Source organism: Streptomyces sp. R35 (assembly GCF_041053035.1).
Taxonomy (GTDB): domain Bacteria; phylum Actinomycetota; class Actinomycetes; order Streptomycetales; family Streptomycetaceae; genus Streptomyces; species Streptomyces lutosisoli.
This window is the reverse complement of the sequence record NZ_CP163440.1, coordinates 3,070,332-3,128,002: the sequence shown is the minus strand read 5'-3', so window position 1 is coordinate 3,128,002 and position 57,671 is coordinate 3,070,332. Positions and strand designations below refer to the sequence as shown.

Genomic DNA, 57,671 nt, shown 5'->3' with positions numbered 1-57,671 from the left:
CCCCAACAGGCGTCTGGGATACCCGAGTTCGGGTTGAGGGTGTGGGGTGTCGACGTCCGGGGGAAGTCGCGTGGTGGGCGTGCACGGGCGCATGGGGGTGCATATGCGGGTCCCAGGGCGTGGTTTTACCGCCCCCGCCGCCCCTACCCGTCCCATCCCCAGGGGCTCCGCCCCTTCGACCCCGGGGGTTGTGTGTCGTCTGCGGGTGGGTGGGGGCTGGTCCAAAAGATTGCGCAGTTCCCCGCGCCCCTGAAGGCGCGCCCTGGTTCGTCGTCTGCGGGCCGGTGGGGGCTGGTCGCGCCCCGCGGCGGAGCCGCAAATGTCACAGCCCCGCGCCCCTAAAAGGGGCGCGGGGAACTGCGCAATCTTTTGAGCGGGGGTCTGGGGGCGCAGCCCCCAGGGATGGGACGGGTAGGGGCGGCGGGGGCGAAAGAAGCCCCCTCAGGTCAAGGCTGCTCGTAGGGCTGACTCGATCGACGGGAAGGCGAAGGTGAAGCCTGATTCGAGGAGGCGGGTGGGGAGGACGCGTTGGCTGCCGAGGATGTCGCTGGACATTTCTCCGAGGGCGAGGCGGAGAAGGGGGGCCGGGGTGGTGAAGAGGGTCGGGCGGTGGAGGACGTGGCCCATGGCCTCGGTGATCTCGCGGTTGGTGAGGGGATCGGGGGCTGTCAGATTCACCGGGCCCGACAGGGACTCCGTTTCCATGAGGTGGCGGATCGCGGCCACTTCGTCGTGAAGGGAGATGAAACTCCAGTACTGGCGCCCGTCCCCCATCCGCCCACCGAGCCCCGCCTTGAAGAGCGGGAACAACTTCCCCCAGGCCCCACCCTTGCCGGCCACCACCAGACCGGTCCGGGGGAAGACCGTGCGGATGCCCGCTTCCTGGGCCGCACCCGCCGCCTCCTCCCACTCCACACACAGCGCCGGAAGGAAACCGTCCCCGGGCGGCGCCGACTCGTCCACCGCCCGCCCGCCCGTATCGCCGTAGAAGCCGATCGCACTCCCGTTGACGAAGACCCCCGGCGGCTCCTCCAACGACGCCACCGCCTCCGCGAGCGTCACCGTTCCCAGCACCCGGCTGTCCCGGATCTTCCGCTTGTACGCCTCCGTCCAGCGCCGCGAAGCGACCCCCGCCCCCGCGAGATTGACGACCGCCGCACAGCCGACGAGCCCCGCCGCGTCGATCCGCTGCGCGTCCGGATCCCACTGGACCTCGTTCTTCGCGCGGGGCGGACGACGCACCAGGCGGACCACCTCGTGTCCGTCCGAGGTCAGGGAGCGCGTCAGCGCCGAGCCGATCATGCCGGACGCACCGGCGATCGCGATGCGGGAACCGGGGGGAAGGGGCGAGTCGGTCATGGGTCCATCCTGCCCGGACCGCCGGGGATATTTCGCGACGGGTCCCCATACGGCCGTGGGGAAAAGTCGCGAGGGAAGTGGGGCAGTGGGGGAGTGGGGGAAGCACGGGGGACCGGCCCCCGGACCGGCGCGCGTCCGTACCGGCGCCGTACAGCCGCCCGGGAAATTCCCGGAGGGGTCCCATACCGCCGCCGTACAGTGATCCGCATGCCAGCTCCGTACATACGTACCGCCACCCTCGACGACGAGGACGCGCTCGGTCGGCTCGACCGCGACACCTGGTCCCCGCTGCACGCCGTCATGCCGCGTCCCGAACCGCCGTACGACCCCTTCTACGGCGACCGGTTCGGCCCCCGGGACCATCTCGTCGCCGAGATCGACGGCGCGGTGGTCGGCTACATCCGGTTGGGGTTTCCGACGCCGCTCGCCTCCAACTCCCATGTGCGCCAGATCCAGGGACTCGTCGTCGCCGACGAGGTGCGCGGCGCCGGGGTCGGGCGTGCGCTGCTGCGGGGTGTCCTGGAGGAGGCCCGTCGGCAGGGCGCCCGACGCATCACGCTGCGCGTCCTCGGGCACAACACCCCGGCACGCAAGCTGTACGAGTCCGAGGGGTTCGTGGTGGAGGGGATCATGCCCGAGGAGTTCCTGCTCGACGGCGAGTACGTGGATGACGTACTGATGGGGCGTTCTCTCTGACCGGCCCCACCGCCCCGCGCCCCGCCGGAGCGCTCCGGTCAGGCCTCGCCCTCGGCGAGCAACGGGCGTATTCCGCCCATGAGTTGACGCAGGCAGCGGACCGCCAGCTCGGCGGGTGAGCCCGGGCCCCCGGCCGTCGCGTCCGTCTCCGCCCAGGTCTCCAGGGCGACCCGGATCGCGGCGGTGGCCGCCGCGGCGGCGAGGCGCGCCTCCAGGGGGTCCGCGTCGGGGCCTGCCAGCCGGGCCACCACCGGGATCAGCTGTTCCTCCGACTCCTGGTTCACGCGGTACCAGACGGCGCGCAGTGCCGGATCGTCCACGGCCGCCCGCAGCAGCGCCCGGGTCTGCTGAAAGCCTTCCGCCGCGTGCTCGTCCGAAGCGGACAACGACTCCTCGATCGCCTTCTCCAGAGCCTCGGGCAACGCCGTGCCCGGCTCCGTCGCCGCGAGCAGGGCGCGCCAGCGGTCGCCGCCGGCCGCGAGCAGGGGGCCCACGGCGTCCTGCTTGTTCCTGAAGTAGCGGTAGAAGGTGCGCAGCGCGACCCCGGCGCGGCGGGCGATGTCCTCCGCCGTGGTGCCGTCCGGGCCGTACTCCGTGAACAGCTCCGAGGCCGCGCGCGCGATGTCGAGCTGGGTCGCCGCCTTGCGCCGCTCGGTCAGGGAGAGGGCGGGGGTCTCGGGCGCGGGGGACGGCTGGCTGCTCACGGGAGAAAGCGTACGCCCGCCCAGGGGAGAGGGGCATGTTTCGACACTGTGGCAAAACGTGCCATGCGGGCGTACCGTGTCTGGAGCATCCAGTATGTCGACGTCGAGAGACCGGTCAGGAGCCCCCTGCTCGGAGAGATAGAGACCGGTCAGTAGCCCCCCGCTCGGAGAGACGTCGAGCGACCCACAAGGAGACACACCATGAATCGCTACGAAGGCCGCCGCGCGCTCGTCACCGGCGGCGGCTCCGGCATCGGCCAGGCCACCGTGCTGCGGATACTGGCGGAGGGCGGCCAGGTCGTCGCCGCCGACGTCAGCGAGGCCGGGCTCACGGACACCGTCGCCAAGGCGGGCGCCGACGCCGGGCGGCTGACCACCGTCGTCGTGAACATCGCGGACGAGGCGTCCGTACGGGACGGGATCGCCCAGGCCGTAGGCGCCCTCGGCGGCCTCGACGTACTCGTCAACGCGGCCGGCATCCTGCGCTCAGGGCACACGCACGAGACGACGCTCGCCGACTTCAACACGGTCATCGCCGTCAACCTGACCGGCACCTTCCTGATGATCCGCGAGGCGATACCGCACCTGCTGGACGGTCAGAGCCCCGCCGTCGTGAACTTCAGCTCCACCTCGGCGATGTTCGCCCACCCGTACATGGCGGCGTACGCGGCCTCCAAGGGCGGCATCCAGTCCATGACGCACGCCCTCGCGAGCGAGTACGGCAAGCAGGGCATCCGCTTCACCGCCGTACAGCCCGGTTCCATCTCGTCCGGCATGACCGACGGCTCAGGTGTCAGCGGGCAGAGCGTCGGCCCCGGTCTGCCCGAGGACACCGACTGGAGCCTGTTCGCCAAGCTCTCCCCGGCGCTCGGCCAGGGCTTCGCCGGACCGGAGACCGTGGCCGGCGTGGTCGCGATGCTCGCCTCCGAGGACGGCCGGTTCATCACGGGCACCGAGGTCCGCATCGACGGCGGCACCCACTTCTGAGCCGGCGTCAGTCCGTGACCGTCAGTCCGTGACGAGGTCGCCCGTGTCGACCGGCGCGGTGGCGTTCGCGGCCTTCCGGGCGTCGCCCGCGACCTCGTTCGCCGTCAGGACGTAACCCGTCTCGTTGTCCGAGGTCGAGCGGGCGAAGACCACGCCGTACACCTTGCCGTCGGTGGTGAGGAGCGGGCCGCCCGAGTTGCCGGGGCGGACGGTGGAGCGGATCGAGTAGATCTCGCGGGTGACGGTGTCCGTGTTGTAGATGTTCTGGCCCGTCGCGTTGATGCGGTTCGCGACGGTGGCCGCCTGGAGGTCGAGGCCGCCGTCCTGCGGATAGCCCGCCACGACCGCCGAGTCACCGCGCGCGGCGCTGTCGTCGAAGCCGAGGACGGGCGCCCGCAGGCCCGGCACGTACAGCACCGCGACATCCTTCTGCGAGTCGAAGAGCACCACCCGCGCCTCGTACGGGCGTCCGACCCCGCCCACCCGTACGGTCGGCCGGTCGATGCCCGCCACCACGTGGGCGTTGGTCATCACATGCTCGGACGTGTAAGCGAAGCCGCTGCCCTCCCGCCCCTGGTTGCCCGCGACGCCCTCGACCTTCACGGTGCTCAGCTTGGCGGCGTTCGTCGCGGACGCCGTGACGCTGTCCCCCGAGGGCTTCGCGACGCTCGTCGCCGGCTCGTTCTCGAACGGGTTGAAGACTTGAGGGAAGCCCGCCTCCGTGAGCGCCGAGGTCGCCCGCGAGAACCAGGTGGGCGTGGTCTCCGGCATCGCGTTCTGGACCGCGCCCAGCAGCGCCGAGTTGCGGATCGACTGCGTCACCACGGTCGACGAGGACGCGCCCAGGACGCTCGCGGCCACCCAGGCCACCAGCAGCACGGCCAGCGTGTTCGCCGCGGCCCCGCCGATTCCGTCGGCCACCCGCAGCGGACCCCGGTCCAGCTCGCGGCGCAGCTTCAGCGCCAGCCGCCCCATCAGTTCGTGGCCCACCACGGCGGGCACGAGCACCGTCAGTACGGCCGTCACCGTCGCCCCCGGCGTCCCCGCCGTGACCAGGTCCATCATCCAGGGCAGCACCCATACGCCTATGACGGCGCCGCCCACGAAACCGGCCAGCGAGACACAGCCGGCGACCAGGCCGCGGCGGTAGCCGGACGCCGCGTAGACCAGGATCACCAGCATCAGCAGGAGGTCGAGCACGTCCACGGAGCCGCCTTTCTCTCGGGCCCCTTAGTACGCGTGGGGCGGGCCCAGTGATCAAGCACGCACGCGTGGCCGGTCGGGGGCCGACCGGAGAGCTCCACACGTGCGTGGAACTGTAAAAACGTCCCGGACCGGGACGATGGTTCCACCAGGTGGCACAGCACACATCGCGGATGAGGCGGATCGGGGCCAGGGTGAGTCCATGCGTGTCTTCCGGAAGACGCGGGGGGCACGACCGGGCGGTGCGGGGCGAGTGCCTCGTGCCGTGCGGCGACTGTGGAGTTCGCGGCGGGCGAGGTTCCCGTGGCGCGTGCGGCTGCCGCGGGCGGTCTGGGTGGCGCTCGGGTGCGTGCCCGGGCTCGTCGCCGTGATGGCGCTGGTGATGTGCGCGTCCGGGGTGGACCGTACGGGGGCCCACCCCGACCGGCCGCCGGTCGCCGCCCGCCCTGCCGTGGCCGCGCACACGGCGGCCCGGCCGGCCATCGTGCCGCGGTCGCGCTGGCTGGACGCGGCGACCGCACGTGCGCACCCCCAGCCGGCACCCCGGTACGACGACCGGGTCGTCGCGGTCTTCGTGCACCACACCGACTCGCCGAACGGGTACGCCTGCGCCGACGCGCCCCGCATCATCCGCTACCTCTACGCCGGCCAGACCGGCGCCCGGAACTGGGACGACATCGGCTACAACTTCCTCGTCGACCGCTGCGGGAACATTTACGAGGGGCGTGCGGGCGGGGTGGACCGGCCCGTCACCGGGGCGCACGCGCAGGGGTTCAACCATCGGACCGCAGGGGTCGCGGCCATCGGTACGTTCACGGCGGGTACGGAGGTGCCGCGGGCGATGACCGAGGCGATCGCGGCGCTGGCCGCGTGGAAGCTGGGGCTGTCCGGGGTTGATCCGCGGGCCGCGGTGCGGTTGGTGTCCAGCAACAGTCTCAGTCGGTTCCATGCGGGAACCACTGCCATGCTGCCGACCGTGGCGGGGCACAACGACGGGTTCATGACCAGTTGCCCCGGTGCCGCGTTGACGGCCCGCCTTCCGGAGATCCGTGAGCTGGCTGCCCGGTTGCAAGGGCGTTGATCGCCCCCGCCGCCCCTACCCGTCCCATCCGTTCCTGGGGGCTGCGCCCCCGGACCCCCGCTAAAAGATTGCGCAGTTCCCCGCGCCCCTGATGGCCGGGGCCGGCTCACAGGGTTCCCCTAGATGGCTCACTGATCACCCCGAGGCAGGCGCCATACCGTCGTGGACACGCACTGACTGGAGGTGGGGATCATGATGAGCAGTCGTACCCAGAACACGAACAAGTCCGCGCGCGGCCCCTGGGCGGTGGTCTGCGCGGTCGCGACGGTCGTGCTCGGTCCGGCCGCGGTCACCGCGTCCGCGCTCGACCAGGCCAACGCGGCGCCGATGCACCACGCGGTGAAGGCCGACCAGGCGCAGGCGTACATCCCGTCGGACACGGGCCGCCGCAGGACGCTGGCGGCCTGAGGCTCAGCCCCTGAACCGCTCCCAGAGCTTGGGATAGCGCTCCGCGAGCACGCCCTCGTTCTCGAAGTCGAGAGGCGTGCCCTCGGGCTCCGCGGCGGCGGGCGGGATGCCCAGGTCGGGGGCGACGACGCCGGTGAGCTGTTCGTACGCCTCGTCCGCCGAGTAGCCCAGCTCCTCGCCGTCGCCGTCGATCTCCTCGTCGAAGTCCTCCAGGAGATCGGAGAGCGAGTCGGGGTCGTGCATCGCGCCCTCGAAGACGTCCCGGCCCTGGCCGATCAGCCAGCACCGGAAGAAGTCGAAGGCGTCGTCGCTGGCGCCGTCGAGCAGCACCCAGGCCGCGCCCCACAGATCCCAGCGATACGCGCGGTTGTAGCGGGCCTCGAAGTGCCGGGCGAAGTCGAGGACCATGTCCGGGTCCAACTGGACGAGTCGCTCGACGAGCAGGTCGGCCTGTTCCTCGGGGTCGCCCTCGGCGGCCTCGCGGGTCGTGTCCACCAGCTCCCAGAACTCCGTCTCGTCCATCACGGGTCCAGCATCGGGCCTGGACGGGAGGGACGCACGTGGAGTGGCGCAGATTGTTATGCGTGCACATGCCGAAGGTAAAACCACCGCGTTCGTGCGCATTTCATTCTTATGCGTTCCGGTGGTCCCTCGTGCGTATTCCACGCGTGCGCATTTCCACGGTGCCCTCACTCATAGAGCGCCGCCAGCCGAGCCGCGTCCACCGCGAAACGGTCACGCAGCGCCGCCGGGGACAGCACTTCCACCTCCGGCCCGAGCCCCGTCAGCTGCGCATGGGCGACCTCCTCGGACTCGACGGCGAGGGTGACGGTCACCCAGCCCCTGCCGTCCGGCGCGCCGCAGGCGGACAGCGCCTGTTTGGCCGACGCGGGATCAACGGCGTACGACAGTTTCCCCACGCCCTCCGGAGACAGCCGTACGACAACCTCCGCCCGCAGGATGGAGCGCGCGAACTCCTCGGCCCGTTCCTCCCAGAACCCGGGCAGATCGAACGTCTCGTCCCGGCCGAAGCGCTCCTCGCCCGGCGCGACGGCCGTGAACCGGTCGATCCGGTACACCCGGTACCCCCGGAAGGGCCCGGGCGGGGACTCCGGATCCGTGGCCTCGGCGACGCGCGCACACAGGTACCAGACCCCCGCCTTCAGCACGAGCCCGTACGGTTCGAGCACCCGCTCGACCTCGGCCTCCCCGCGGCGGTAGCGCGCCGTGATCCGCCGGTCGTCCCAGACCGCGTCCGCGACCGAGGGCAGCAGCTCGGGCGTCTCGGGTTCGCTGAACCAGGCGGGCGCGTCGAGATGGAACCGCTGTGCCGCCGTACGGGAAGCGTCCCGCAGGGAGGGGAGGAGGGCCGCGGACACCTTCAGTCGGGCCGCCGAGGCCGTGTCCTCCAGGCCCATCTCGCGCAGCGCCCCCGGCACCCCGCTCAGGAACAGCGCCTCCGCCTCGCCGCGGGCCAGTCCCGTCAGCCGCGTCCGGTATCCGCCGACCAGCCGATAACCTCCGGCCCGCCCCCGGTCCGCGTACACCGGAACCCCCGCCTCCGACAGCGCCTGCGCGTCCCGCGTGATGGTCCGCTCGGACACCTCCAGCTCCCGCGCCAGCTCGGCGGCGGTCATCGACGGCCTCGACTGGAGCAGCAGCACCATCTTGATCAGGCGGGCAGCACGCATACGTTCATGATGCGGGACACCACTGACAGCGCGGAGAACCGCGGCAGACGCCGAAGGGGCACGGCAGTTGCCGTACCCCTTCGCCGAACTGAACTGAACTGAACCGGACCTAACTGAACCGGACCGGACCTCAGGTCTTACAAGCAGGCCTTACAGGCCGTAGCGCTCCCGCGCTTCCTTCACCGCCGACGCCTTGACCTCACCGCGGCGGGCGAGCTGCGCCAGCGCCGCGACGACGATCGACTGGGCGTCCACGCCGAAGTGGCGGCGGGCCGCCTCACGGGTGTCGGAGAGACCGAAGCCGTCCGCGCCCAGCGAGGAGTAGTCCTGCTCGACCCACTGCGCGATCTGGTCCGGGACCTGGCGCATGTAGTCGGAGACCGCGAGGACCGGGCCCTCGGCGCCCTGCAGCGCCTGACGGACGAACGGCACCCGCTCCTCGCCGCGCAGCAGGGCCGCGTCGGCCTCCAGCGCGTCGCGGCGCAGCTCGGTCCAGGACGTCGCGGACCATACGTCCGCCGCGACACCCCACTCCTCGGCGAGCAGCTTCTGCGCCTCAAGAGTCCAGTGGATCGCCGTGCCGGAGCCCAGCAGCTGGATGCGCGGGGCGTTGGCGGCCGCCACGTTCACGCCCGCCGACTCGGCGGTGTTGAAGCGGTACAGGCCCTTGACGATGCCCTCGTCGATACCGAGGCCGGCCGGCTTGGCGGGCTGCGGCATCGGCTCGTTGTAGACCGTCAGGTAGTAGAAGACGTTCGGGTCCTCGCCCGGGGCGGCCTCGCCGTACATACGGCGCAGACCGTCCTTGACGATCGCCCCGATCTCGTACGCGAACGCCGGGTCGTAGGACAGCGCGGCCGGGTTGGTCGCCGCGATGACGGGGGAGTGGCCGTCGGCGTGCTGGAGGCCCTCGCCCGTCAGCGTCGTACGGCCGGCCGTGGCGCCGACGAGGAAGCCGCGGCCGAGCTGGTCGCCGAGCTGCCACATCTGGTCGGCCGTGCGCTGCCAGCCGAACATCGAGTAGAAGATGTAGAAGGGGATCATCGCTTCGCCGTGCGTGGAGTACGCGGTGGACGCGGCGATGAAGTCCGCCATGGAACCGGCCTCGGTGATCCCCTCGTTGAGGATCTGGCCGTCCTTGGCCTCCTTGTAGTACATCAGCTGGTCGCGGTCGACCGGCTCGTACGTCTGGCCCTTGGGCGAGTAGATGCCGAGGGACGGGAAGAGGCTCTCCATGCCGAAGGTGCGCGCCTCGTCGGGGACGATCGGCACCCAGCGCTTACCGGTCTGCTTGTCGCGGACCAGGTCCTTGACCAGGCGGACGAAGGCCATCGTCGTCGCCACGTTCTGCGTGCCGGAGCCCTTGTCGAAGGACGCGAACGTCTTGTCGGCGGGGGCGGGCAGCGGGGCGAGGGCGTGCGTACGGCGGGCCGGGGCCGGGCCGCCGAGGGCCGCGCGGCGCTCCTGGAGGTAACGGACCTCGGGGGCGTCGGCGCCCGGGTGGCCGTAGGGGACCTGGCCGTCGACGAACTGGCTGTCGGAGATGGGGAGTTCGAGCAGGTCACGCATCTGCTTGAACTCGTCCACCGACAGCTTCTTCATCTGGTGGTTGGCGTTCTTGGACGCGAAGCCCTCGCCGAGCGTGAAGCCCTTGACCGTCTGGGCCAGGATCACCGTCGGAGCGCCCTTGTGGGCCAGGGCGGCGCGGTAGGCGGCGTACACCTTGCGCGACTCGTGGCCACCACGGGAGAGGTGGAAGCACTCAAGGATCTTGTCGTCGCTCAGCAGCTTCGCCATCTCGACGAGCGCCGGGTCGGCGCCGAAGAAGTCCTGGCGGATGTAGGCGGCGTCCCGGGTCTGGTACGTCTGCACCTGCGCGTCGGGTACCTGGCGCAGGCGGCGTACGAGCGCGCCCGTGGTGTCGAGCTGGAACAGCTCGTCCCAGGCCGAGCCCCACAGCGACTTCACGACGTTCCAGCCGGCGCCGCGGAACTGGGCCTCCAGCTCCTGCACGATCTTGAAGTTCGCGCGGACCGGGCCGTCGAGGCGCTGCAGGTTGCAGTTGATGACGAAGGTCAGGTTGTCCAGACCCTCGCGGGAGGCGAGTGCGAGTGCCGCGGTCGACTCGGGCTCGTCCATCTCGCCGTCACCGAGGAACGCCCAGACGTGGGACTGCGAGACGTCCTTGATGCCGCGGTTGGTGAGGTAGCGGTTGAAGCGCGCCTGGTAGATGGCGGAGAGCGGGCCGAGGCCCATCGACACCGTCGGGAACTCCCACAGCCAGGGGAGGCGGCGCGGGTGCGGGTACGACGGCAGACCGTTGCCGCCGGACTCCTGGCGGAAGCGGTCGAGGTGCTGCTCGCTCAGCCGGCCGTCGAGGAAGGCGCGGGCGTAGATGCCGGGGGAGGCGTGGCCCTGGATGTAGAGCTGGTCGCCGGACCCGTCGGCCTCCTTGCCCTTGAAGAAGTGGTTGAAGCCGGTCTCGTAGAGCCAGGCAGCGGAGGCGAAGGTGGCGATGTGGCCGCCCACGCCGTATTTGCTGCCCCGGCTCACCATCGCGGCCGCGTTCCAGCGGTTCCACGCGGTGATCCGGCGCTCCATCTCCTCGTCGCCGTCCACGGTGGGCTCGGCGGCGGTGGGGATGGTGTTGACGTAGTCGGTCTCAAGCAGCTTGGGCAGCGCGAGACCGTTGCCCTCGGCGCGCTCCAGTGTGCGGCGCATCAGGTACGCGGCACGGTGCGGCCCGGCCGCCTGGGTGACGGCGTCCAGGGAGGCCTGCCATTCGGCGGTCTCCTCGGGGTCGCGGTCCGGGAGCTGGTCGAGCTCGCTCGGCTGGATTGCGGTGGGGTCGGTCATTGCGCCGCCTTCCGGATGCGGAGGGGGGTTCCCTCATCGGTAAGGGGTTTTCGGGGTGCCCTTTGTCTTTGGCAGGACAGGGCGATGAGCTCTGGTGGGAGCCCGTCGGTGACTGTAACCCCCTGATCGATGATCGATCAAAGCCTTCAGGCCGAAAACCTCTTCGTATCGCGAAAGTCGGCACGGGGTGCCTTCACGGCAGGCACCGGGTGCCTTGGATTCCCAGGGATTCTCCAGGGGTTTTCCCAGGTGAGCGCGGGCGTGCTCGGCTGTGTCGAGGCTGCGGCGAGGCCGTGGCGCGCCGCCCGGCACGAGGTGCCCCGGCAGTGCCTCAGCGGTGTCACGGCCGCGGCGCGCACCCCAGCACATGCGCCTTCACCAGGTCGGCGATCAGCGGATCCCGCCGCCGGAACGCGTCCACGAGGGCCTCGTGCTCCTCCGCGTACGACTGCTGGACGGTCCCCAGCCAGCGGATCGACAGGGCCGTGAACACCTCGATGCCCAGCCCCTCCCAGGTGTGCAGCAGCACGGAGTTGTTGGCGGCCCGCACCAGCTCGCGGTGGAAGCCCACGGTGTGCCGGACCTGACCGGTCCCGTCCGCCAGCCGGTCGGCCTCGTACAGTGCCGCGACATGCGGCTCCAGGGCCGAGCAGTCCTCGGCGAGCCGCTCGGCCGCCAGCTCGGCCGCGATGGCCTCAAGACCGGCTCGTACGGGGTAGCTCTCCTCCAGGTCGGCGGCCGTCAGGTTCCTCACCCGCACGCCCTTGTTCGGCGCCGACTCGATCAGCCGCAACGACTCCAGCTCACGCAGCGCCTCCCGCACCGGGGTCTGGCTGACCTCCAGCTCGGTGGCGATCCGCCGCTCCACGATCCGCTCGCCCGGCTTCCAGCGCCCGCTGACGATCCCCTCCACGATGTGCTCGCGGATCTGTTCGCGCAGCGAGTGGACGACGGGCGCGGTCATGAAGGCTCCTTTGGGAGGGGTGCGGGAACCCCGAGGGCGTTTGACGTTTAGACAATAAGGCCGCACCCCGGTCCGTGAGAGGCGCACGGGGGCGCTTTCATGCAGGTGAGACGAGACTTACACGCTGTCAGAGTGTCCGCGCCTGTAAAGACCCGTACCGGGTACGGCCCGGAGGCGTCACGACCGTGTCACCCGTTGAACTGCCGAGCCCCCATTACGTGTGGCCCCCTGCACAGGGTTCCCGCGCAGGGCGCCCTCGGGAACATCGGCGGGAACACCAGGGGGATGACATGAGCGGACTGGCACGGAAACGAGGGTTTCGCTGGGCGCTGGCGGCGACCGCGGCCGGAGTGGTCGTGGGCATGACGGGCTGCCAGCCGATGGACACCGGGGCGGCCGTGAAGCCGAGCGGCGGCACACCGTCCCACGGCGCCACCGCCGGCACCGGCTCGGTGGGCTCGGCCGGGCAGCCCGCCGGCCCCGGCGGCGCCTGCGTCTTCGTCAAGCCGGACGGCGCCCAGAAGTTCGGCCACACCGGCTGGGGCTTCCGCATCACGGGCACCGACCGCTGGGAGTACGGCGCCGTCGAGAACCCGGGCAACGGGCTCTACACCCCGCCCGGCGGCGACATCGGCGCCTGGCACGCCGAGGGCTCGTACGCCCAGATGCTCAGCGACATGTCCCGCGACGCGCACTACCCCGGGAAGTCGACCCACCCGTACAGCCGCTACCGCTGCACGTCCTCGTCCACCAGCGACGTGAACGGCGCCCGCGCGATGATCCGTACGGTGGAGAGCCGCGGGTTCCTCGTCGGGATCGACCCGGAGACGGGGGATCTGGGGTCCCGGGACTGCCTGGACGCGACGTACGACGTTTTGAAGGCGTACCGGACGCGGCACCTTACGCCTGCGTATCAGACGGAGATTCCGAATGTGTGGGTGGAGACGTTGGTGCTGTGGACGGACAAGGCGCTGACGCCTCGGTGAGGCCGGCTGTTCGGCTGTCCGGTCGTCCGGCTGTCCGGCTATGACGGGGGTTCCCGGGAGTTGGGGATCTTGGTTTTGCGGAACCGCCAGGGGAAGCCGCCGCCTCGCGGCTTGATGGGGGTGCGGGTCGGCGGGACGCGATACCCGGCGGCTACGAGGTGGAGGGCATCGGCGTAGGAGCCGGGGGCGGCACTCACCTCAGGCAGGCAGCGCCGGTCCGCGCCGTACATCTCGGTCGCGCCGACCGGGATGCTGTGCGCCTTCCCGACCGAGCGGCCTTGGGCGAGGGCGCTGTAGAGCGTGCGGGAGTAGTCGAGGCAGCCGGTGTCGGTGATCGGGACGCCGGTGCCTATGACGCAGGGGACGGTCTCGGCGAGAAGCGCGGCCAGCTCGGAGGTCCAGCAGGCGCTGAGGACTACGAGCCGGAGGCCCTCCGCCACGAATTCAGTGAGCAGTTCGCACAGGCCCTGGTCGGAGACCGGGGCCTCTCCGCCGTCGCCGGTGAGGAAGCGGAGGCCGCCGCCGGGGGTGCCGCGGGCGGAGAAGTGCAGGACTGCGGGGGCGCCCCTGATCAGGCGGTCGGGCAGGTCCCGAGCCTGCGCCGCTTGGAGGCTTTCGAGGGTGAGGGCGTGTCCGTGCCGCCCGTGCGTGATGCTCTGCTGCATTTCCCGGTACTCCGCTCCGGCGTCCGGGGTTCCGGGTACTCGGGCGGAGGCCGCTTGGACGACGAGGATCGTGGAGCGGGGGAGGGGTGGGGTGGTCATGGGGGCGTGGGTGGTTACGGGGTCGTCATGGGGTGGTTGTTGTGGACAGGAGGCTTTGGAGGAGGGTGTTCAGGGCCGGGGCGTGTTGGGGGGAGCGGCCCATGAGGGTGGCGATCTCGGCGATGGCTCGGTCTCGGGCTGTGGGGTCGGGGGTGGGCCAGGGGGTGGGGTCGTAGGGGTCGTCGGCGAGGGCTGCGGAGATGGCCAGGTGGACGGTGCCGGTGAACTCGTCTTGGTGGATGAGAAGTTCGAGTAGGGCGCAGGCGTTGAGGAGGGTGGGGTCCGGGGCGGCCAGTAGCTGCTGGATTCGTTCGCTCAGGGGGGTGCGGACCTCGACGTATTGGTAGGCGGTGGGGATTCCGTCTGCGCGGGCCAGGAGGAGGAGTGCGAGGTGGGTGGCGGATTCTGCGCTCTCGGTGTCGGTGCTGAGTAGTTCGAGGGCCCGGTCGTGCAGGAGATGTTCTGCGTGGTCGGAGAGGGAGGCCTGGGATTCCTCCCAGGTAGGGGTGTTGATCCAGGAGCTGAGCAATTCTTCTGTGAGGTACGGGCGGAACGCGGCGTCTGGGGTGTTGGCTGTGGCGTCGCGGGCGATGCGGAGATGTTGCTCGGCGGCTTTGGAGACCAGAGCGAGTTCCTCCAGGGCCAGGGCGGTCTCGGGGGACTGGAGGTGCGCCGAGTGTTCCTCCCAGAAGGCGCGGGAGGCTGCCCAGGTCGGGCAGTTGATCCACTCGATGGCGAGATCGATGGTGGCCTCGTGGAGCTTCAGCCACGCCGGGGGTTCTGCGCCGGTTGATGTGCGCCAGGAGTCATTGATCTGAGAGGCGGCGTCGGCGCTTGTGCGGCTGAGATCGCGCAGCAGATGCCGGGCATTGAGAGCGGCGGGGTCTGGGCCGGCGGGTGGGGGTGATGTGAGGAGTTCGACCAAGGAGTGAATTCCGGCATCGGGTTCTGCTTGTGTGAGTTGGAATTCCGCGCGCTGGACGACGATTTGGCGCGTAGCAACAGGGTGGGCGCGGAGGGACTGTTCCGCCTGGGCGTAGGCGGTGAGCGTCTCTTCAAGGGGTGCGATGGTGGCGAGGTTGTTGAGGGAGCCGGCGAGGTCGGGGAGGTAGGCGGCGGGGTGGGCCTCGGCGAGGGTGCGGTAGAGGTCGGTGGCTTGGGTGATGGTGGTGAGTGCGGCTTGGGGGTCTCCGGTCTCGCTCTGGCGGTTGGCCAGGTTGTTGAGGGAGCCGGCGAGGTCGGGGAGGTAGGCGGCGGGGTGGGCCTTGGCGAGGGTGCGGTAGAGGTCGGTGGCTTGGGTGATGGTGGTGAGTGCGGCTTGTTGGTCACCGGTCTCGCTCTGGTAGACGGCGAGGTTGTTGAGGGAGTTGGCGAGGTCGGGGAGGTAGGCGGCGGGGTTAGTGTCGGCGAGGGTGCGGCGGATGGTGACGGCTTGGTTGATGGTGGTGAGTGCGGCTTGGGGGTCTCCGGTCTCGCTCTGGCGGTTGGCGAGGTTGTTGAGGGAGCCGGCGAGGTTGGGGAGGTAGGCGGGGTTGGCCTCGGCGAGGGTGCGGTAGAGGTCGGTGGCTTGGGTGCTGGTGGTGAGTGCGGCTTGGGGGTCTCCGGTCTTGCTCTGGCGGTTGGCGAGGTTGTTGAGGGAGCTGGCGAGGTCGGGGAGGTAGGCGGCGGGGTTGGCCTCGGCGAGGGTGCGTAGAGGTCGGTGGCTTGGGTGCTGGTGGTGAGTGCGGCTTGTTGGTCTCCGGTCTTGCTCTGTAGAGGCGAGGTTGTGAGAGGAGTTGGCGAGGTCGGGGAGGTAGGCGGCGGGGTTGGTGTCGGCGAGGGTGCGGCGGATGGTGACGGCTTGGGTGCTGGTGGTGAGTGCGGCTTGTTGGTCTCCGGTCTTGCTCTGGTAGATGGCGAGGTTGTTGATGGAGCTGGCGAGGTCGGGGAGGTGGGCGGCGGGGTTGGTGTCGGCGAGGGTGCGGTAGAGGTCGGTGGCTTGGTTGATGGTGGTGAGTGCGGCTTGGGGGTCTCCGGTCTCGCTCTGGTAGATGGCGAGGTTGTTGATGGAGCTGGCGAGGTCGGGGAGGTAGGCGGCGGGGTTGGTGTCGGCGAGGGTGCGGCGGATGGTGACGGCTTGGGTGATGGTGGTGAGTGCGGTTTGTCGGTCTCCGGTCTTGCTCTGGTAGACGGCGAGGTTGTTGAGGGAGGTGGCTAGGTTGGGGAGGTAGGCGGCGGGGTGGGCCTCGGCGAGGATGCGGTGGAGGCCGGTGGCTTCGTTGCTAGTGGTGAGTGCGGCTTGGGGGTCTCCGGTCTCGCTCTGGTAGACGGCGAGGTTGTTGAGGGAGCTGGCGAGGTTGGGGAGGTAGGCGGCGGGGTTGGTGTCGGCGAGGGTGCGGCGGATGGTGACGGCTTGGGTGATGGTGGTGAGTGCGGTTTGTCGGTCTCCGGTCTTGCTCTGGTAGACGGCGAGGTTGTTGAGGGAGGTGGCTAGGTTGGGGAGGTAGGCGGCGGGGTGGGCCTCGGCGAGGATGCGGTGGAGGCCGGTGGCTTCGTTGCTAGTGGTGAGTGCGGCTTGGGGGTCTCCGGTCTCGCTCTGGTAGACGGCGAGGTTGTTGAGGGAGCTGGCGAGGTCGGGGAGGTAGGCGGCGGGGTTGGCCTCGGCGAGGGTGCGGCGGATGGTGACGGCTTGGGCGCTGGTGGTGAGTGCGGCTTGTTGGTCTCCGGTCTTGCTCTGGTGGACGGCGAGGTTGTTGAGGGACATGGCGAGGTTGGGGAGGTACACGGCGGGATTGGTTTCGGCAAGGGTCCGATAAAGGTCAGACGCCTCTTGGGACGGCGCGAGCGCCTCATCCCGCTGTCCTGCTTCCGAGATCGAAACCGCCAGTTCGCCCAAAGCACTCGCCAGATCTGGCCAGAACACCTCCCCCCGCAGCTCCACAAGTTCACGCACCAACGCGATACCCCTGCCTCCCGCCATGACCGCGTGCTCTGAAAGCGACCTCCGCAGGTAGGGATTCGCGTACTCAAGAACCGACGCGTCCTCGCTCTGCTGCCGCAGAAGATCCACGAACGCACGAGCCACGCGGAACGCAGGCTCTGCCTGCCCCTCCGTACGCGGCCCAGCGGACACCCCTCGCAGATGCTCGATGAACTCCCGGTGGTAAAGCCGATACACGGCCTGGACACCATCGCTGTCCTCGATGACATACCGCCCGTAGCAGTTGAGCAGCCAGTCCAGATCCTCCCGCCCGTAGACAGTCCCGGCCGTACTGAGTGCCGTGGCCGCCGCCTCCCACACACCCCTGGCGGGCATGCCGTTGCCTGTGCCCCAGGCGAGCGCGGTCAGCAGTTCCTGCACGGCGTGCGGGAGGACCTCCCCGTCCCGCTCCAGCTTCGGCCCGGCGGTCAGGTCTTCTGTGAACGCGGCCGAGATGGACGCCGGAACGCTCTGTTCCCACTCCTCGGCGCCGGTCTCGGGGAAGTGCCTGATCACGGAATCGATTGCCATCTGAGCGAACAAGAACCCCCCATGGCTCACGGAGGCCCGTCGCTTGATCAGCGCGGCGGCTTCGTCGGGCAGGCCGGTGTCCCGGAGCCGACGGCGGGCGTACTCCTCGATGTCGTCACCCGTGTCGGCTTCGTCGTCCAGGCCGGCCGCGCGTGCCCGGATCCCCAAAACGCGACTGATCGCCTGATCCAGCGGTTCCCCGACCTCCTCGGCCCCGGGATTGAACGGCCGGTCCCGGGAGGCCAGCAGGACGCACGCCATCCGGCTGAGTGGAGCCAGCACCTGTTCGACGATGGGGGAGGCCTGGTCCGATGCGGCCTCATCCAGACCGTCGAGAACAAGGACCGGAGGTCGACCGGAGGCAGGCCACTCCCGCTCCACATCCGCGATCAAGACAGCCGGAGTCTCGGGAGCCTCCAGCTTCAGTACCCGCGCGATGGCCTCCGCGAGCTGCTGGACCGTGAGGCCCCGCAGATGCAGGGAGCCGTGCACCGTACCGACCTCCGGATACGGATCGTCCTTGCGAAGAGCACCGTGCTTCTCGATGTCGGCCCGGTGCGCCCGGTCGGAGAGAGTCGAGATCCTCCCGAGTACGGCCGACTTGCCGCTACCCGCGCTCCCCGTGACCAGGAACAACCCCGGCTCCCCGGCCTTGCACCAGTCGACGATCTCCCTGAGCACCCGCCGACGTCCGCTGAAGAACCAGCCCTCTTCGACACGGGCCACCCCGCGCGCCGCCCTGACCAGGTGTTCTACGAGCTCCGGCTCGAGCTTCTTATTCTCGTTATGAGGGTTGCTGAACATCGGTCGGTCCCGTCCGAGGAAAGCGGGAATCGGAAGCTGCCCCTCGTCCTCCGGCCACTGGTCCAGGGCGGCCTGGATGACCGCGGATCCGGTGATCAGCCCGTTCCGGGGGCTCCATTCGTGGCGGTAGCTCTTGGTCCGGGGGCCGTTGCGCAAGACCTCGGCCACGGTCTCCAGCAGGACCCCGCGTCCCTCGGCCTTCTCCTGCGGGCGGCAGCTCGCGACGACCCCGAGCCAGTTCGACCGGCCCGGCGGCAGCGTCTTGGCGGCCAGATCGGCCAGTGCCTCGTCCAGAGACGCCAGGACTCCCGCCCCCGAGTAACAGGTGTCGACCAGCAGCAGAATCTGGTCCGCACCGCTGCGCAGCGCGGCGGACGTGAGGGTGTCCATCCCGTAGGTCTGCTCGGAATCCTTGATGTCGAGCGTGTCGTGCACGATCAGGCGAAGTCTGTCGTTGCGGAGCTGTCCGTGCCCCGACCACAACACAATCGCCGGCCCGTTCCCGCCCTGCTCCTTCCACCCCTTCCGCCAGCCCTCCACCGAGACCTTGAGGCCATCGCGGGGCGGGTCCTCCACCACGGTCGGCGTATACCCGTACCCCTTCAGCAACGCGCACAGGCTGTTCAACTGCTCCGTCGCGTGGGTCAGTTCGGGGAACTTCGTGCTCTCGTACCGCTGAACCACCACCCCAAGAACAGTCCCCTGAACCGGCTCGACCCGCTGCTCACTCACCCGCCTCACCCACCAACGTCAGCGCGGTGACCGTCGACTCCGCGCGCCCCTCCACCCGTACCGCCAGCCGATAGGCCCCACCCTCCGGAGCGGGGAAACTCCCCTGATAGCGCCCGCCCCCAAGGTTCCGCAGAGACCGGGACGCCCCGTCCCGCCCGCCCGCGGGCTTCAGCTCCGCCACGACCAGCAGCTCGTCGTGCCCCTCCACGTCACCCGGCACCGAAACCCGCACCTCATACGGCACCCCGTGCTCCAGCAGGGACGGAGCCAGCACGCTCAGTGGAGGCACATCCTCGTCCTCCGGGCCCCGGTGGAAGGGAGGCTCCTGCCCGAGCCAGCCCCACATCGCGTCGCGCACGCCGCGGTTGTTCTGCAAGGAGCCATGCTGCTCGTTGGGGGTGAAGGCCGTGGCTGTCAGCGATCCCGTGCCGGCGGCGTTGGCCGGGCGGGCCGAGAGGCGGGGGACGGTGCCGTCGCCGCCCTCGTCGACGCCGGCGATGTCCCAGGCGGGGACCAGGAGATCGTCGGCGTACGAGGCGGTGGTCGCCGTCGGCTGGCGTACGCCTACGACCGCGACCAGGTCGGTACGGGCAGCGCGGCCGGGCGCCTCCGCCGCCTGGCGCAGCTCGGCGTGGAAGCGGCCCGCGTCCTCCAGGAGCTTGGCGTCGGGGCCGGGGAGGCCGGTCAGGTCGCGTGCGTAAGTGAGTCCGTGCCCGTCCGCTGTCGAGACGCACGCGTAGTCCGGCGCGAGCTGGTGCAGTGAGGGGAGTGAGCGCGCGAAGCCGGTGAGGTCGACGCCGAACGGGCCCCAGCCCTTGCGCAGGCCGTTGACCAGATGGACGAGGGCGTCGAGCGAGCCGCGGTGCGGGGTGCCGAGGGTGATCAGGCGGCGGGTGGTCTCGTACCCGCGCAGGCACTCCACGTAGTAGCGGGCGACCAGTCCGCCCATCGAGTGACAGATGAACACGACCTGCGCGTCGGCGCGTTCCGGTGCCGAGGAGCGCCAGCGTTCCAGTTCCTCCGCGACGCGTTCCCGCAGGCGGTGGGCGTTGTACCGGCAGGACAGCCGCCAGTCGTACCCGAACTCGACCAGGTTCGCCGCCGTACCCGGAGGGTCGTTCGGCAGTCGGCGACGCAGGGTGAAGTTCTGCTCCAGCCAGCCGAGTAGGTCGGTGTAGCCGTCGATGGGGTGCCAGATGCCCGGGATCGCGTGGAGGTCGGGCATGACGCCGACGGGACGTACGCCGTCGCCGGGGTGGTCGTCACCGATGTCGGCGGGTAACCGCAGTCCCTTGACCGACTTCCCGAAGGTGCGAAGGGCCCGCCACAGGGCACCGCCCGACAGATCCCAGATGGCGGCGCCGTCGGCGTCCGCGAGCCGGGTCCCCATGATGCCCGGCAGAAACACGACAAGGTCAGTGACAGGTGCGCGCTTCATGCGGCTCCCCCCGTTGCGTGAACCGCTGCGGCCTGAGCCCGCCCGTGGGACGACCGCATGTGAACTGACTCACGGTAGCGAGCCGGACCGGACGGCATCAGGGGATGGGGCGATTGCGGAGGAACGACGAGGAGAAATACGACGGCGTTCCGGTCGGAAAGCTCCGGACAAAAGCTCCAGACATACGACGGCGCCCCCGCCCGGAGAACTCCGGACAGGGGCGCCGTGTGAGCGACGTGCGAACGTGCGAACTACAGGCCGAGCTCGACCTCGAACTCGCCGGCCTCCAGGATCGCCTTGACCGCGGTCAGGTAGCGGGCCGCGTCGGCGCCGTCCACCAGACGGTGGTCGTAGGAGAGCGTCAGGTAGGTCATGTCGCGGACGCCGATGACGGTGCCCTCTTCCGTCTCGATGACGGCCGGACGCTTGACCGTGGCACCGATGCCCAGGATCGCGACCTGGTTCGGCGGCACGATGATCGTGTCGAAGAGCGCGCCGCGCGAGCCGGTGTTGGAGATGGTGAAGGTCGCGCCGGACAGCTCGTCCGGAGTGATCTTGTTGGCGCGGACCTTGCCCGCCAGGTCGGCGGTGGCCTTCGAGATGCCGGCGATGTTCAGGTCGCCCGCACCCTTGATGACCGGGGTCATCAGGCCCTTCTCCGAGTCCACCGCGATACCGATGTTCTCGGAGTCGAAGTAGGTGATCGTGCCCTCGGCCTCGTTGATCCGGGCGTTGATGACCGGGTGGGCCTTCAGCGCCTGGGCCGCAGCCTTCACGAAGAACGGCATCGGGGAGAGCTTGACGCCCTCGCGGGCCGCGAAGGAGTCCTTCGCCTGCGCGCGGAGCTTCATCAGGCGGGTGATGTCGACCTCGACGACCGAGGACAGCTGGGCCTGCTCGTGCAGGGCCTTCACCATGTTGTCGCCGATGACCTTGCGGATGCGGGTCATCTTGACGGTCTGGCCGCGGAGCGGGGAGACCTCGAGAACCGGGGCCTTCTTCGCGCCGGCGGCCGGAGCGGCGGCGGTGACCGGAGCCGGCGCCGGGGCGGCGGCAGCGGCCTTCGCGGCCTCGGCGGCGGCGATGACGTCCTGCTTGCGGATACGACCGCCGACGCCGGTGCCCTTGACGGTGGCCAGGTCGACGGCGTTGTCGGCGGCGAGCTTGCGCACCAGCGGGGTCACGTAGGCGCCCTCGTCGGTGGCCTGCGCGGCGGCGGGCGCCGGAGCCGGGGTGACGGGGGCGGGCGCGGCGACCGGCGCGGGGGCCGGGACCGGGGGCGCGACCGGGGCGGCGGCCTGGACCGGAGCCGGGGGCGCCACCGGGGCGGCCGGGGCGACGGGGGCCGGAGCCGGAGCCGGGGGAGCCACCGGAGCGGCCGGGGCCGGGGCGGCAGCGGCGGGAGCCGGAGCGGCGGCCGGAGCCGCGCCCGGGGCACCGATGACGGCGAGCTTCGCGCCGACCTCGGCGGTCTCGTCCTCGGCGACCACGATCTCCAGCAGCACGCCGGCGACCGGCGCGGGGATCTCGGTGTCGACCTTGTCCGTGGAGACCTCGAGCAGCGGCTCGTCCTCCGTGACCTCCTCGCCGACCTCCTTCAGCCAGCGGGTGACGGTGCCCTCGGTGACCGACTCGCCCAGTGCGGGCAGCACGACGTCGGTACCGGTGGCGCCACCGGCCGGGGCGGCGGGGGCAGCGGGGGCCGGGGCGGCCGGAGCCGCGGGGGCGGCGGCGACCGGGGCCGGGGCGGCCACGGGCTCGGCGGCCGGGGCCGGGGCGGCGGCGGGGGCACCCGTGCCGTCGTCGATGACGGCCAGCTCGGCGCCGACCTCGACGGTCTCGTCCTCGGCGACCTTGATGGACGCCAGGATGCCGGCGACGGGCGAGGGGATCTCGGTGTCGACCTTGTCGGTCGACACTTCGAGCAGCGGCTCGTCGGCCTCGACGCGCTCGCCCTCGGCCTTCAGCCAGCGGGTGACAGTGCCCTCGGTAACGCTCTCACCGAGCGCCGGAAGGGTTACGGAAACCGGCATGGTTTCTGTTGCTCCTTACGAATGGTGCGGAAGTCTGTGGTCGTCGTCGCGCCCATGAGCGACGCGGTGACTGGGGACAGCCGGTGGCTGAAGGTCAGCCGGTGGCCGGTCAGTCGTGCGAGTGCAGCGGCTTGCCCGCGAGGGCCAGGTGGGCCTCGCCGAGCGCCTCGCTCTGCGTCGGGTGGGCGTGGATGAGCTGGGCGACCTCGGTGGGCAGCGCCTCCCAGTTGTAGATCAGCTGGGCTTCGCCGACCTGCTCGCCCATGCGGTCGCCGACCATGTGGACGCCGACCACGGCACCGTCCTTCACCTGGACGAGCTTGATCTCGCCCGAGGTGCCCAGGATCTTGCTCTTGCCGTTGCCCGCGAGGTTGTACTTCAGAGCGACGACCTTGTCCGCGCCGTAGATCTCCTTGGCCTTGGCCTCGGTGATACCCACGGAGGCGACCTCGGGGTGGCAGTACGTCACCCGGGGCACGCCGTCGTAGTCGATCGGAACGGTCTTGAGACCGGCCAGACGCTCCGCCACCAGGATGCCCTCGGCGAAGCCGACGTGCGCGAGCTGGAGCGTCGGGACCAGGTCACCGACGGCGGAGATGGTCGGGACGTTCGTCCGCATGTACTCGTCGACCAGGACGTAGCCGCGGTCCATCGCGACGCCCTGCTCCTCGTAGCCGAGACCGGCGGAGACCGGGCCGCGGCCGACGGCGACGAGCAGCACCTCGGCCTCGAACTCCTTGCCGTCGGCGAGGGTGACCTTGACACCGTTCGCGGTGTATTCGGCCTTCGAGAAGAAGGTGCCCAGGTTGAACTTGATGCCGCGCTTGCGGAACGCGCGCTCAAGAAGCTTGGAGGAGTTCTCGTCCTCGACCGGGACGAGGTGCTTGAGGCCCTCGATCACCGTCACGTCGGTGCCGAAGGACTTCCACGCGGAGGCGAACTCGACGCCGATGACGCCGCCGCCGAGCACGATCGCGGACTGCGGGACGCGGTCCAGGACCAGCGCGTGGTCCGAGGAGATGATGCGGTTGCCGTCGATCTCCAGGCCCGGCAGCGACTTCGGCACGGAGCCGGTCGCCAGCAGCACGTGGCGGCCCTGGATGCGCTGGCCGTTCACGTCGACGGAGGTCGGGGACGACAGGCGGCCCGTGCCCTCGATGTACGTCACCTTGCGGGACGCGATGAGACCCTGCAGACCCTTGTACAGGCCCGAGATGACCCCGTCCTTGTACTTGTGGACGGCCTCGATGTCGATGCCCTCGAAGGTGGCCTTGACACCGAACTGCGCGCTCTCGCGGGCCTGGTCGGCGATCTCGCCCGCGTGCAGCAGTGCCTTGGTGGGGATGCAGCCATTGTGCAGGCAGGTACCGCCGACCTTGCCCTTCTCGATCAGGGCGACGTCCAGGCCCAGCTGCGCTCCGCGCAGCGCCGCGGCGTAACCGCCGCTACCGCCGCCGAGGATCACTAGGTCGAAAACGGTGCTGGCGTCGTTCGCCACGTCACGTCCTCCATGCATGTGCGCCACGCCGGTCTCCAGTGACCGGTCGGCGGCTGGTGTCCGGCCGCTCTTCTTCGGCCCTGTGGTGGGGGCCCTGTCCTGCCGAGAACCCATCTTCGCACTTGTCGAGGGCGAGCGAGACGCCGGGCCGGTGTGTGAGACGTCTGATCCATCACGTCGAGAAGCTCCGGATGAGACGGAACGTACGGATTTCGTCGCGAGTGAAGCCTTCGTACAGCGGGCCCCGGGCAACATGTCGCCAAGGGCCCGCTGTAGCGCCCCTTCAGGGGCGCGAGGAACTGCGCGACCAGCCACAAACCACCGGTAGCCGCGAAACAGCCCTAGCCGAGATCCCCCGCGGCGGTCAGCTCAGCAAGACGCACCAGCGTCCGCACAGCCGACCCCGTACCACCCTTCGGCGTGTACCCGAACGGCCCGGACTCATTGAATGCGGGCCCAGCAATATCCAGGTGCGCCCAGGTGATGCCCTCGCCCACGAACTCCTTCAGGAACAGACCGGCGACGAGTCCGCCACCCATCCGCTCACCCATGTTCGCGAGGTCGGCGGTCGGGGAGTCCATCCCCTTGCGCAGATGGTCCGGCAGCGGCATCGGCCACGACTCCTCGCCGACCTCCTCCGCCGCCTCGACGACAGCCGTACGGAACGCGTCGTCATTGGCCATCACACCGAACGTACGGTTGCCGAGCGCGAGCACCATCGCTCCGGTCAGCGTCGCCACGTCGATGATCGCGTCGGGCTTCTCCTCGGAGGCCTTCCACAGCGCGTCGGCGAGGACCAGGCGGCCCTCGGCGTCCGTGTTGAGGACCTCGACGGTCTTGCCGCTGTACATGCGCAGCACGTCACCCGGGCGGGTGGCGGAACCGGAGGGCATGTTCTCGGCGAGCGCGAGCCAGCCGGTGACGTTGACCTCCAGGCCGAGGCGCGCGGCGGCGACCACGGCGGCGAAGACCGCCGCCGCACCGCTCATGTCGCACTTCATCGTCTCGTTGTGCCCGGCGGGCTTGAGGGAGATGCCGCCCGAGTCGTAGGTGATGCCCTTGCCGACGAAGGCCAGGTGCTTGCTCGCCTTCGGGGAGCTGTACGACAGCTTGACCAGACGTGGAGTGGCGGCCGAGCCGGCGCCGACGCCGAGGATGCCGCCGTAGCCGCCCTTCTCCAGGGCCTTCTCGTCGAGCACCTGCACCTTGATGCCGTGCTCCTTGGCGGCCGCGGTGGCGACGGCGGCGAAGGCCTCCGGGTCGAGGTCGTTCGGCGGGGTGTTGATGAGGTCGCGGGCGCGGTTGAGCTCCTCGGTCACGGCGGTGGCGCGCGCGATCGCGGCCTTGTACGCCGCGTCGCGGGGCTTCCCGCCGAGGAGGGCGACCTCGCCGAGCGGGCCCTTGCTGTTCTTGGCGTCCTTGCCGCTGTCCTTGTACGCGTCAAAGGTGTACGCGCCCAGGCGGGCGCCCTCGGCGACGACACCGGCGTCGGCGGCGTCCGCCATCGGCAGGGCGAAGGCGGCCTTCTTGGCGCCGGCGAGCGCGCGGGCCGCGACACCGGCCGCGCGGCGCAGGGCCTCGGCGCTGAACGTGTCGTCCTTCTCCGGGACCGCTCCCAGGCCGACGGCCACGACGACGGGGGCCTTGAAACCGGACGGCGCGGGCAGCTTCGTCACCTCGCCCTCGGACCCGGAGGCGCCGAGGGTCTCCAGGATCCCGGCGAGCCCGCCGTCGTAGGCGTTGTCCACGGCCTCGGCGCCCGGTGCGACGACCGGACCCTTGGGCCCCTTCGCGACACCGACGACGATCGCGTCGGCCCGCAGACCGGACGCCGCGGCGGTGCTGAGAGTGAGAGCAGTCACGGTGGTGAAATCTCGCTTCCGTTGAAGTGGTGGTGGCCGAATGGGGTGGGTCGACCGGGCCCGACGGCTGACCCTAGATCCGGCCTGCGGGGGCGGTCCCTACCGGGGGCAGGTAAGTACCCGGGACGAGCCTACGCTCGGGGCCGGGTTTCGCTCATTCCTGCGGGCGTTCACCGTCCAGTGGCGTCGTGTCCACTTCCCGCCCCTCACTCCCGGTGACTTGAGCCACACTCATCGTGTTCCGGTGAGCGCGACGCTCACCGCTTTGCATCATTTCCGCGGATCCTCCTCGGTTCGGCCAAAAGAGGATCTTCGAGGGGGAGGGGCAACACATGGCGCATACCGCGCACAGATGGAGAGACGCGGCCGCTGTCTTAGCGGCCGCGAGCTTGTCGGTGCTGGGCCTGGGGGTGCCCGGCGCGTCCGCGGCGACCGCACCGCGCATCGATCTGAAGGTCCTGGTCATCGACAACGGCGCCGGCCAGGTCGGTGCCATCACCGCCGAGCTGAAGAACACCGGCATCCCGTACACCACCGTCTATCTGGGCGACACGAGCCGCCCCGTGATTGACACGGCGTTCCTGAGCGACACGGTGAACGGCACCCCGCGGGCCAAGTACCAGGGTGTCGTCGTGCCGAACGAGGCACCGTTCGCCCCGGGTTCGGCCGAGCGGACCGCCCTGGAGACGTACGAGAAGACGTACGGCATTCCGCAGGTCGACGCCTACACCTGGGCCCATCCGGAGGTCGGTCTCGACTACACCGACCAGAACGGGGGCTGGTCGGGCGTGCTGGACGGCGCGCGGACCCAGGTCACCGCGGCCGGCCGGGCGGGCGCCTTCGGCTACCTCGACGGGCCGCTGACCTTCGAGGACAACGACCCGTCGGTGCAGGAGAGCTACGGTTACGCGGGCCACCCGAGGGACGGGTTCACCAGCTATCTCGACGCACCCACCGGCGGCACCCTGCTGGGCGAGTACGCGCACGACGGGCGCCGCGAACTCGTGCTGACCTTCGCGTACAACCAGTACCAGCAGCAGTTCCGGGTCCTTGCCCGCGGTGTCGTCGAATGGCTGACTCAAGGCGTACACCTCGGGCAGGACCGCAACTACTTCTCGGTGCATGTCGACGACGTCTTCGCGCCCGACGCCCGCTGGGACACCACCGACAACTGCACCCCGGGCGACTACGACTGCCAGTCCGGCGGCGCCACGACCCCCGACATCCGGATGACGGCGGCCGACGCGCAGTACGCGGCCCAGTGGGAGCAGGCCAACGGCTTCACCCTGGACATGGTCTACAACGCGGGCTCCGGTGAGGCGTGGAAGACCGAGAACGGCGGCACCGACGCGCTCGCCACCCAGCTGCTCGCCGACAAGGCCAAGTACCGCTGGGTGAACCACACCTACACGCACCTGTTCCTCGGCTGCCTCCAGGACGTCACGGTGGTCCCCTGGCAATGCAGGAAGAACGCCGACGGAACCACCCAGTGGACGAGCCGCGCCGACATCTCCGGCGAGATCTCCAACAACTACAACTGGGGTGTCCAGAAGGGCCTTCCGCTCGACCGGACCGAACTGGTCACCGGTGAGCACTCGGGCCTGAAGACGCTGCCCCAGCAGCCCGACGACAACCCGAACCTCGCGGGCGCCCTCGCGGCGGGCGGCATCAAGTGGACGGGTTCCGACAACTCCCGTGAGCCCGCCCAGCGTTCGGTCGGCACCGCGCTGACGGTGCCCCGCTATCCGATGAACGTGTACTACAACGCAGGTACGGCGGCCGAGATGGCCGACGAGTACAACTGGATCTACACGTCCAGGACCGACGGCGGCAGCGGCATCTGCGAGAACAACGCGACCTCCACATGCCTGCCGGCGCCGCTGGACACCACCACCGGCTATGCGTCGTACATCGTCCCGCTGGAGGCGCACACCGCGCTCGGGCACGTCATCACCAACGATCCGCGACCGCACTACGTCCACCAGTCCAACCTGGCCGAGGAGCGCATCCTCTACCCGGTCCTGGACAAGGTGCTCGGGGACTACAAGGCGCTCTACGCCGACAACACCCCGCTGGTGAACCCCCGGCAGAGTGCCACCGGCACCGAGCTGCAGCGCCGGGCCGCCTGGCAGACGGCCGTCGCGAACGGCAAGGTCACGGCGTACCGCGTCGGCACCACCGTCACCGTCACCGCCCCGTCCGGGACCCAGATCCCGGTGACCGCACCCGAAGGGACCAAGAAGCAACTCCTGCTCGGCACCACCGCGTTCGGGACGCCGTACGCGGGTGGGCGCTCGGCCTGGACCACGCCGGAGCCCCTGCAGTCCGCTCTCAAGCTGACCCTGCCCGCGTAGGGCACGGGCAGCTCAGCCGCACGACGCGCACCCCGGCCATGACCGGCCGGGGTGCGTGCTGAGCCGTAGTTGAACCGGGGGTCCCGGGGGTGGCCCCCCGGGAAGAAACAGTCACAGGGGGGAACGCGCAGGATGCGCAACGGCCGTCATGTCACCATGCTCACCGAAGGCACCTATCCGCATGTCCACGGCGGGGTCAGCACCTGGTGCGACCAGCTCGTGAAGGGCATGCCGGAGGTCGACTTCCACATCGTCTCGCTCACCGGCAGCGGCCGCGAACCCGTGACCTGGGAGCTGCCGCCCAACGTCCGCCGGCACACCTCCGTACCGACCTGGGGCCCGCGGCCGGGGCGCGCACGGCCGCCGCTGGGCCGGGCCCGCCGCCGTTTCACCGACACCTACGAGCGCTTCCTGCTCGCCTTCCTCGACCCGGACGCGCACGGCGACTTCGGCGGGGCGCTGTACGAGCTCGCCCAACTCGCCCGCGACGGACGTCTGTCGGCGGCACTGCGCACCGAGACCGCGCTGCGCTCGCTGATGTGGATCTGGTCGATGCCGCATCTGCCCACGGCCGCCGCCCGGCCCACCGTGCACGACGCGCTCACCGCCACCGACCTGCTGGAACACGCGCTGCGCCCGCTCGGTGTCCGGATCCCCGAGGACTCCGTGGCACACGCGGTCAGCAGCGGCCTCGCCACCCTGCCCGCCCTCGCCGCACACCACCTCGACGGGGTCCCGTTCCTGCTCACCGAGCACGGCATCTATCTGCGCGAGCGCTACCTCGGCTACCGCAGCGGCGAACAGCGCTGGCCCGTCAAGGCGTTCATGCTCGGCTTCTACCGCGAGCTGAACTCGCTGGGCTACCGGGCGGCCGATCTGATCACCCCCTGCAACCAGTACAACCGCCGCTGGGAGGAGCGCGGCGGCGCCGATTCCGACCGGATCCGCACGGTCTACAACGGCGTCGACCCGCACGCCTTCCCGCACGCGGGCCCCGAACCTGCCGTCCCCACCCTCACCTGGTGCGGCCGCGTCGACCCCATCAAGGACCTCGAAACACTGCTGCGCGCGTACGGCATGGTGCGCGCCGAGATGCCCGAGACCCGGCTGCGGCTGTTCGGCCCGGTGCCGCCCGGCGGGGAGGCGTATCAGACCCGGCTGGAGAAACTCGCCGCCGAACTGGGCGTCACGGACGGCCTGACCTTCGAGGGCCGCATCAGCGAGGTGTGGCGCGCGTACGCGGCGGGTCATGTGGTGATGCTCTCCTCCATCTCGGAGGGCTTCCCGTTCTCGATCATCGAGGCGATGTCCTGCGGCCGTACGACGGTGTCGACCGACGTCGGCGGAGTGCGCGAGGCGGTCGGCGACACGGGCATCGTGGTGCCGCCGCGCGAACCGGAGAAGATGGCCGCCGCCGCGCTCACCCTCCTGAAGGACGACGAACACCGCCTGAAATTAGGGGAGTTGGCGCGTCAGCGCGTCATCGACCGGTTCACGCTGCGCCGTTCCGTGGATGCCTTCCGGACGATCTACCAGGAGCTGGCGGGCCTGCCCGAGGTGTACGAGCCCACCGTCGAGACCGTCGCCGACTGGACCCTCGAACTGCGCGACCCCTGGTACCAGGCGGTCGCCACGGACGGGACCGGCTGGTGAGCGGCTCCCTCCGGATGCCGCCCGGCACCTACGAGGACACCCTCCCGTACGTGCCCCGGCAGCGCCGCCCGCCCAGCTGGGCCCAGCCGGACCCGATCGAGGAACTCGCCGAACGGCTGGGCGAGTTCATCGCCGCGGCCGTCCATCCCGACGAGATAGCCGCGCTCCTCGAATCCGACGGCATGTCGGACGACCAGATACGCCGGCGCTACGGCGTCAAGAACTCCTTCGCGCTCGCGGAGGAGCTGTACGAACGGGTCGAGCGCCACTACCCCGAGCCTGCGGGTCCGGCGCAAGACCCCTGGCAACTCGGCCTGCTGGGCTGCCTGTTACGGGGCGTCGTCTTCGCCCTCCCCGGCCTCGGATACGTGCTGGGGGCGCCGCTCCTCGCGGGCCCGAAGGGTGAGTTCGGACTCCCGGCCGGGACCGTTCCGCTGCTCGCCGGCGCGCTGTGCGGCTGGACCTGGAACCAGGGGCTGGCCCACCGGGCGTACTCCTGGCTGGGCCTCGGCGACCGCTCGGCCGCCCGCCGCGCACTGCTCTTCGGAGCGCCGGTGGGTGTGCTGCTCGGCTCCCTCGTCGCCCTCGCCGCGGCGGGCACGACCCACCCGGGCACCGCGGTCGCCTTCGCCGCCGGACAGTCCTGCTATCTGGGCGCGGCCACCGTCCTGCTGGTCATGGGCCGCGAACGGGCCCTGCTCGGCGTCCTGTCGCCCATGGCGGCGGGCGCGGTCCTGGCCCTGGTCCACCCGGTGCCCGACCTCGCGCGAGCGGTCCTGCTGCTGGGCTCGCTGGCGGCGGTCGCGCTGCTCGCCCTGCTCGAAGTGGCGCCCGCGGTAAGGGAACTGGGGGAGGGGAGCTGGGGCGCGGGTCTCACCGCGCTGCTGCCCTTCGGGAACCTGCGGGGTGCCGCGGACGGACCGGCGCGACCGGAAGCGCCACGGCCGCCGGCCGCCGCCCCCTGGCTCACCGGATCCCTGCCGTACGCCCTGTTCGGGCTCGGCAGCGGGGTCCTCGTGCTGTACGCGGCGCTCGGGGACGTACTGGCGGGCGCCCACACCGCGGTGGCCGCGCCGGCCGCCGTCGCGCTGACGCTCAGCATGGGCCCGGCCGAGTGGCTGCTCCTCCGGTTCCGCAGCGCCAGTCTCGGCGGGCTGCGCTCCAGCAACACGTCGAAGGACTTCTGGCGGACCACCGCGATCACCCTCGTCCAGTGCCTCACCGGCTATCTCGTCGCGCTGCTCGCGCTCAGCCTCGCCGCCTCCGCGCTCTGGCCGCACGCGCCCGCGACCACGGGCGGGGTCCGGCTCACCGGGCTGCTCCTGCTGGGCGTGGTCCTGTGGACAGGGCTGCTGCTCCAGTCCTTCGGCGCCGTCACGAGCGCCGCCGTGGTCTGCTGTGTCGCGGCGCTCGCCCAGACCGCGGCCCTCGCGACGCACGCGGGCAGCCCGCACTGGGTGGGGCTGATCGTGTACGGGGCGGCGGCCGGGGCCCAAGCGGGCCTGGTCTGCGGCCTGTTGGGGAGGGCGACCGCGCACCGATGAGCCTGCCCAGCACCCCTGGGACGCTGTTGGTCCCGTACTACGAGCACCCGTCCGTCCGCCCCGCCGAATGGGACGCCCTCATCGCCGCCGCTCCCCGCCTCCACGCCGTCGTGCTCAACCCGGCCAGCGGCCCCGGCGAGCGCCCCGACCCGGCGTTCGCCGAAGTCGCCGAGCGGCTGCGCACGGCGGACGTCCGGGTGCTCGGCTACGCGGACACGGACTACGGCCGCAGACCCATGACCGACGTCGTACGTGAGCTGTCCCGGCACCGCGCCTGGTACGGGACCGACGGCGCGTTCCTCGACCAAGTCGCCTCGGGGGAGGCCGAGTTCACGTACTACCGGCGGCTCGCGGCAGCCGCCTGGGGCCTGGGCTGCGGCACCCTCGCCCTCAATCACGGAACGGTGCCGCACCCCTCGTACGCCCGCATCGCCGACGTACTGGTGACGTTCGAGGGCCCGTGGGCGACGTACCGAAGGAACCACCTGCCGCCGTGGACGGATGCCGGTGCGCGGCTGTGCCACCTCGTGTACGGCGTACCGGCCGGGGTCGACCTGGCGGCGTCGGCACGAGAGCGGGGCGCCACCCTCCACTGCGCGGTGCCGGGCGTGGGCGATCATCCCTGGGGCACGTTGCCGCACGCCGTGGAGATGACCGGATCACGCTGAGATCGATGCTCAAAAAGTACGGGCGGCGGGCGTGGCGCCGGGCGTGTTGAGCCCGAGGCCGGTGACCGCCGTTCCCGCCAGGCGGTCGGCCAGGGAGCGGCGGCTGGAAGAGAGCACGGGCAGCGCGTTGAGGAAGAAGATGATCACCGCCACCGCCCACACCAGCACCGACAGCACGAACTGGCCCTCGATCAGCAGGACGCAGGCCACGGCGTACACGGCGACGTCCGCCGCCGTGGTGACCAGGGCGCGCAGGGCGGCCCGGCGCGGGGCGGCCGGGGTGACCTTCAGACCCAGCAGGCCCTTGCCGACCGTGCGGCCGGCCAGGGCCAGGCACGCCCACTGGTAGAGGAAGGTGACCACGATCAGCAGCCCGAAGGCCTCCTCCACGTACAGCACCGACTTGTTCCACAGCGAGAGCCCGAGGTGCTCCGAGGCGTTGACGACATCGCCGCGCGAGGTCAACAGGTCGAAGCCGCTCCGCGTGGCGAGGTCGGGCACGTCGGTGACGAGCGCGGATATCCGGTGGAAGGTGAACACGGCGAGCACCGAGGCCCCCGCGAGCACCAACGCGAAGTCGATGAACCAGGCCACGGCACGGCGAAGCTTCGGCACGTACATCCCCCGATGACGATCATGTATTGGCTGTTCGGCGGATCAGATTAGCCAAGGGGCGGATGTGATCGGTGAGTTCGGGGAGGATCGTTTCAACCCAGTGACAGAACGACGAGCGCCGTCGTCGCCGCCGTCTCCGCGAGACCGCCGAACACATCGCCGGTCACGCCCCCGAAGCGGCGCGTGCAGTGGCGCAGCAGCAGTTCGGCGACCGCGCAGGCGGCGAGCACCGCCACTCCGGCGCGCACGAGGTCGTACGTCCCGACGAGCGCGCCCGCGCCCACCGCCGCGCCGGTCACGGCCACCGTCACCAGCAGCGCGCCGCGCACCGGCACCGTGCCCGCGACCGCCGCGCCCAGGCCCTCGGGACGGGCCGGGGGCACCCCGGTGCGGGCGGCCAGGGTGAGGGCGAGGCGGGCCGCGGTCGCCGAGACGACGGCCGCGAGCACACCCCGGGTCCATGAGGTGTCGTACGCCTGGAAGAGCGCGGCCACTTGGGCGAGCAGCACGAACAGCAGGGTGATCACGCCGAACGGGCCGATGTCCGACTGCTTCATGATCCGCAGCGCGTCCTCGGCGGGCTTGCCGCTGCCGAGCCCGTCCGCCGTGTCGGCCAGGCCGTCCAGATGCAGACCGCGGGTGAGCGCGGCCGGTACGGCGGCGGTGGCGACGGCGGCGAGCAGCGGGCCCGCGCCCATCGCGAGGAGCGCCACGCCGACGAGGGCGGCACCCGCCCCGACCACGAGCCCGGCCACGGGCGCGCACAGCATTCCGCCGCGCGCGGCGTCGCGGTCCCAGCGGGTCACCTTCACGGGCAGCACGGTGAGGGTGCCGAAGGCGAAGCGGAGGCCGTCGGGGAGAGAGGTCTTGGACGTGGGCTCGGACGTCGGCTCGGGCGTGGGCTCGGGCGTGGGCTTGGACACCGGCGCAGGGTACCCGGGTGCCCGGAGGGCGGATACAGCGGCTGGATACGGCGGCCGTGGATAAAGTTCGCATATGGGTCATTGGTTGTACCGGAACATCGTCGAGCCGGGAAAGCTGCCGCTGCTGCTGGCGCTCGCCTCCTTCGTACTGACCTTCGTGATCACCCGCGTCATCGTCCGGATGATCCGCGCCGGCAAGGGCCCCTTCGGCAATGTGAAGGCCGGTGGCCTGCACATCCACCACGTCGTCCCCGGTGTCGTGCTGATCGTGATCGGCGGTTTCGGGGCCGTGGCCAGCAGCCGGTACGGGTTCGGCGCGTGCCTGTGCGCCGTGGTGTTCGGGATCGGCGCGGGCCTGGTGCTCGACGAGTTCGCGCTGATCCTGCACCTCGACGACGTCTACTGGACCGAGGAGGGCCGCCAGAGCGTCGAGGTCGTGGTGGTCACGGCGGCCCTCGTCGGCCTCGTCCTCAGCGGCTTCGCGCCGTTCGGAGTCAACGACCTCAGCGATCAGGAACTGCAGGACCGCGGCGGCGTGATCCTGACCGTCGTCGTGAACTTCCTCTTCGCGCTGCTCGCCCTCAGCAAGGGCAAGGTGCGCATGGCGGTCTTCGGGGTGATCATCCCGTTCGTCGCCCTGATCGGCGCGATCCGGCTGGCCAGGCCCGGCTCACCGTGGTCCAGGCGGCTCTATCGCCGGCGGCCGCGCGCCCGGGCCAGGTCCTGGCTGCGTGCCTACCGCCACGACCGCCGCTGGTCGGGCCCCCGCCGCAAGCTTCAGGACTGGATCGGCGGCAAACCGGACGACGAACTCGCCCGGACCCTGCCCGAACGCCGGTGACGCCGGTGGCACAGCGCGGGGATCCCGCACATCACCAGGACCGCGGCGATGGCCGCGAGATGTTCCTTGCCCGCCAGGTTCTCCTTCAGCAGCACCTCGACCACCATGGCCCCGATGACCACACCAACCGTGACATACGCGCGATAGCGCCAGCCGAGGAACACCGCGAGGCCCACCACGGCCGCCGAAGGCCCGGTGTCGACGACCTGCGCGTCCGACCCGGGCAGCCCCAGCGGGTGGTGCGGGCCCAGCGCGATACCGACGCGCGCGTAGAGCGTGCCGGCCAGCGTGGCGACGTAGGAGACGGCGAGCGCGCGCCACCAGCCCAGACAGATCTCGGCGATCCCGAACACCAGCAGGATCTGCACCAGCGCACCCCACACCGGCAGATCCAGGGCGGGTACGAACAGGGAGAGCGGGGTGCGGAACAGGGCGAGCCACAGCGGGTCCTCGGCCCGGACGGCGCCGATGTTCTGCACGAACTGATAACCCCAGGACTGGTTCTGCGTGAACTGGAGGGCCGCCGTCAGACACACCGCCCCGATCGTCATGGGGACCGCCCGCAGGCGCCGCGCCTCCAGGGCGCGCCGCACGGTGAGGAACAGCAGTCCCCATTCGGCGCGGGCCCAGCGGGCGAGAGCACTCACCCGGCGGTCCCCACGACGCTGCTCATATCGCTCCCCATGTCGCTCGGCATATCGCTCCTCATCTGTGCGACTCCAGGTGCTTGCGGTGCAGCCACTTCGGCAGTCCCGGCGCCTCCAGGAACCCCTCGGCGCGCGCGGACGCGACACCGATGCGCAGCAGGTCCGCGCTCTTCTCGAAGAGCAGGAACCGGGGCTCCCAGATGGGCCGGTACTTTGCGTTGGCGCGGTACAGCGACTCGATCTGCCACCAGCGGGAGAAGAAGCTGAGCAGTGAGCGCCACAGCCGCAGCACCGGTCCCGCGCCGAGGCGTGCGCCACGTTCGAAGACCGAACGGAACATGGCGAAGTTGAGCGAGACCTGAGTGATCTTGATCTCCTGGGCGCGCCGCAGGAGTTCGATCACCATGAACTCCATCAGCCCGTTCTCGGAGTCGCGGTCGCGCCGCATGAGGTCGAGGGACAGCCCGTGCGGCCCCCACGGCACGAAGGACAGAACGGCCCTCAACTCCCCGTCCTTGTCCGTGCATTCGAGCATCACGCACAGCCCGTCGTCGGGGTCGCCCAGCCGCCCCAGCGCCATGCTGAACCCGCGCTCGGTCGCCCCGTCCCGCCAGTCGTCGGCCCGCTTCAGCAGATACGCCATCTCGGCGGCCGGGATGTCCTCGTGGCGCCGGATGCGCACCTTGTACCCCGCGCGCTTGACCCGGTTGTAGGCCTGCCGGACGGTGCGCATGGCCCGCCCTTCGAGAGTGAACTCGGCGGTCTCGACGAGGGCTTCGTCGCCGAGCTCCAGCGCGTCGAGGCCGTGCCGGGAGTACACGGTGCCCGCCTCCTCGCTCGCGCCCATCACCGCCGGGATCCAGCCGTGCGCACGTGCCTCGGCGAGCCAGGGCTCGATGGCGCCGGGCCATGCCTCCGGATCGCCGAGGGGATCACCGGAGGCCAGCGAGACCCCGCCGACGACGCGGTACGCCACCGCCGCCTTGCCGGTCGGGGACCAGACGACGCTCTTCTCCCGCCGCAGCGCGAAGTAGCCCAGCGAGTCCCGGTCCCCGTTCTTGTCGAGCAGGACCCGCAGCCGCTTCTCGTCGTCCTCGGTGAGCGGGTCGACGGCGCGGCGGGAGCGGAAGGCCGCGTAGAAGACGGCGAGGACCAGCAGGGTGCTGAGCACGTTGATGGTGACGTTGACCCAGTTCGGCGTCGAGATCCCGGGGTAGTGCGAGTCGTCGGCGGCGACCGAGACGAGCCGCAGGGTGCCGTAGCGCCAGCGGTCCAGGAAGGTGGAGCGGTGCGGGTCGTGGGCGTTGTTGGTGACGGTCACCAGAAGCGTCGCGAGCAGCGAGGTGACGAGCAGCCCGCCGATCCCGACCACCGCGGCGAGCTTCGGGTTCGACCGGTCGCCCTTCGCGTAGAACTCCCGGCGGCCGACGACGAGCGCGCCGACGAACGCCGCGGTCAGGACGAGCGAGATCCAGTTCTGCGCGTACTGCCGGATCTCCGGGAACGCCATCGCGACGGCGAACAGCAGCAGGAACAGCCCGCTGAGCACGAAGTTCAAGATCCACGCGGCCCGTTTGCGCCGCCGCATCGTGATGGCCAGGAACATCGTGAACACACCGGACGCGAATCCTGCCGTCAGCAGATACGGCGTGAAGTAGTTCTCGGTGTTGTGCCGCCGCACGTCCTGCCCGAGCGAGACCCATACGGCGCTCAGGAAGTTGATGAACGTGACGGCACGCAGATACCAGACGGCGAAGGCGGCGGCGCGCCGTGAGGCAGCCCCTCCCTGCGCGGCGGCAATTCGGGCATCTCCCATAAAGGGCGATGATATGGGGCGGGGTGGTGTGTGCGGGGGAGGGGTGCGGCGGGTGTGGCCGGCCGGGGGTTTGTGACGTTCGGGTTTGTCGGCTGCGGGTAGGTGGGGGTTGCTCGCGCAGTTCCCCGCGCCCCTGACGGCGCGGGGCTGCGCCCCGCGATACCCCGCCCGCCCCGGTTCGTCGGCTGCGGGACGGTGGGGGCCGTTCGCGCAGTTCCCCGCGCCCCTTAAGGGGCGCGGGGAACTGCGCAATCTTTTGGGGGTCTGGGGGCGCAGCCCCCAGGAACGGGATGGGACGGGTAGGGGCGGCGGGGGCGAAAACCCGTCGGTGACCCCGGGCCTACTTCTCCGGCAGGTCGGCGGACAGGGCGGCCGCCGCCTGGACCAGGGGGAGGGCGAGCAGCGCGCCCGCGCCCTCGCCCACAGTGACCCCGTGGTCGAGGACGGGCTCCAGGGCCATCCGGTCCAGGGCCTTCGCCTGCGCCGGCTCCCCACTGTTCTGCCCGGCCAGCCACCAGTCCGGCGCCCGGAAGGCAACCCGCTGCCCGACCAGCGCACACGCCGCCGAGACGACCCCGTCAAGAATCACCGGCATCTTCCGCACCGCACTCTGCAGAAGAAAGCCCGTCATCGCCGCGAGATCAGCGCCACCGACCGTAGCCAGCAGCTGCAACTGATCCCCGAGCACCGGCCGAGCCCGCCGCAAGGCGTCCCGCACGGCGGCACACTTGCGCATCCACGCAAGGTCGTCGATGGCCTGCCCACCCCGCCCGGTGACCACGGACGCGTCGGTCCCGCACAGCGCGGCGACCAGCACGGCCGCCGCCGTGGTCCCGCCGACGCTGACATCGCCGAGCACCACCAGATCCGTACCGGAGTCCGCCTCTTCGTCCGCGACGGCGACGCCCGCCCGGAACGCCGCCTCCGCCTCCTCCAGCGTCAGCGCGTCCTCGACGTCGATCCGCCCCGAACCGCGCCGCACCCGATGCCGTACGACCTCGGCGGGCAGTCCGTCCGGATCGCAGTCCAGCGCCATGTCGATGACACGCACCGGCACATCGAGCCGCCGGGCGAGGATCGCCGCCGGGCTGGCGCCCTCCAGGACCGCCCGCACCAACTGGTCGGCGGTGCCCGCGGGCCGCGCCGACACGCCGAGTTCGGCGACCCCGTGGTCGCCCGCGAACAGCACCACACGCGGGTGCTCGATCGGCCGCACCGGCACCGCGGACTGCGCCGCCGCCAGCCACTCACCCAGGTCGTCGAGGCGGCCCAGAGAACCGGGCGGCACGATCTGGCGCTCCCGGCGCGCCTCGGCGTCACGGCGCACGCCGCCGTCGGGGCGCTCGATCAGATCGGTGAAGTCGTCGAGATTAAGCGAGCTCATTCGCCGAACAGTACCGGCACCGATCGAACACGTCCGCGCCACGTCGTTGCGCCCCGGATCACGATCCGCTACGTACCGTTTGTGTCGGATTGTCGTACGGCCCTCTTCCCCTCCAGGAGCGCCCATGCCCCCCACACCACAATGGATCGCCGAACGCCGCGCGGCCTACGCGGCCGAACTCGCCCAGGGCACCGACCGCTTCCACGAGCCGCGCCGCGAGGACTGCCCCTGGTGCGGCTCGAAGCGGTTGCGCACCCGGCTGCGTACGTCGGACCTGGTGCAGCGCAAGCCCGGAACGTTCGTCGTCGACGAGTGCGGGGACTGCGCCCACGCCTTCCAGAACCCGCGGCTCACGGCGGAGGGGCTGGCCTTCTACCACCGGGACCTGCACGGAGGCGCGCACGAGGGCCTCGTCGAGCGGCTCCTCGGCGCCCGCGGCAGCCGTGGACGCCATCGCGCCGCCGCCCGCGCGATGCTGCCGTACGCCGAGCCGGAGAGCTGGCTGGACGTCGGCACCGGGCACGGGCACTTCCCGGCCGTCGCCAAGGAGGTCCACCCGTACACCGCCTTCGACGGGCTCGACGCCACCCGGCGTGTCGAGAAGGCGCGGGCGGCCGGGCGGGTGGAGGAGGCCCACCGCGGCCGGCTCACCGACCCCCGGACCGCCGAGCGGCTGCGCGCCCGCTACGACGTCGTCAGCATGTTCCACCACTTGGAGCACACCCCCGACCCGCGCGAGGAACTGCGCGCCGCCCTGGTGGCCCTGCGGCCCGGCGGACACCTCCTCGTCGAAGTCCCGGACCCCGACTGCGCGTTCGGCGCACTGCTGGGCAAGTGGTGGGTGGCGTACGGCCAGCCGCGCCACCTCCACCTCATGCCGCTGCCCAACCTGCTGGGCGAACTGGAGTCCCTCGGCTGCGAGGTCGTCGCGACGGACCGCCGCGAACCGCATATCCCCTACGATCTCGCCGGCGCCCTCGCCCTGGCGCTCGGCCGCGTCCTGCCCGACCTCGACGCGCCCTGGCGGCCCGCCCCGCCGAGCCCGCTCCAGCGCGCACTCCACACGGCCCTGACCCGGGCGTCCACCCCACTCCTGGCCTCGACCTCGGCCCTGGACCACGCCCTCGCCCCCCTCTTCCGCCGCACCCGCTTCTCCAACGCGTACCGGATCATCGCGCGACGGTGACCGCCCCCTCACCCCCGCAGGGACAACGCCTGCCCCGCCACCACCAGCAGCACGTGCTCGCACTCCGCCGCGAACGCCGCGTTCAGACGCCCGAGTTCGTCCCGGTAGCGACGCCCCGACGCGGTGGCGGGGACGATGCCGGAGCCGACCTCGTTCGAGACGGCGACGAGGGTGCGGCGGGTGGCGCGGACGGCGGCGGTGAGTTCCTCGACCCGGGCGCGCAGCGCGCGTTCGCCGCCGTCGGCCCACTCCGCGTCGTCCCAGGCGTTCACCGTGTCCATCGCGTCCGTGAGCCACAGGGACAGGCAGTCGATGAGCAGCGGAGGGCCGGCCTCCGCCAGGAGGGGGACGAGGTCGCACGTCTCGGTGGTCCGCCAGGACCCGGGGCGCCGCTCTCGATGGGCGCTGACCCGTGACGCCCACTCGGTGTCCCCGTTCCGGGAGCCGCCCGTCGCGACGTACAGGACGTCCGGGAAGGCCTCAAGGCGCCGCTCCGCCTCCACCGACTTGCCCGAACGCGCCCCGCCGAGCACGAGCGTGCGGCGCGGTACATCCGGTACGTCCTCGTAGACACCCACGTCCAGCGTCGTCCCGTCCGGCACCGCCCGCGCACCCGCCGCCGCGAGCCGCCGTCGCAGTTCGGGGCCCGGCGGCACATCGTGGTCGAGATGCACCGCGATCACATCGGTCGTCGGCCCGACGGCCCCCACCGCCCGCAGCTTCGCCAGGCCGTCCGGCCGCCCCACGACATCGGCGAGCACCATGGCGTACGGCGGGTCGCCGTTCACGTCCAGTCCGGCGGGCGCCGCGCCCGGCGGCAGATAGAGCAGCCGCTGCCCGTCCGGCCCGGTCACCGCGTACCCCGTACCGGGCGCGTCCATCGCCACCGCCCGCACCCGGTGCCCGGTGAGCAGCGCCAACTCCCGCCCGTCGGGCACCCGGCCGGGCTGCGGCAGCCCGGCCGGCACCTCGACGGCGGGCCCCTCGTGCGGATGCGAGAGCAGTACCTGCCGTACGCCGCCCAGCGAGTGCCCGGCGCGGGCGGCCGCGAACGCCGCGCCGGGCGTGAGGTCGAGCAGCAGCGTGCCGTCCACGAGCAGCGCGGTGGCGGCCCGCGCGTTCTCGCCGAGCGCGGTCGCGCAGGCCGCGCAGGGACAGTTGGGGCGGGGCAGGCCCTCGGGGGTGCCGGTGCCGAGCAGAGTCAGTTCCACGGAGTTGATTTTTCCGTGTCCCCGCAGGTCTTGCGCGTCCGACTAGGCTTCAGACCGGAGCCGGATCTTGTCCGGCTTCCGCTGTGCAGTGTGCTCATACCTTGGAGGCGTACATGGCGGCATGGACGTGGCGGTTCGAGAAGTCCGACGGGACAGAGGTCCAACCCGCGGTGCAGCCCGAGGAGTTCACCACGCAGGGGGACGCGGAGTCCTGGATCGGCGAGGTGTGGAAGGACCTCCTGGAGGGCGGCGCGGACCAGGTGTTCCTCTTCGAGGACAGCACGCGGATCTATGGGCCGATGAGTCTGCACGCCGAGCCGGAGTAGGCCGGTCGGGGTGTCGAGTGCCGGGGTTGCCGTGGGTGGCCCCCGGCAACTCGCCCCACGCCCCGACCCGACCCGTCGGACCGACGCCAGACCGACGTCAGATCTCGCCCAGTGTCACATCCACCGTCTTCTCGCTCCCACCCCTCATGAACGTCACCGTCGTCTTCTCGCCCGGCTTGTCGGCCGCGAGCGCCTCGGACAGCGAAGTGATCGTGGTGATGGGGGTGTCGCCGAGCTTGGTGATGACGTCGCCGGGCCGGATGCCCGCCTTGTCGGCCGCGCCGCCCCTCTTCACGTCGACGACGGCGACCCCCGTGGCCCGGTAGTTGTCGTCGACGACCGTACGGCCCGTGATGTCGAGCGTGGCCCGCCCCGAGTCGGTGACCCGGCCCTCCTTGATGATCTGGTCGGCGATCGTCTTCACCATCGACGCGGGGATCGCGAACCCGATGCCGGGCGCCGCATTGCCCCCGAAATTGGGGTCGGTGGCGGCGAGGGTGGGGATGCCGATGACCTGACTGTCCAGATTCACCAGCGCGCCGCCGCTGTTGCCGGGGTTGATGGCCGCCGACGTCTGCACCAAGTTCGCGATGGTGGCGCCCGTACCGCCGCCGCTACGGCCCTCGCTGACGGTGCGTCCGGTCCCCGAGACGATGCCCTGGGTCACACTGGACGACAGCCCGAGCGGCGACCCCATCGCCAGCACGATCTGGCCGACCTGGACCTTCGAGGAGTCCCCGAAGGCCGCCGCTTTCAGCCCGCTGGGTGCCTTGTCCAGCTTGATGACGGCGAGATCCTGGTCCGGGTAGGAGTAGACGAGCGTCGCCGTCAGCTCGTCCTCACTGTTGGCGGTCAGGACCTTGAACGTCTTCTCGTTCCCGACCACGTGGGCGTTGGTGACGATGTGTCCCTGGTCGTCGTACACCACTCCCGACCCCAGATCCTTGCTCGCCCGGATCTGTACCACCGACGGCAGAACGTCCTTGATCACCCTCAGGAAGTCGTCCTGAAGGTCGTCGGCCGAGGCGGGGGCCGCCGCCTGCGTCGTCGTGGAGCCGTCCTTCGTGGACGACGAGGAGCCGTCCGAACAGCCGGAGAGCAGGGCGGCCGAACAGGCGAGCACGGCTACGGGCGCAAGGAGCCGGAGGGTGCGCGCACGAGGAGGCCGCCGGGGGTGAGCATCCATGATCGAAGTGTCCCCTTTCGGGGGATGCCGCGACCTGTGATGCGCACCCGAACGGGTCGCTCAGCCGCGCACTCCGCACAGGTGCAGCAACGCCGCCACCTGCCGATAGGGATCCGTACGACCGGCCCGCTCCTCCGCGGCCAGCAGACTCTCCACATCAGGCGGAACCGCTGCCCCGTCGACGGCGGTGTCCGTGAAGACCCGCACCCCGTACCAGGCGTGCAGCGACGCTCCGATCCCCGCGAGCGTGGACGTCAGCGTGGCGAGCCGGTCGGCGCGGACGTCGAGGCCGAGCCGGTTGGTGTACGCGGTCGTGTCGAACGAGGCCAGCGTCGACGACCAGTCCCCGGACAGCCCGGGCCGCATCGCCAGCGCGTCGGCGTTCCGCACGAGCAGCGAGAGCAGTCCGCCCGGGGCCAGCATCCGGGCAAGGCCCGCCAGCAGGGCGTCCGGCTCCTCCACGTACATCAGTACGCCGTGGCACAGCACCACGTCGAAGCTGCCGGGCAGGAAGTGGACGCCCGTCTCGCGCCCGTCGCCCTCGATGAGGCGGACACGGCCGCGGATGCCCTCGGGCTCGGCGGCCAGCGCCTCGCGGGCCACGGCGAGCATCTTCGCGTCCTGTTCGAGCCCGGTCACCTGATGCCCGGCCCGGGCGAGGCGCAGCGCCTGGGTGCCCTGGCCCATCCCGACGTCGAGGACCCGCAGCCGCTGGCCCACCGGGAACCGCGCGGCTATCTGCTCGTCGAGCTGCCGGGCCACCAGCTCCTGTCGTACGACATCACGCAGGCCGCCCAGCTTGTTCAGCCAGGCATCCGCCGCGCCCCCGGAGAAAGACGTCGTGCTCAGGGCCGCTCTCCGCGCTTGACCTGCGGCTTCGGCAGCCGGAGTCGACGCATCTGGAGCGTGCGCATCAGCGCGTAGGCAACCGCGCCCTTCTTGTTCGCTTCGGGGAAGCGCGTGTTGAGCTGCTTCTTCAGGCGGATCGCGATACCGACCGAATCGACCACGATCAGCACGATCACCACGAGCCACAGCAGCAGCGCGATGTTCTGCAGCGAGCCGATCCGCACCATGCTCATCACGAGGATGACCACGGCCAGCGGCAGGAAGAACTCGGCGATGCAGAACCGCGAGTCCACGAAGTCACGCGCGAACTTCCGCACCGGCCCCTTGTCGCGGGCGGGCAGATAGCGCTCGTCACCACTGGCCAGCGCCTGGCGCTGCCTCTCCATCTGCGTACGGCGGTCGTCGCGCTGGCGCTTGGCCGCCTCCTTGCGCGTCGTCGGCGTATTGGCCACGCTGCGACGCTGGGTCTGGGCCTCACTGCGCTTGGGCGTGGGGCGGCCCTTGGGGGCCTGCGGGTCACGGGTCTGCTTGGAGTCGGTCACCGGCGCCTTGTCGGCGGGGGCCTTCTCTTCCTTGGCACGGCTACGGAACACAAAACCCAAGGGTACGGGGTTCGGGGGCATGGACGTCATTCGAGTGGGGAACGATCCGGCAACGCCGTGCGTCTGTAGTGGGACAAGGGGGACGCCCCGCGCGGGGGAGACACGGAGGGGCCGAGGGGGAGACCCCGGGGCTCACCTACTCCCTACGCCGGAGCGGTGCCGTACGCAGTCGTCCTTGGGGATGAGCGCATCCGTCCCCGAACAGTGCGGTAATGGATGCAGGGCCCGTACTGTGGGTTCTGTTGCAGTACCTGGAGCTGGAGTCCGTCAGAAGGGGGCGCGCGAAGCCCATGAGCGGTGTCATGAAGCGTATGGGGATGATCTTCCGCGCGAAGGCGAACAAGGCCCTTGACCGGGCCGAGGACCCGCGCGAAACCCTCGATTACTCGTACCAGAAGCAGCTGGAGCTGCTGCAGAAGGTGCGCCGCGGTGTCGCGGATGTGGCGACCAGCCGCAAGCGCCTCGAACTGCAGCTGAACCAGCTCCAGAACCAGTCCACCAAGCTGGAGGACCAGGGCCGCAAGGCGCTCGCGCTCGGCCGCGAGGACCTGGCCCGTGAGGCGCTGTCACGCCGTGCCGCGCTCCAGCAGCAGGTCACCGACCTGGAGACGCAGCACCAGACCCTCCAGGGCGAGGAGGAGAAGCTCACCCTCGCGGCCCAGCGGCTCCAGGCGAAGGTCGACGCCTTCCGCACCAAGAAGGAAACGATCAAGGCGACCTACACGGCTGCCCAGGCGCAGACCCGCATCGGCGAGGCCTTCTCCGGCATCTCCGAGGAGATGGGCGACGTCGGCATGGCCATCCAGCGTGCCGAGGACAAGACCGCGCAGCTCCAGGCGCGCGCCGGCGCCATCGACGAGCTGCTCGCCTCCGGAGCCCTCGACGACCAGTCCGGTCTGGCCAAGGACGACATCCAGAGCGAGCTGGACCGGCTCTCCGGTGGTACGGATGTAGAGCTGGAGCTGCAGCGCATGAAGGCGGAGCTGGCCGGTGGGTCCTCGTCGCAGCAGGCGATCGAGGGCGGCACGGGGCAGTCCCAGTCGCAGTCCCAGGACACTCCACGCTTCGACAAGCAGTGAGTGACCGACTGATCGGTTCCCACGCCTGAGGAGGGCGACATGATCGTACGGATCATGGGGGAGGGGCAGGTGAGGCTGGACGACAGCCACCTCACCGAACTGAACAAGCTGGACGACGAGCTGCTCGCCGAAATGGAGAGCGGCGACGAGTCCGGCTTCCGCCGCACCCTGAACACCCTCCTGGACGCGGTACGCCGTCTTGGCACCCCACTCCCCGACGACGCCCTCGAACCCTCGGAACTCATCCTGCCCTCCCCCGACGCCACCCTCGAAGGGGTCCGGGAGCTGCTGAGTGACGAGGGCCTGATCCCCGGCTGACCCCGACGCCGAGCGTTTCTCGCCCCCGCCGCCCCTACCCGTCCCATCCCTGGGGGCTGCGCCCCCAGACCCCCTAAAAGATTGCGCAGTTCCCCGCGCCCCTGAAAAACGGGGGGCGGGCGCGGGACAGCGGGGCGAAGCCCCGCTTTTTAGGGGCGCGGGGAACTGCGCGACCAGCCCCCACCCACCCGCACCCGACATACAACCCATGGGACGGGTAGGGGGCGGCGGGGGTCGAAGGAACCCTCGCCGGGCTGCGGCGGACGTACCCGTTCCAAGCCCCGCAGGGCCCCCGTACCGTTGACGCCGTGAGCACCCTAGAGCGCACGAGGGACTGGCCCCGCGCCCACCCCCTCGCCCTGGACGCCGCCCTCGCCGCAGGCGTCCTCGCCAGCATGGTCGCCGGCTCCTTCGTCGACCCCCACGGCGAGCACGGCGCAGCCTGGGGAGCCCGCACCCCGAACGCCCTCAGCCTCACCCTGATGGTGCTCGGCGCCGCGGCCCTGGTCTTCCGCCGCCGCGCCCCGATGACGGTCCTCGCGGCGACGGGAGCCGTCTCCCTGGTCGAGCTGGCCACCGGTGACCCCAGAGCCCCGGTGGCGATGTCCGCCGTCGTCGCCCTCTTCACCGTCGCCTCCGCCACCGACCGCCCCACGACCTGGCGCGTCGGACTGGTCACCATGACCGTGCTGACCGCGGTCGCGATGCTCGCCGGCCCGATGCCCTGGTACGCCCAGGAAAACCTCGGCATCTTCGCCTGGACCGGCATGGCCGCCGCGGCCGGCGACGCCGTACGGAGCCGTCGCGCCTTCGTGCACGCCATCAAGGAGCGTGCCGAACGCGCCGAACGCACCCGCGAGGAAGAGGCCCGCCGCCGCGTCGCCGAGGAGCGGCTGCGGATCGCCCGCGATCTGCACGACGTCGTCGCCCATCACATCGCCCTGGTGAACGTCCAGGCGGGCGTCGCCGCCCACGTCATGGACAAGCGGCCGGACCAGGCCAAGGAAGCCCTCGCGCACGTCCGCGAGGCCAGTCGCTCCGCCCTGAACGAACTCCGCGCCACCGTAGGCCTGTTGCGTCAGTCCGGCGACCCCGAGGCGCCCACCGAGCCCGCCCCCGGCCTCGCCCGTCTCGACGAGCTCGCCGACACCTTCCGCAATGCGGGCCTCCCCGTCGAGGTGGCCCGCTGCGACCACGGCGTCAGCCTTCCCGCGGCCGTCGACCTCGCCGCGTACCGCGTCATCCAGGAAGCCCTCACCAATGTGCAGAAGCACGCGGGCCCGCAGGCGAAGGCCGAGGTCAGCGTCGTACGCGTAGGACCGAATGTGGAAGTCACCGTGCTCGACAACGGGCCCGGGCAGGACGACGGGCCGGAGGAGGGCGGCGGGCACGGGCTGCTCGGCATGCGTGAGCGGGTGACGGCGCTCGGCGGCAGCTGTACGGCCGGTCCCCGGTACGGAGGCGGCTTCCGGGTCCATGCGATCCTTCCGGTCAAGAACCGCACGTCTGCCAGGGGGGACTCCGTATGACCATCCGTGTCCTGCTCGCCGACGACCAGGCACTGTTGCGCAGCGCCTTCCGCGTACTCGTCGACTCCGAGCCCGACATGGAGGTCGTCGGGGAGGCGTCCGACGGCGCGGAGGCCGTGCGGCTGACGCGGGACGAGCGCGCCGATGTGGTGCTGATGGACATCCGGATGCCGGGGACCGACGGGCTCGCCGCCACGCGGCTGATCACCGCCGACCCGGGGCTCGCGCACGTACGGGTGGTCATGCTGACGACCTTCGAGGTCGACGAGTACGTGGTGCAGTCGCTGCGGGCCGGGGCGTCCGGGTTCCTCGGGAAGGGGGCCGAGCCCGAGGAGCTGCTGAACGCCATCCGGATCGCCGCCGGTGGCGAGGCGCTGCTGTCGCCGGCGGCCACCAAGGGGCTGATCGCCAAGTTCCTCGCCCAGGGCGACGGTTTGGACGAGGAGCGGGATCCCGCCCGCGCCGAGCGGCTCGACGCGCTCACCGGGCGCGAGCGCGAGGTGCTCGTCCAGGTCGCGGGCGGTCATTCGAACGACGAGATCGCCGAGCGGCTGGAAGTCAGCCCGCTGACCGTGAAAACGCACGTCAACCGGGCCATGGCGAAGCTCGGTGCGCGCGACCGTGCGCAACTGGTGGTCATCGCGTACGAGTCCGGGCTGGTCCGCCCAAGAGTGGACTGAGCTCCACAGCTTTACAGCGGTGTCGCATGACGAAGGGGCGCCCCTCAGCCGGAGGAGCGCCCCTTTCGCGTACGCACCACCAGGTCTACGGAAGCGCCAGCATCCGCTCAAGTGCCAGCTTGGCGAACTGTTCCGTCTCGCGGTCCACCTCGATGCGGTTGACCAGGTTGCCCTCGGCGAGGGACTCCAGGGTCCACACCAGGTGGGGCAGGTCGATGCGGTTCATCGTCGAGCAGAAGCAGACCGTCTTGTCGAGGAAGACGATCTCCTTGCCCTCGGGCGCGAAACGGTTCGCAAGGCGCCGGACCAGGTTCAGCTCCGTGCCGATCGCCCACTTCGAGCCGGCCGGCGCGGCTTCGAGGGCCTTGATGATGTACTCCGTGGAACCCACGTAGTCCGCCGCCGCGACGACCTCGTTCTTGCACTCGGGGTGGACGAGCACGTTCACGCCGGGGATCCGCTCGCGGACGTCGTTCACCGAGTCCAGCGAGAAGCGGCCGTGGACGGAGCAGTGGCCCCGCCACAGGATCATCTTCGCGTCCCGCAGCTGCTCCGCCGTCAGGCCGCCGTTGGGCTTGTGCGGGTTGTACAGGACGCAGTCGTCGAGGGACATGCCCATGTCGCGCACGGCGGTGTTGCGGCCGAGGTGCTGGTCGGGCAGGAAGAGCACCTTCGACCCCTGCTCGAAGGCCCACTCCAGTGCCCGCTGAGCATTCGACGAGGTACAGATCGTGCCGCCGTGCTTGCCCGTGAACGCCTTGATGTCCGCGGACGAGTTCATGTACGAGACGGGGACGACCTGCTCGGCTATCCCGGCCTCGGTCAGCACGTCCCAGCACTCGGCGACCTGCTCGGCGGTGGCCATGTCGGCCATCGAGCAGCCGGCCGCGAGATCCGGCAGCACGACCTTCTGGTCGTCGCTCGTCAGGATGTCCGCCGACTCCGCCATGAAGTGCACACCGCAGAACACGATGTACTCGGCCTCCGGGCGCGCCGCCGCGTCCCGGGCCAGCTTGAAGGAGTCGCCCGTGACGTCCGCGAACTGGATGACCTCGTCGCGCTGGTAGTGGTGGCCGAGGACGAAGACCTTGTCCCCGAGCTTCTCCTTGGCCGCGCGGGCGCGCTCCACCAGGTCCGGGTCGGACGGGGAGGGCAGGTCGCCGGGGCACTCGACGCCGCGCTCGCTCCTCGGGTCGGCCTCGCGGCCGAGCAGCAGCAGGGCGAGGGGCGTCGGCTGTACGTCGAGCTCCTGGGTCTGGGCGGTGGTCACGACACGCACCCTTTCTGTTCTGCGGCTCGCCGGGCCCGTAAGTGCGCGGGTCCGGCGGAACGATGCCTTTTCGTCGAATTGACGCTATCTATCATAACCGCTTCACGTCACGTTGACGATGTCCATAGCGTCGATGTGACGTGAATCCTGGAGGGTTGTCCACAGGACGCTGTCCGTGCTCTGGCGCATGTGCGAGCATGATGAAGAAGCGAAGAAAACGCGCTTGGCCCGGAATGAATTCGAGGCCCTGCCGGTTGCAATCGTCGCCAAGCAGTCTCCGTACAACCCGGGAGAGATGTAGATGTCCGTATCGGACGAGACCAGCACCGTCACCGACGGCATCATCCTGTCTGACGCCGCTGCGGCGAAGGTCAAGGCCCTGCTCGACCAGGAAGGCCGCGACGATCTGGCGCTGCGCGTCGCCGTCCAGCCCGGCGGCTGCTCCGGCCTGCGCTACCAGCTCTTCTTCGACGAGCGCTCCCTCGACGGCGATGTCGTCAAGGACTTCGGCGGCGTCAAGGTCGTCACCGACCGCATGAGCGCCCCGTACCTGGGCGGCGCCTCCATCGACTTCGTGGACACCATCGAGAAGCAGGGCTTCACGATCGACAACCCGAACGCGACGGGCTCCTGCGCCTGCGGCGACTCCTTCAGCTAAGCCCGTAGCGCACAGCCGCATACGCACGAAGGCGGCGTCCCCCTCCGACAGGGACGCCGCCTTCGCGTATCCGGAGCCGCCGCCGCGCCCGTCACAGGGGCCACGGCGCATGCGCCCGCTCCTGCGGCTGTGCAGACTTCGGGGACAGCGACGGCTACTGCGGCTGCGTCGGCCTCTGGGACAGCGACGGCTACTGCGGCTGCGTCGACTTCTGGGCCGACGACGGCGACTGCAGCGAGGCGCCGGGCACCTTGCCCTCCGGGATCTCCTTGCCGTCCGATCCCACGACCTGGCGATCGCCCAGCGGCTTGTCCAGATGCACGGTCTTCTCGTAGATCTTGGCGATCAGGATGCAGATCTTGCCCTGCCAGGGATGCTCGGTCACCGTGACGGTCACCTTGTCGGAGCTCTCGCTCGCCGAGACCGAGTAGTCGGCGCACACCCCGCCGGTGAAGCTGACCGTCAGATCCTGCCCGTCGACGGTGTAGCCCTGCACCGTGACGTCACGCGCGGTCGGCGCCGCGGTCGGTTCGTCGCCCGGCGCGGTCGGCGACGGGCTCGGCACGACGGTCGGTGTCCCGCTGGGCTCCGGCGAGGTCAGGTACTGCGGGTCGACCGCAGGATGGGTCACCGTGAAGCCGCTGTCCGCACCCTGCGGCCGTACCTGGAACAGCCAGGACGGCACCAGGGCCGCCCGCCCGTTCGCATAGTGCGTCGCCAGCCCGAAGACGGCCTTCTCGACGGCCACCGACTCCGGCGCCGGCGTCACCGTCGGGTGCTCGCACGGCATCTCGTCGCGGTCCTTCAGCGGTACGGGACTGGCGCAGCCGCCGATGCCCTTGCGTCCGCCGCCTTCCACGGACGCCGACCCGTTCATCAGGTCCAGCGTCTTCTGGGCGCTGATGACGGGGTATGTGTCGCCCTTCACCGGTGTCTTCAGCCGGCCGCTGCCGCTGAAGACCTTGCCCTCGGAGTTGACCTGGAGGCCGGTGGTCCAGCCGTACGTCGGCAGGCCGCCCACCGTCGGATCCGCGTTCACCACCCGGACCCGGTCATCGTTCATGAGCTGGCTCGCGTCCAGCTTCGCGTCGTCCTGACCGACGGCCTTCAGTACCGGAGCGGCCGCCTTCTTGGCCTCGTCCTCGCTCACCGCGGCCGGACGCAGCCCGGCCAGACCGCTGGAGCCGACGGGGACACAGCGCTTGCCCTTGGGGCAGTTGTCGGTCCCCGGAATGTATGAGCTGAACGTCCAGGTCCCCGGCGCCTTCAGGCTCACCCGCAGGTTCGGTTCCGCACCGTCCTTCGTGGAACCGACCGTCCAGCTGTCCCCGACCAGCCTCGGTGTGCCCTCCAGTTCGAGGGCCTTCGCGAGCCGGGCCACCTCGGCCTTCGTCACCTCGCCCTTCGCCCAGTACACGGGCGCCGAGCCCGGGCCGCCGGGCAGTTTGCCGTCCGCGTGGTAGGTCGCCCCGTACGGGTTGGGCTCACCGGGCGCGATGCCTGCCGTACCGCCGGTACCGCTGCTCGCGGTGCCCTCGGAATAGCCGTCGAGGGCGAGGGGCGGGGGAGTGGCGTCGCCACCGGGGATCCCGGAATGGCCGTTCCCGCCGCTTGACGCGGTCGCGGCGAAATACGCCCCGCCGCCCCCGACCAGCAGGACCGCGGCCGCGACCGAGGCGATGACCACCGGGGAATGCCGGCGGCGCGGCTTGTCCTGCCCGGCGCCCTCGGCGGGACCCTCGGCGGGTTCGGTCGCGTCGTTGTCGGGTCGCTCGGTGCTCACCGCATCGCTCCTTCGGCTCCACTGCTGTCCCATGACCCGGCCCTGTCAAAAAGGGGCACTGAAGGGTCGTATACCGCATCCCCTTTACAGGGGACAGCGATGGGACGCAGCGGGGGAGCGCACGGTTCCCTGCGGGCGCTCTCCGAATTCCCCCGTTCGGCGTCGCCCGTTCGGCCCTGCCCGGATCAGTCGCCGTAGTCGGACATCGCGTCCAGCAGTCGCGCGGAGGTGGGCGGCACGGTCACCCCGTGGATGAGTGAGGGGGAGACGGGGCGGGTGGTGACCGGGGCGGGTGCCGACCAGTGCCCGGCCATCCGGGCGCAGTCGCCGCGCAGGGAGGCCAGATCGCCTTCCAGGTCGCTTCCCAGGTCGAGCGGAGTGGAGCCGTGGACCTTGAGGTTCGTCATACCGGAACCGTATGCACCGTTGCCGTCACGAAGAAAGATCTACTATCGGGTAGTTTTGCCCGCTTCAACGGGTCCGCGCGGACCGGGTAGCGTGAACTGTCAATCCCCTCCCCTCGCAGGAGCGTGTCCTAGCCGTGCGTATCGCAGTCACCGGCTCCATCGCCACCGACCACCTCATGACCTTCCCCGGCCGTTTCGCCGACCAGCTGGTCGCGGACCAGCTGCACACGGTCTCCCTCTCTTTCCTGGTCGACAACCTCGACGTACGCCGGGGCGGGGTCGGCGCGAACATCGCCTTCGGCATGGGTCAGCTCGGCACCCGGCCGATCCTGGTCGGGGCGGCGGGCTCCGACTTCGACGAGTACCGCGCGTGGCTGGACCGCCACGGCGTGGACACCGACTCGGTCCGCATCTCCGAGGTGCTGCACACCGCGCGCTTCGTGTGCACCACCGACGCCGACCACAACCAGATCGGCTCGTTCTACACGGGCGCGATGAGCGAGGCCCGGCTCATCGAGCTCAAGGCCGTCGCGGACCGGGTCGGCGGCCTCGACCTCGTCCTGATCGGCGCGGACGACCCCGAGGCGATGCTCCGCCACACCGAGGAGTGCCGCTCCCGCTCGATCCCCTTCTCCGCCGACTTCTCGCAGCAGATCGCCCGGATGAACGGCGACGAGATCCGGATACTGCTCGACGGGGCGACGTACCTCTTCTCCAACGAGTACGAGAAGGGGCTCATCGAGTCGAAGACCGGCTGGACGGACGAAGAGATCCTGTCCAAGGTCGGCCACCGCGTGACCACCCTCGGCGCGCAGGGCGTGCGCATCGAGCGCGCCGGCGAGGAGCCGATCGAGGTCGGCTGCCCGGAGGAGGAGCGCAAGGCCGACCCGACCGGTGTCGGCGACGCGTTCCGCGCGGGCTTCCTCTCCGGCCTCGCCTGGGGCGTCTCCCTGGAGCGCGCCGCCCAGGTCGGCTGCATGCTCGCCACGCTGGTCATCGAGACGGTCGGCACCCAGGAGTACCAGCTCCGCCGCGCCCACTTCATGGACCGCTTCACCAAGGCGTACGGGCATGAGGCCGCCGCCGAGGTCCAGGCTCACCTGGCCTAGCCAGGTCCCGGGCACACGTGTCCTGGCGAGGCCCCAGGGTCACCTGGCCTGTCTAGGACACCCGGCGGACCACATATGCCGAGCCGTGGTCCGCCGGCTCCTCCCCGACGTACTCCTGCCCCCGCATCTCGCACCACGCCGGGATGTCGAGGCGGGCCGCCTCGTCGTCCGACAGGACGCGGACCGTGCCGCCGACCGGGACGTCGCCGATCACCTTGGCCAGCTCGATGACGGGGATGGGGCAGCGCTTGCCCAGCGCGTTCACCACGAGGGTGTCCGAGGCGGCGGGGGTCTTCGGCGCCTCCACCGGGGCGCCCAGCTTTTCGCGGACCGCCGACACCGTGCCCGGGAGGACGGACAGGAAGCGGTCGACGTCCTCTTCCGGGGTACCCGGCGGCAGCGACACACGGACGTTGCCCTCACTCAGCACGCCCATCGCCTTCAGCACATGGCTGGGGGTCAGCGTGCTGCTCGTGCACGACGAACCGGAGGAGACCGAGAAGCCCGCCCGGTCCAGCTCGTGGAGCAGAGTCTCTCCGTCGACATAGAGACAGGAGAAGGTGACGATGCCGGGCACGCGCCGGGCCGGGTCGCCGACCACCTCCACGTCCGGGACCAGCTCGGGCACCCGTACCCGGATCCGGTCCGTCAGTTCCCGCAGCCGCGCGGCCTCCTCGGCCGCCTCCGCGCGGTCGGCCCGCAGTGCCGCCGCCGCGGCCACGATCCCGGGGATGTTCTCGAACCCGGCCGCCCGCCCCGACTCCCGCTCGTCCGCGGGCCCTTGGGGAGCGAACCGCACCCCCTTGCGGACGACGAGAAGCCCGACCCCCGAAGGCCCGCCCCATTTGTGGGCACTTGCCGTGAGCAGCGACCAGTCGCCCTCGACGCGGCCCCACCCCAGCGACTGCGCGGCGTCCACCAGCAGCGGCACCCCCGCCGCCCGGCACACCTCCGCGACCTGGGCCACCGGCTGCTCCGTGCCCACCTCGTGGTTGGCCGACTGGAGACAGGCGAGCGCCGTGTCGGGGCGGAGCGCGGCGGCGTACGCCTCGACGGAGACGGCACCGGTGCGCTCCACCGGGACCTGCGTCAACGTCCCGCCGTCCGCCTCGTGGACCTCTGCCGAATGGAGCACCGAAGAGTGTTCGACGGCTGACACGATCAGGTGGCGTCCCACGCGCCGCCGGCCCGCGAGAGCGCCCGCGATCCCGGAGTGGACCGCCCGCGTACCGGACGAGGTGAAAACCAGCTCGTCCGCCCGGCACCCCACCGCATCGGCCGCCGCCTCCCGCGCGGCGTCGAGCAACAGCCGGGCCCGCCGCCCCTCCCGGTAGAGACGGGCAGGGTCGGCCCACCCCTCATCCAGCGAGGCCTGCAAGGCCTGCCGGGCAACGGGATGCAGGGGAGCGGCGGAAGCGGCATCGAAGTAGGACACACAACAACGCTAAAGCCCCGGCTCAGCACAGCGCCCCCGTAAGGGGCGCGGGGCTGTGACATGTGCGGCTCCGCCGCGCGGGCGCGATCAGCCACAGAGCACCCGCACTCGCCGATCCACCCGCACCCCCGAGCTACGAGGCGCCCCCCCCCCCCCCCAACCCCCCGTCAGATCCCCCCGGAACACCAAGTTCCACCCCTTCTGAGTGACCCGCGGCGCGTTAGGCACCCTCCCCGCGCGACCCCAAATAGCGTCCAGTAGGGTTTGGTCCGCATAAACATCCAAACCCCTGCCCGTGTGCCAGGGCGGCGAGCGACCAGCGAGAAGGGCCGTAGCCAACCAGCGCGGGCGAGACTCTCGGGAAGGCGCTACGTGAGTCCCAACGGCTCCGACCGCTCGCCGCGGCGCCCGATGCGGCGGAAGCTGCTGCAGGCAATGACTGCGGGCCTGGTCCTGGCGACAGCCACCGGTTGCTCGTACAACTGGGAAGACTTCCCCCGCCTTGGTATGCCCACTCCGGTCACAGAAGAGGCTCCGCGGATCCTCTCCCTCTGGCAGGGCTCGTGGGCGGCCGCGCTCGCCACGGGCGTGCTGGTCTGGGGCCTGATCCTGTGGGCGACCATCTTCCATCGGCGCAGCCGCACCAAGGTCGAAGTTCCTCCGCAGACCCGGTACAACATGCCCATCGAGGCGCTCTACACGGTGGTCCCGCTGATCATCGTCTCGGTGCTGTTCTACTTCACCGCCCGCGACGAGACGAAGCTCCTCAGCCTCTCCCCGAAGCCCGACGTCACGGTCAACGTGGTCGGCTTCCAGTGGAGCTGGGGCTTCAACTACATCGCGGACGTCCCCGGTTCCACCGGTAACGCGAAGACCAACCCGAACCTGGCCGCCATTCCGGACCGGTTCAAGAAGGACTTCCCGGCGAACGCCGGCGGTGTCTACGACGTCGGTACGCCCGGCACGAAGAACCCGCAGACGGGCAACCCCGGTCCGACCCTCTGGCTCCCCAAGGGCAAGACGGTCCGCTTCGTCCTCACTTCGCGTGACGTCATCCACTCCTTCTGGGTGGTGCCGTTCCTCATGAAGCAGGACGTCATCCCGGGCCACACCAACTCCTTCCAGGTGACCCCCAACAGGGAGGGCACCTTCATGGGCAAGTGCGCCGAACTCTGCGGCGTCGACCACTCCCGGATGCTCTTCAACGTGAAGGTCGTCTCCCCCGAGCGGTATGAGGCCCACCTCAAGCAGCTCGCGGCGAAGGGACAGACCGGTTACGTCCCGGCCGGCATTGAGCAGACGGGCCACGAGAAGAACCGGGAGACGAACAACCTGTGAGCATCCTCAACGAACCTCAGGGTGCCGCCGAAACCGAAGACTCGTACGAGAACGAGCTGCCGGTTCGGCGCAAGCAGCCCGGCGCCGTCGTGATCAAGTGGCTCACCACCACTGACCACAAGACGATCGGCACGCTGTATCTGGTCACGTCGTTCGCGTTCTTCTGCATCGGCGGCGTCATGGCGCTGCTCATGCGCGCCGAGCTCGCCCGGCCCGGTCTGCAGATCATGTCGAACGAGCAGTTCAACCAGGCGTTCACGATGCACGGCACGATCATGCTGCTGATGTTCGCGACGCCGCTGTTCGCCGGTTTCGCGAACTGGATCATGCCGCTGCAGATCGGCGCGCCCGACGTGGCGTTCCCGCGGCTGAACATGTTCGCCTACTGGCTCTACCTGTTCGGCTCGCTCATCGCGGTCGGTGGCTTCCTCACCCCGCAGGGCGCGGCCGACTTCGGCTGGTTCGCCTACAGCCCGCTGTCGGACGCGGTCCGCTCGCCGGGCATCGGCGCCGACATGTGGATCATGGGTCTGGCCTTCTCCGGCTTCGGCACGATCCTGGGCTCGGTCAACTTCATCACCACGATCATCTGCATGCGCGCTCCCGGCATGACGATGTTCCGTATGCCGATCTTCGTGTGGAACGTGCTGCTGACCGGTGTGCTGGTCCTGCTCGCCTTCCCGGTCCTCGCGGCCGCGCTGTTCGCCCTGGAGGCGGACCGCAAGTTCGGTGCCCACGTCTTCGACGCGGCAAATGGCGGAGCCCTACTCTGGCAACACCTCTTCTGGTTCTTCGGCCATCCAGAGGTGTACATCATCGCCTTGCCGTTCTTCGGGATCATTTCCGAAGTGATCCCAGTGTTCTCACGCAAGCCGATGTTCGGCTACATGGGCCTCATCGCGGCCACCATCTCCATCGCCGGCCTGTCCGTGACCGTGTGGGCCCACCACATGTACGTCACCGGCGGAGTGCTGCTGCCGTTCTTCTCCTTCATGACGTTCCTGATCGCCGTGCCAACAGGCGTGAAGTTCTTCAACTGGATCGGAACGATGTGGAAGGGGTCCCTGAGTTTCGAGACCCCGATGCTCTGGGCCACCGGCTTCCTGATCACCTTCACCTTCGGTGGTCTGACGGGTGTCATCCTGGCCTCGCCGCCGATGGACTTCCACGTCTCCGACTCGTACTTCGTGGTGGCGCACTTCCACTACGTGGTCTTCGGCACCGTGGTGTTCGCGATGTTCTCCGGCTTCCACTTCTGGTGGCCGAAGATGACGGGCAAGATGCTCGACGAGCGTCTCGGCAAGATCACCTTCTGGACGCTGTTCGTGGGCTTCCACGGCACGTTCCTCGTCCAGCACTGGCTGGGTGCGGAGGGTATGCCGCGTCGTTACGCGGACTACCTCGCGGCCGACGGGTTCACCGCCCTGAACACGATCTCGACGATCTCCTCGTTCCTGCTCGGCCTGTCGATCCTGCCGTTCCTCTACAACGTGTGGAAGACGGCCAAGTACGGCAAGAAGGTCGAGGTCGACGACCCGTGGGGTTACGGCCGTTCGCTGGAGTGGGCCACCTCGTGCCCGCCGCCGCGGCACAACTTCCTCACCCTGCCGCGGATCCGTTCCGAATCCCCGGCGTTCGACCTGCACCACCCGGAGATCGCCGCTCTCGAACAGCTTGAGAGCGCCGGTCACGGTTCGTCGGCCCTGACTGGTGGCAAGGAGGCCGGCAAGTGAAGATCCAAGGCAAGATGTTCATCTGGCTGGCTCTCTTCATCCTCATCATGGGGATCGTCTACGGCGTGTGGTCCAAGGAGCCGGCCGGCACCACGGCCCTCTTCATGGGCTTCGGCCTGAGCATGATGATCGGCTACTACCTGGCCTTCACGGCCCGGCGGGTCGACGCGCTGGCGCAGGACAACAAGGAGGCCGACGTCGCGGACGAGGCCGGCGAGGTGGGCTTCTTCAGCCCGCACAGCTGGCAGCCGCTCGCGCTCGGTGTCGGTGGCGCGCTCGCCTTCCTGGGCGTGGTCTTCGGCTGGTGGCTGCTCTTCTTCTCGCTCCCGATCATCATGATCGGCCTGTGGGGCTGGGTCTTCGAGTACTACCGCGGTGAGAACCGCACTCAGTAACACGCGTTGAAACACGAGGGAGCCCGGACACTCCGCCAGGAGGGTCCGGGCTCCCTCTTTTGCCACGCCTCATGTCCCTCACACGGCTCACTCGCCGCGCCGTAGTTGACGGGCGTTCATAGCGTGAGGTCATGAACCTCTCACCGCGAATCTGCACGGTCGTCAGCTGCACCACGCTGGTGGTCGCACTCGGCGCCGGTGTCACCGCCTGTGGATCGGGCGACCAGCCGCTCTCGGCGAAGCCGTACGACGCGGCGGGGCAGATCTCCTTCAACAGCCCCACCAGCGACGGCGGCAAGGCCGTCAAGGTGGACCCCGACAAGCCGCTGGAAATCCTCGCCACGGGCGACGACGGGCGTATCACCGACGTCACGGCGATAGATGCCTCGGGGCGCTATGTCTCGGGTGAACTCGCCGCGGACGGCAGCCGCTGGCACAGCACCTCGCCGCTGGCCGCGGGCGTCCACTACACGGTGCGGGTGAGCACCGAGGACGGGGACGGCGCCCCCGGCCGCAAGGTCCTCGAGTTCGACACCGGCACCCCCAAGACCCGGCAGGTGGTGAACGTCAAGTTCG

At 70.4% G+C, this 57,671-nt stretch carries 48 protein-coding genes (1 of these 48 only partly in view); 22 read left to right on the top strand and 26 right to left on the bottom strand.

From position 1 onward, the window contains the following. Positions 1–441: 441 nt before the first annotated feature. A complete protein-coding gene (locus AB5J50_RS14465; protein ID WP_369258126.1) occupies positions 442–1,359 on the bottom strand; it encodes a TIGR01777 family oxidoreductase in 918 nt (305 codons plus the stop codon). 207 nt (positions 1,360–1,566) lie between these two features. On the opposite strand from AB5J50_RS14465, the gene AB5J50_RS14460 reads away from it, so the two are divergent. Next, complete coding sequence (locus AB5J50_RS14460) at positions 1,567–2,055, top strand: N-acetyltransferase family protein (protein ID WP_369258124.1); 489 nt, start codon at positions 1,567–1,569, stop codon at positions 2,053–2,055. A 38-nt stretch (positions 2,056–2,093) separates the two neighbouring features. Here AB5J50_RS14460 and AB5J50_RS14455 read toward each other — a convergent pair whose 3' ends face one another. Further along, positions 2,094–2,759 (bottom strand): TetR/AcrR family transcriptional regulator, encoded by a 666-nt coding sequence (locus AB5J50_RS14455; RefSeq protein ID WP_369258122.1) that lies wholly within the window; start codon positions 2,757–2,759, stop codon positions 2,094–2,096. A 201-nt stretch (positions 2,760–2,960) separates the two neighbouring features. Here AB5J50_RS14455 and AB5J50_RS14450 point away from each other — a divergent pair, with 201 nt between their 5' ends. Then, entirely contained in the window at positions 2,961–3,746 is a 786-nt protein-coding gene (locus tag AB5J50_RS14450; protein WP_369258120.1) for an SDR family NAD(P)-dependent oxidoreductase, read from the top strand. Positions 3,747–3,767: 21 nt separating this feature from the next. Here the strand turns inward: AB5J50_RS14450 and AB5J50_RS14445 are convergent, their stop codons facing one another. Beyond that, a complete protein-coding gene (locus tag AB5J50_RS14445; RefSeq protein ID WP_369258118.1) occupies positions 3,768–4,952 on the bottom strand; it encodes a MarP family serine protease in 1,185 nt (394 codons plus the stop codon). Positions 4,953–5,319: 367 nt separating this feature from the next. Between AB5J50_RS14445 and AB5J50_RS14440 the strand changes: the two genes are divergently transcribed. Next, entirely contained in the window at positions 5,320–6,030 is a 711-nt protein-coding gene (locus AB5J50_RS14440) for a peptidoglycan recognition protein (protein ID WP_369265392.1), read from the top strand. Positions 6,031–6,222: 192 nt separating this feature from the next. Beyond that, entirely contained in the window at positions 6,223–6,438 is a 216-nt protein-coding gene (locus tag AB5J50_RS14435) for a hypothetical protein (RefSeq protein ID WP_327428143.1), read from the top strand. 3 nt (positions 6,439–6,441) lie between these two features. On the opposite strand, the gene AB5J50_RS14430 is transcribed toward AB5J50_RS14435, so the two are convergent. From AB5J50_RS14430 to AB5J50_RS14415, 4 genes are all read right to left on the bottom strand, one after another. Further along, positions 6,442–6,960, bottom strand: coding sequence for a DUF4240 domain-containing protein (locus AB5J50_RS14430; protein ID WP_369265391.1), 519 nt, complete (start codon positions 6,958–6,960; stop codon positions 6,442–6,444). A 167-nt stretch (positions 6,961–7,127) separates the two neighbouring features. Beyond that, positions 7,128–8,129 carry a helix-turn-helix transcriptional regulator gene (locus AB5J50_RS14425; protein WP_369258116.1) on the bottom strand — a complete coding sequence of 334 codons (1,002 nt, stop codon included), beginning with the start codon at positions 8,127–8,129 and terminating at the stop codon, positions 7,128–7,130. Between the two features lie 150 nt (positions 8,130–8,279). Beyond that, positions 8,280–10,985: a pyruvate dehydrogenase (acetyl-transferring), homodimeric type gene (gene aceE / locus AB5J50_RS14420; protein WP_369258114.1), complete on the bottom strand. Its 2,706-nt coding sequence runs from the start codon at positions 10,983–10,985 to the stop codon at positions 8,280–8,282. Positions 10,986–11,325: 340 nt separating this feature from the next. Then, positions 11,326–11,949, bottom strand: a complete 624-nt coding sequence (locus AB5J50_RS14415; protein WP_327428140.1) for a GntR family transcriptional regulator — start codon at positions 11,947–11,949, stop codon at positions 11,326–11,328. Between the two features lie 290 nt (positions 11,950–12,239). Here AB5J50_RS14415 and AB5J50_RS14410 point away from each other — a divergent pair, with 290 nt between their 5' ends. Then, positions 12,240–12,935 carry a hypothetical protein gene (locus AB5J50_RS14410; protein WP_369258112.1) on the top strand — a complete coding sequence of 232 codons (696 nt, stop codon included), beginning with the start codon at positions 12,240–12,242 and terminating at the stop codon, positions 12,933–12,935. A gap of 38 nt (positions 12,936–12,973) precedes the next feature. Here AB5J50_RS14410 and AB5J50_RS14405 read toward each other — a convergent pair whose 3' ends face one another. From AB5J50_RS14405 to AB5J50_RS14380, 6 genes are all read right to left on the bottom strand, one after another. Continuing rightward, positions 12,974–13,699 carry a CHAT domain-containing protein gene (locus tag AB5J50_RS14405; protein WP_369258110.1) on the bottom strand — a complete coding sequence of 242 codons (726 nt, stop codon included), beginning with the start codon at positions 13,697–13,699 and terminating at the stop codon, positions 12,974–12,976. 25 nt (positions 13,700–13,724) lie between these two features. After that, positions 13,725–18,680 carry an AAA family ATPase gene (locus AB5J50_RS14400; protein ID WP_369258108.1) on the bottom strand — a complete coding sequence of 1,652 codons (4,956 nt, stop codon included), beginning with the start codon at positions 18,678–18,680 and terminating at the stop codon, positions 13,725–13,727. Between the two features lie 37 nt (positions 18,681–18,717). Then, complete coding sequence (locus AB5J50_RS14395; RefSeq protein ID WP_369258106.1) at positions 18,718–20,163, bottom strand: esterase/lipase family protein; 1,446 nt, start codon at positions 20,161–20,163, stop codon at positions 18,718–18,720. Between the two features lie 251 nt (positions 20,164–20,414). Beyond that, positions 20,415–22,196 (bottom strand): 2-oxoglutarate dehydrogenase, E2 component, dihydrolipoamide succinyltransferase, encoded by a 1,782-nt coding sequence (sucB, locus tag AB5J50_RS14390; RefSeq protein WP_369258104.1) that lies wholly within the window; start codon positions 22,194–22,196, stop codon positions 20,415–20,417. A 109-nt stretch (positions 22,197–22,305) separates the two neighbouring features. Continuing rightward, positions 22,306–23,694 carry a dihydrolipoyl dehydrogenase gene (gene lpdA, locus AB5J50_RS14385; RefSeq protein ID WP_327428137.1) on the bottom strand — a complete coding sequence of 463 codons (1,389 nt, stop codon included), beginning with the start codon at positions 23,692–23,694 and terminating at the stop codon, positions 22,306–22,308. Between the two features lie 341 nt (positions 23,695–24,035). After that, positions 24,036–25,556: a leucyl aminopeptidase gene (locus AB5J50_RS14380; protein ID WP_327428136.1), complete on the bottom strand. Its 1,521-nt coding sequence runs from the start codon at positions 25,554–25,556 to the stop codon at positions 24,036–24,038. 332 nt (positions 25,557–25,888) lie between these two features. On the opposite strand from AB5J50_RS14380, the gene AB5J50_RS14375 reads away from it, so the two are divergent. The 4 genes from AB5J50_RS14375 to AB5J50_RS14360 all read left to right on the top strand — a co-directional run bounded on the left by AB5J50_RS14375 (position 25,889) and on the right by AB5J50_RS14360 (position 31,775). Further along, positions 25,889–27,910 (top strand): hypothetical protein, encoded by a 2,022-nt coding sequence (locus AB5J50_RS14375; RefSeq protein WP_369258102.1) that lies wholly within the window; start codon positions 25,889–25,891, stop codon positions 27,908–27,910. A gap of 132 nt (positions 27,911–28,042) precedes the next feature. Then, positions 28,043–29,563, top strand: a complete 1,521-nt coding sequence (gene pelF, locus AB5J50_RS14370) for a GT4 family glycosyltransferase PelF (RefSeq protein ID WP_369258100.1) — start codon at positions 28,043–28,045, stop codon at positions 29,561–29,563. After that, on the top strand, positions 29,560–31,107 hold the full coding sequence (locus AB5J50_RS14365; protein WP_369258098.1) for a hypothetical protein: 1,548 nt from the start codon (positions 29,560–29,562) through the stop codon (positions 31,105–31,107). The genes pelF and AB5J50_RS14365 overlap by 4 nt, the downstream gene beginning before the upstream one ends. Then, positions 31,104–31,775 (top strand): spherulation-specific family 4 protein, encoded by a 672-nt coding sequence (locus tag AB5J50_RS14360; RefSeq protein WP_369258096.1) that lies wholly within the window; start codon positions 31,104–31,106, stop codon positions 31,773–31,775. The genes AB5J50_RS14365 and AB5J50_RS14360 overlap by 4 nt, the downstream gene beginning before the upstream one ends. Positions 31,776–31,784: 9 nt before the next feature. On the opposite strand, the gene AB5J50_RS14355 is transcribed toward AB5J50_RS14360, so the two are convergent. Then, on the bottom strand, positions 31,785–32,390 hold the full coding sequence (locus tag AB5J50_RS14355; RefSeq protein WP_369258094.1) for an RDD family protein: 606 nt from the start codon (positions 32,388–32,390) through the stop codon (positions 31,785–31,787). 92 nt (positions 32,391–32,482) lie between these two features. Continuing rightward, positions 32,483–33,313 carry an adenosylcobinamide-GDP ribazoletransferase gene (locus AB5J50_RS14350; RefSeq protein WP_369258092.1) on the bottom strand — a complete coding sequence of 277 codons (831 nt, stop codon included), beginning with the start codon at positions 33,311–33,313 and terminating at the stop codon, positions 32,483–32,485. A 73-nt stretch (positions 33,314–33,386) separates the two neighbouring features. Here AB5J50_RS14350 and AB5J50_RS14345 point away from each other — a divergent pair, with 73 nt between their 5' ends. Beyond that, positions 33,387–34,154: a hypothetical protein gene (locus tag AB5J50_RS14345; protein WP_369258090.1), complete on the top strand. Its 768-nt coding sequence runs from the start codon at positions 33,387–33,389 to the stop codon at positions 34,152–34,154. Here the strand turns inward: AB5J50_RS14345 and AB5J50_RS14340 are convergent. The 3 genes from AB5J50_RS14340 to cobT all read right to left on the bottom strand — a co-directional run bounded on the left by AB5J50_RS14340 (position 34,091) and on the right by cobT (position 38,001). Beyond that, entirely contained in the window at positions 34,091–34,801 is a 711-nt protein-coding gene (locus AB5J50_RS14340) for a hypothetical protein (RefSeq protein ID WP_369258088.1), read from the bottom strand. The genes AB5J50_RS14345 and AB5J50_RS14340 overlap by 64 nt on opposite strands. A 58-nt stretch (positions 34,802–34,859) precedes the next feature. Beyond that, on the bottom strand, positions 34,860–36,617 hold the full coding sequence (locus AB5J50_RS14335) for a phosphatidylglycerol lysyltransferase domain-containing protein (protein WP_327428128.1): 1,758 nt from the start codon (positions 36,615–36,617) through the stop codon (positions 34,860–34,862). Between the two features lie 340 nt (positions 36,618–36,957). Further along, positions 36,958–38,001, bottom strand: a complete 1,044-nt coding sequence (cobT, locus tag AB5J50_RS14330; RefSeq protein ID WP_369258085.1) for a nicotinate-nucleotide--dimethylbenzimidazole phosphoribosyltransferase — start codon at positions 37,999–38,001, stop codon at positions 36,958–36,960. Positions 38,002–38,125: 124 nt separating this feature from the next. On the opposite strand from cobT, the gene AB5J50_RS14325 reads away from it, so the two are divergent. Then, positions 38,126–39,187 (top strand): class I SAM-dependent methyltransferase, encoded by a 1,062-nt coding sequence (locus AB5J50_RS14325; protein ID WP_369258083.1) that lies wholly within the window; start codon positions 38,126–38,128, stop codon positions 39,185–39,187. 8 nt (positions 39,188–39,195) lie between these two features. Here the strand turns inward: AB5J50_RS14325 and AB5J50_RS14320 are convergent, their stop codons facing one another. Further along, positions 39,196–40,398, bottom strand: a complete 1,203-nt coding sequence (locus AB5J50_RS14320; RefSeq protein WP_369258081.1) for a bifunctional adenosylcobinamide kinase/adenosylcobinamide-phosphate guanylyltransferase — start codon at positions 40,396–40,398, stop codon at positions 39,196–39,198. A 113-nt stretch (positions 40,399–40,511) separates the two neighbouring features. On the opposite strand from AB5J50_RS14320, the gene AB5J50_RS14315 reads away from it, so the two are divergent. Further along, positions 40,512–40,724 carry a hypothetical protein gene (locus tag AB5J50_RS14315; RefSeq protein ID WP_327428124.1) on the top strand — a complete coding sequence of 71 codons (213 nt, stop codon included), beginning with the start codon at positions 40,512–40,514 and terminating at the stop codon, positions 40,722–40,724. Positions 40,725–40,821: 97 nt separating this feature from the next. Here the strand turns inward: AB5J50_RS14315 and AB5J50_RS14310 are convergent, their stop codons facing one another. From AB5J50_RS14310 to AB5J50_RS14300, 3 genes are all read right to left on the bottom strand, one after another. Next, complete coding sequence (locus AB5J50_RS14310) at positions 40,822–41,910, bottom strand: S1C family serine protease (RefSeq protein ID WP_369258079.1); 1,089 nt, start codon at positions 41,908–41,910, stop codon at positions 40,822–40,824. 60 nt (positions 41,911–41,970) lie between these two features. Further along, positions 41,971–42,672, bottom strand: a complete 702-nt coding sequence (locus tag AB5J50_RS14305) for a class I SAM-dependent methyltransferase (RefSeq protein ID WP_369258077.1) — start codon at positions 42,670–42,672, stop codon at positions 41,971–41,973. An 83-nt stretch (positions 42,673–42,755) separates the two neighbouring features. After that, the gene (locus AB5J50_RS14300; RefSeq protein WP_327428121.1) at positions 42,756–43,382 is read right to left on the bottom strand and encodes a DUF3043 domain-containing protein; all 627 of its coding nucleotides are present in this window, start codon (positions 43,380–43,382) and stop codon (positions 42,756–42,758) included. A gap of 269 nt (positions 43,383–43,651) precedes the next feature. Between AB5J50_RS14300 and AB5J50_RS14295 the strand changes: the two genes are divergently transcribed. The 4 genes from AB5J50_RS14295 (at position 43,652) to AB5J50_RS14280 (ending at position 46,967) form a co-directional block, all read left to right on the top strand. Beyond that, positions 43,652–44,440 (top strand): PspA/IM30 family protein, encoded by a 789-nt coding sequence (locus tag AB5J50_RS14295; protein ID WP_327434976.1) that lies wholly within the window; start codon positions 43,652–43,654, stop codon positions 44,438–44,440. A gap of 39 nt (positions 44,441–44,479) precedes the next feature. Beyond that, positions 44,480–44,758, top strand: coding sequence for a hypothetical protein (locus AB5J50_RS14290; RefSeq protein WP_369258075.1), 279 nt, complete (start codon positions 44,480–44,482; stop codon positions 44,756–44,758). Between the two features lie 308 nt (positions 44,759–45,066). Continuing rightward, the gene (locus AB5J50_RS14285; RefSeq protein ID WP_369258073.1) at positions 45,067–46,287 is read left to right on the top strand and encodes a sensor histidine kinase; all 1,221 of its coding nucleotides are present in this window, start codon (positions 45,067–45,069) and stop codon (positions 46,285–46,287) included. Continuing rightward, on the top strand, positions 46,284–46,967 hold the full coding sequence (locus AB5J50_RS14280; protein ID WP_327428118.1) for a response regulator transcription factor: 684 nt from the start codon (positions 46,284–46,286) through the stop codon (positions 46,965–46,967). Before AB5J50_RS14285 ends, AB5J50_RS14280 begins: the two co-directional genes overlap by 4 nt. A gap of 85 nt (positions 46,968–47,052) precedes the next feature. Here the strand turns inward: AB5J50_RS14280 and nadA are convergent, their stop codons facing one another. Then, positions 47,053–48,237, bottom strand: a complete 1,185-nt coding sequence (gene nadA / locus AB5J50_RS14275; protein WP_327428117.1) for a quinolinate synthase NadA — start codon at positions 48,235–48,237, stop codon at positions 47,053–47,055. 301 nt (positions 48,238–48,538) lie between these two features. Here nadA and AB5J50_RS14270 point away from each other — a divergent pair, with 301 nt between their 5' ends. Beyond that, positions 48,539–48,895 (top strand): iron-sulfur cluster assembly accessory protein, encoded by a 357-nt coding sequence (locus tag AB5J50_RS14270; protein WP_030582488.1) that lies wholly within the window; start codon positions 48,539–48,541, stop codon positions 48,893–48,895. A gap of 190 nt (positions 48,896–49,085) precedes the next feature. On the opposite strand, the gene AB5J50_RS14265 is transcribed toward AB5J50_RS14270, so the two are convergent. Both AB5J50_RS14265 and AB5J50_RS14260 read right to left on the bottom strand, forming a co-directional pair. Beyond that, entirely contained in the window at positions 49,086–50,678 is a 1,593-nt protein-coding gene (locus AB5J50_RS14265) for a hypothetical protein (RefSeq protein WP_369258070.1), read from the bottom strand. 185 nt (positions 50,679–50,863) lie between these two features. Then, a complete protein-coding gene (locus AB5J50_RS14260) occupies positions 50,864–51,085 on the bottom strand; it encodes a hypothetical protein (RefSeq protein ID WP_369258068.1) in 222 nt (73 codons plus the stop codon). 134 nt (positions 51,086–51,219) lie between these two features. On the opposite strand from AB5J50_RS14260, the gene AB5J50_RS14255 reads away from it, so the two are divergent. Beyond that, positions 51,220–52,194, top strand: a complete 975-nt coding sequence (locus AB5J50_RS14255; RefSeq protein WP_369258066.1) for a carbohydrate kinase family protein — start codon at positions 51,220–51,222, stop codon at positions 52,192–52,194. A gap of 52 nt (positions 52,195–52,246) precedes the next feature. Here the strand turns inward: AB5J50_RS14255 and AB5J50_RS14250 are convergent, their stop codons facing one another. Then, positions 52,247–53,629 carry a cysteine desulfurase/sulfurtransferase TusA family protein gene (locus AB5J50_RS14250; RefSeq protein ID WP_369258064.1) on the bottom strand — a complete coding sequence of 461 codons (1,383 nt, stop codon included), beginning with the start codon at positions 53,627–53,629 and terminating at the stop codon, positions 52,247–52,249. 372 nt (positions 53,630–54,001) lie between these two features. Here AB5J50_RS14250 and coxB point away from each other — a divergent pair, with 372 nt between their 5' ends. From coxB to AB5J50_RS14230, 4 genes are all read left to right on the top strand, one after another. Further along, positions 54,002–54,967: a cytochrome c oxidase subunit II gene (gene coxB, locus AB5J50_RS14245; protein WP_369258062.1), complete on the top strand. Its 966-nt coding sequence runs from the start codon at positions 54,002–54,004 to the stop codon at positions 54,965–54,967. Further along, complete coding sequence (gene ctaD / locus AB5J50_RS14240) at positions 54,964–56,700, top strand: cytochrome c oxidase subunit I (protein ID WP_327428111.1); 1,737 nt, start codon at positions 54,964–54,966, stop codon at positions 56,698–56,700. The genes coxB and ctaD overlap by 4 nt, the downstream gene beginning before the upstream one ends. Continuing rightward, positions 56,697–57,095, top strand: coding sequence for a cytochrome c oxidase subunit 4 (locus AB5J50_RS14235; protein WP_369258060.1), 399 nt, complete (start codon positions 56,697–56,699; stop codon positions 57,093–57,095). The genes ctaD and AB5J50_RS14235 overlap by 4 nt, the downstream gene beginning before the upstream one ends. A 131-nt stretch (positions 57,096–57,226) precedes the next feature. Continuing rightward, positions 57,227–57,671, top strand: the 5' end (the start) of a protein-coding gene (locus AB5J50_RS14230; protein WP_369258058.1) for an Ig-like domain-containing protein. The gene runs 827 nt beyond the window's last position; the window shows 445 of its 1,272 coding nt (coding positions 1–445); the start codon lies at positions 57,227–57,229; the stop codon falls past the right edge of the window.

Bases quoted from the DNA above. Each gene is read 5' to 3' on its own strand.
- AB5J50_RS14440 (WP_369265392.1), top strand. From the start codon at position 5,320: ATGGCGCTGGTGATGTGCGCGTCCGGGGTGGACCGTACGGGGGCCCAC.
- AB5J50_RS14300 (WP_327428121.1), bottom strand. From the start codon at position 43,382: ATGCCCCCGAACCCCGTACCCTTGGGTTTTGTGTTCCGTAGCCGTGCC.
- AB5J50_RS14260 (WP_369258068.1), bottom strand. From the start codon at position 51,085: ATGACGAACCTCAAGGTCCACGGCTCCACTCCGCTCGACCTGGGAAGC.
- AB5J50_RS14450 (WP_369258120.1), top strand. From the start codon at position 2,961: ATGAATCGCTACGAAGGCCGCCGCGCGCTCGTCACCGGCGGCGGCTCC.
- AB5J50_RS14410 (WP_369258112.1), top strand. From the start codon at position 12,240: ATGAGCGGACTGGCACGGAAACGAGGGTTTCGCTGGGCGCTGGCGGCG.
- AB5J50_RS14375 (WP_369258102.1), top strand. From the start codon at position 25,889: ATGGCGCATACCGCGCACAGATGGAGAGACGCGGCCGCTGTCTTAGCG.
- AB5J50_RS14405 (WP_369258110.1), bottom strand. From the start codon at position 13,699: ATGACCACCCCACCCCTCCCCCGCTCCACGATCCTCGTCGTCCAAGCG.
- AB5J50_RS14325 (WP_369258083.1), top strand. From the start codon at position 38,126: ATGCCCCCCACACCACAATGGATCGCCGAACGCCGCGCGGCCTACGCG.
- aceE (WP_369258114.1), bottom strand. From the start codon at position 10,985: ATGACCGACCCCACCGCAATCCAGCCGAGCGAGCTCGACCAGCTCCCG.
- AB5J50_RS14360 (WP_369258096.1), top strand. From the start codon at position 31,104: ATGAGCCTGCCCAGCACCCCTGGGACGCTGTTGGTCCCGTACTACGAG.
- AB5J50_RS14295 (WP_327434976.1), top strand. From the start codon at position 43,652: ATGAGCGGTGTCATGAAGCGTATGGGGATGATCTTCCGCGCGAAGGCG.
- pelF (WP_369258100.1), top strand. From the start codon at position 28,043: ATGCGCAACGGCCGTCATGTCACCATGCTCACCGAAGGCACCTATCCG.
- AB5J50_RS14270 (WP_030582488.1), top strand. From the start codon at position 48,539: ATGTCCGTATCGGACGAGACCAGCACCGTCACCGACGGCATCATCCTG.
- AB5J50_RS14335 (WP_327428128.1), bottom strand. From the start codon at position 36,617: ATGGGAGATGCCCGAATTGCCGCCGCGCAGGGAGGGGCTGCCTCACGG.
- AB5J50_RS14345 (WP_369258090.1), top strand. From the start codon at position 33,387: ATGGGTCATTGGTTGTACCGGAACATCGTCGAGCCGGGAAAGCTGCCG.
- AB5J50_RS14290 (WP_369258075.1), top strand. From the start codon at position 44,480: ATGATCGTACGGATCATGGGGGAGGGGCAGGTGAGGCTGGACGACAGC.
- AB5J50_RS14415 (WP_327428140.1), bottom strand. From the start codon at position 11,949: ATGACCGCGCCCGTCGTCCACTCGCTGCGCGAACAGATCCGCGAGCAC.
- AB5J50_RS14425 (WP_369258116.1), bottom strand. From the start codon at position 8,129: ATGCGTGCTGCCCGCCTGATCAAGATGGTGCTGCTGCTCCAGTCGAGG.
- AB5J50_RS14435 (WP_327428143.1), top strand. From the start codon at position 6,223: ATGATGAGCAGTCGTACCCAGAACACGAACAAGTCCGCGCGCGGCCCC.
- sucB (WP_369258104.1), bottom strand. From the start codon at position 22,196: ATGCCGGTTTCCGTAACCCTTCCGGCGCTCGGTGAGAGCGTTACCGAG.
- AB5J50_RS14280 (WP_327428118.1), top strand. From the start codon at position 46,284: ATGACCATCCGTGTCCTGCTCGCCGACGACCAGGCACTGTTGCGCAGC.
- AB5J50_RS14430 (WP_369265391.1), bottom strand. From the start codon at position 6,960: ATGGACGAGACGGAGTTCTGGGAGCTGGTGGACACGACCCGCGAGGCC.
- AB5J50_RS14395 (WP_369258106.1), bottom strand. From the start codon at position 20,163: ATGAAGCGCGCACCTGTCACTGACCTTGTCGTGTTTCTGCCGGGCATC.
- AB5J50_RS14465 (WP_369258126.1), bottom strand. From the start codon at position 1,359: ATGACCGACTCGCCCCTTCCCCCCGGTTCCCGCATCGCGATCGCCGGT.
- AB5J50_RS14310 (WP_369258079.1), bottom strand. From the start codon at position 41,910: ATGGATGCTCACCCCCGGCGGCCTCCTCGTGCGCGCACCCTCCGGCTC.
- AB5J50_RS14460 (WP_369258124.1), top strand. From the start codon at position 1,567: ATGCCAGCTCCGTACATACGTACCGCCACCCTCGACGACGAGGACGCG.
- cobT (WP_369258085.1), bottom strand. From the start codon at position 38,001: ATGAGCTCGCTTAATCTCGACGACTTCACCGATCTGATCGAGCGCCCC.
- AB5J50_RS14315 (WP_327428124.1), top strand. From the start codon at position 40,512: ATGGCGGCATGGACGTGGCGGTTCGAGAAGTCCGACGGGACAGAGGTC.